A 55539-nucleotide genomic window follows, 5' to 3' on the forward strand; every position below is an offset into this window, starting at 1 on the left:
TTCGGCTGGATCAGCCAGAAGCAGCTGGTGCGCGGCCTTTCGTTCGGCGCCGTGAAATGAACCGCCCCCCACACGACACCTGCTCAATCACCCCTATTGCGGGCCGCCGCAGAGGACATTCGCCATGGCTGACCTGAAGATCCGCAACCTGCACAAAGGCTTCGATGGCCACGCCATCATCAAGGGCATCGACCTGGAGGTGCGCGACCGTGAGTTCGTGGTGTTCGTCGGCCCGTCCGGGTGTGGCAAGTCGACACTGCTGCGGCTGATCGCCGGCCTTGAGGAGGTCAGCGGCGGCCACATCACCCTGGACGGCGTCGACATCACTGACACCGCCCCGGCCAAACGCGACCTGGCCATGGTGTTCCAGACCTACGCGCTCTACCCGCACATGACCGTACGCAAGAACCTGTCGTTCGCCCTGGACCTGGCCGGCGTGGACAAGCGTGAGGTGCAGGCCAAAGTCGACAACGCCGCGCGCATCCTCGAACTGCAACCGCTGCTTGAACGCAAACCCCGCCAACTGTCTGGTGGCCAGCGCCAGCGGGTGGCGATCGGCCGGGCGATCGTGCGCAACCCAAAGATTTTCCTGTTCGACGAGCCGCTTTCGAACCTTGACGCCGCCCTGCGCGTGCAGATGCGCCTGGAGCTTGCGCGCCTGCACCAGGAGCTGGCTGCGACCATGATCTACGTGACCCACGACCAGGTCGAAGCGATGACCCTGGCCGACAAGGTGGTGGTGCTCAACGGCGGGCGCATCGAGCAGGTCGGCTCGCCGCTGGAGCTGTACCACCACCCGGCCAACCTGTTCGTCGCAGGCTTTCTCGGCACCCCGAAAATGGGCTTTTTGCGCGGCCACGTGAGCCACAGCCAGGGCACCTCGTGCGAGGTCACCCTTGAATGCGGCGCCCGTGTCAGCCTGGCACTGTGCACAGACGGCCTGCCCGCTGGCAGCCCCGTGACGCTGGGCATCCGCCCGGAGCACCTGAACATCGCCAGCGCCGGGCACGGCACACCCGGCTTGCTGCAGGTGACCGCCGACGTCAGTGAGCGCCTGGGCAGTGACAGCTACTGCCATGTACGTGCCGGCTCCGGGGAAATGCTCACCGTACGGGTGCGCGGCGACTTTGCGCCGGCCTTCGGCGAGCCCCTGGAACTGGCCTTCGACCCAGGCCACTGCCACCTGTTCGACAGCAACGGCCAAGCCCTGGACAAACGCCTGCAGCAAGCGGCCTGAGGACGTACACGATGAAACTCGACCCGCACCACCTCGACCTGCTGGCGCCCACGGTCGCCCGCCCTTCCTACGCGCCCTCGCAGCTGCGCCAGGGCATCGTGCACATTGGCGTAGGTGGGTTTCACCGTGCCCATCAGGCGGCCTACACCGACGCCCTGATGAACCGCGGCGAAGGCCTGGACTGGGCCATCTGCGGCGCCGGCCTGCGCAGCGAAGACCGCGCCATGCGCGACGCCCTGGCGGCGCAGGGCTACCTGTACACCCTGTTCGTGCTGGACGACCGACCCGACACCGAAGTGCGGGTGATCGGTGCCCTCAATGACATGCTCTTGGCCGAGGACGATGCCCAAGCGCTGCTGGCCAAACTGGCCGAGCCCGGCGTCCGCATCGTCTCGCTGACCATCACCGAAGGCGGCTACTGCATCGACGACAGCACCGGCGAGTTTCGCGCCGACCTGGCGCAGGTCCGGCACGATCTGGCCAACCCGCAGGCCCCGCAAGGCGTGTTCGGCTTTCTCTGCGAAGCCCTGCGGCGGCGCCGCGAGGCCGGCGTGGGGCCGTTCACGGTGATGTCCTGCGACAACCTTCCGCACAATGGCGCGGTCGCGCGCAAGGCCCTGCTGGCCTTTGCCCGGCTGCTCGACCCGGACCTGGCCCACTGGATAGGCGAGCACGTGAGCTTCCCCAACGCCATGGTCGACCGCATCACGCCAATGACCAGCAGCGACCACCGCCAACGACTGTTCGAGCGCCACGGCGTCGAGGATGCCTGGCCGGTGGTGTGCGAGCCGTTCCTGCAGTGGGTGGTGGAAGACAAATTCGTAGCCGGGCGCCCGGCGTGGGAAAAGGTCGGTGTGCAGTTCACCGACGACGTCACGCCCTATGAAGAAATGAAAATCAAGCTGCTCAACGGCAGCCACCTGGCACTGACCTACCTGGGCTTCCTGCAGGGCTACCGCCTGGTCCACGAAACCCTTGCCGACCCACTGCTGCGCCGCTACATGCGCACGTTCATGGACCTGGACGTGACCCCGCAACTTGCCCCGGCGCCGGGCATCGACCTGGAACGCTACAAGGACAGCCTCACCGAGCGCTTCGCCAACCGCGCCATCGCCGACCAGCTGGAGCGGGTGTGCTCGGACGGCTCATCGAAGTTTCCCAAGTACATCGTCCCCACCGCCAACCAGCTGATTGCCGAGGGCCAGCCGCTGGACCGCGTGGCCCTGGTGGTAGCGGCCTGGGCCCTGTACCTGGGCGGGGTAGACGAACAGGGCAGCGCCTATGCCATCCCCGACCCACGCGCGGCCCAATGCCAGGCACGGGTGGTGCAGCGTGACGGGCTGGCTGCCCGGGTGCTGGGCGACGAAACGATATTTGGCACGGTCATCCCCGCCTCCGGTGCCTTCGTCAGCGCTTTCGAGCGCCTGTATGACAGCCTGTGTGAGGTTGGCGTGAGCGAGACGCTGCGCCGAGTGCTTGGCGACTGACCTGGAGCACACGCAATGGACGGACTGTTTCTCGGCATTGATTGCGGTACCCAGGGTACCAAGGCGCTGGTGCTGGACGCCGGCAGCGGCCGGGTGCTGGGCCTTGGTAGTGCCGCGCACGCGCCTGCACGGGGCCGCGACGGGCGCCGCGAGCAGGACCCGGCCGACTGGCTAGCCGCCCTGCACACGGCAGTCGCTGGCGCGCTGCATGAGGCCGGCGTCGATGGCCAGGCCATCCGTGCGCTGGCGGTATCCGGCCAGCAGCATGGCCTGGTGATGCTGGACGCCCAAGGCCAGGTACTGCGCCCGGCCAAGCTCTGGTGCGACACCGAAACCACGGCAGAAAACCAGGCACTGCTGAACGCGCTCGGCGGCCCGCAAGGCTCGATCGAACGCCTGGGGCTGGTGATTGCGCCGGGCTATACCGTATCCAAGCTGCTGTGGAGCAAACGGCACTTCCCCGACCTGTTCGCCCGCCTGGCCCATGTGCTGCTGCCCCACGATTACCTCAATTACTGGCTGACAGGCCGCGCCTGCAGCGAGCCGGGCGATGCGTCTGGCACCGGTTACTACAACGTGCACCACAACAGCTGGGCAACCGATGTGCTGCAACACATCGAACCGGGCGAGCGCCTGCTGGCGGCACTGCCCGAGCTGCTCGCCCCTGGCGACTGCGTCGGCCCGCTGCGCGAGCAGGCCGCCGCAGGCCTGGGGCTGAACCCTCACGCCTGGGTGGCCACCGGCGGCGGCGACAACATGCTCAGCGCCATCGGTACCGGCAATATCAGCCCTGGCATGATCACCCTCAGCCTGGGCACCTCGGGTACCCTGGCAGCTTACGCCGACCATGCCCAGTTCAACCCCAAGGGTGAGGTGGCGAACTTCTGCGCCTCCAGCGGTGGCTGGCTGCCCTTGGTCTGCACGATGAACCTGACCAACGCCTGCGCGCTGGTACGTGACCTGCTGGAGCTGGACCTCACCCGCTTCACGGCCCTCGCCGCCCAAGCCCCGGTCGGTGCCGAAGGCCTGTTGATGCTGCCATTCTTCGATGGCGAACGGGTACCCGCGCTGCCCACTGCCAGCGCCAGCCTGCATGGCATGACCAGCGCCAACCTGACACGCGCCAACCTGTGCCGGGCCGTGCTCGAAGGCACTTGCTTCAGCCTGCGCTATGGCCTGGACCTGCTGCACGCCAGCGGCCTGCAGGGCAGCGAAATCCGCCTGGTGGGCGGAGCGGCAAAAAGCGAGCTGTGGCGCCAGGTACTGGCCAATCTGCTCGGCCTGCCGGTGGTGTGCCCGCGCCAGACCGAAGCCGCCGCGCTGGGGGCGGCAATTCAGGCTGCCTGGAGCCTTGGCCGCCAACTGGGCCACGGCGACAGCCTGCAGGCCCTGTGCGAACGCTGCGTCGAGCTGGACGAAAGCACCCGCACCCTGCCACGTCTGGCGCAGCAGGCCGCCTATGGTGTGGCCTACAGACGCTACCTGGATCACCTGCCTGCGCATTGATCGCGGTACTGTCCTTACGCTTTTCTGTTTGGGAGAACTTCATGTATTTGGTATGTGGCGAGGCATTGTTCGATGTGTTCAGCCTGGAAAACAGCACGCGCAGCGCAGAACTGGGCTTTACCGCGATTGCCGGCGGTTCGCCGTTCAACGTCGCCGTCGGCCTGCGCAGGCTGGGCGTTGCCGCAGGGTTGTTCGGCGGGTTGTCCAGCGACCACCTCGGCGCGCGCCTGCGCCGGGTACTGGAGGAAGAAGGCGTGAATTGCCAGCACCTGGTGACCAGCGATGCACCCACCACCCTGGCCATGGTCGGCCTGGATGCTAACGGCTCGGCGCAGTACCAGTTCCGCGGCGAAGGCTGCGCCGACCGGCAGGTGCGGCTTGAGCATCTGCCGGTACTGGATGAGTGCGTGCGCGGGCTGCACGTTGGGTCATACACACTGGTGGTGACACCCGTGGCCGACACGTTGCTGGCACTGGTGCAGCGCGAACGTGACCAGCGGCTGATCAGCCTGGACCCGAACGTACGCCTGAATCCGCAGCCTGATGTGGCGCTGTGGCGCAGGCGCGTTGAAGCGTTTGCCGCGCATGCACATCTGATCAAGGCCAGCGAGGAAGACCTGCAGGTGCTGTACCCGGGGCGCGACGCTGGCGAGGTAGCCCGTGGCTGGTTGAACGAGCGCTGCCGGCTGGTGTTCGTGACCCACGGGGCTGAGGGTGCCAGCGTGCATTGTGCGCACGGGTCGTGGCACCGGCCGGCGGACAGCTCACTGCCGGTTCGCGACACCGTGGGGGCCGGGGATACGTTCCAGGCGGCCGTGCTGGCCTGCCTGGTTCGGCTGGGTGCGGACAGCCCGATGGGTGTGGCGATGCTGGCGCGCGACACGGTCGATGCGATGCTGGCCTACGCCATTGGGGCGGCGGCGGTGACCTGTTCAAGGGCCGGGCCGGACCTGCCGTTTGAAAGCGAGCTTTCCTGCATGCCTCAGGCCATCGGTACATCGGGCTGATTGCGGATCAGGGTTTGTGCTGCTTCATCGTTTGCCGATGCAGGGCAATGAACGGCGCCTCCGCCGGGTCGATGCGGTCCATTTTCGCGGCGATGCGATGCCAGTACGGATACTGCGGCGCGATCCGCGTCACCCGCTCGATCTGTTCAAGGTCTTGGCCTGTCAGCACCAGCTCCACCGCCTGCAGGTTGTCGTGCAACTGCTCGGCCGTCCGCCCGGCCGTGATGACACTGGTGATGCCTGGTCGGTCCTTGAGCCAGGCCAGGCACACCCGCGCCGGTGAGCAGCCATGCCGGCGCCCCACCTCGATCAGCGCCTCGATGATGTCGTAGGCCCGCTCCTTGTCATGCACGTAGGGTTCCGGCCAATCGTTGCCTTGGCGGGTACCGGCCGGCGTCTGTTGCCCGCGCCGCACCTTGCCGGTCAGCAAGCCCTCCCCCAGCGGCCCCCACACCAGCGTGGCAAGGCCCTGGTCGAGTGCCATCGGCAGCAGTTCGTACTCCGCTTCACGGGCTTCGGGGGTGTAGTAGATCTGCTGGGAAACCGGCTGCTGCCAACCGTTGAGCCGAGCACTGCCGAGGGTTTTCATCATCTGCCAGGCGGTGTAGTTGGACGTGCCGAAGTAACGCACCTTGCCGCTTTGCACCAGGTGCTCAAGGGCGGCCAGGGTCTCTTCCACAGGCGTGATGCCGTCCCAGTTGTGGATCTGGTAGAGGTCGATATGGTCGGTGCCCAAGCGCTTGAGGCTGGCTTCGCAGGCGCGGATCAGGTGATAGCGCGAGGCGCCGCTGTCGTTGGGGTTGTCCCCCATCGGGCTGCGCGCCTTGGTGGCGAGGATGACCGACTGGCGCCGCTCACCCAGCGCCTGGCCGACGATCTCTTCGGCCAGGCCGTGGGAGTACAGGTCTGCCGTGTCGACCAGGTTGACCCCGGCGTCGAAGGCCATGTCGAACATGCGCCGGGCCAGTGCCACGTCCACGCTGCCGGTTTTTTCGAATGCGCCACGCCCGCCGAACGGGACCGTGCCGACCACCAGTTCAGAAACCAGCAGGCCAGTGTTGCCGAGTGCGCGGTACTTCATGGGTAGTGCCTCCAAATGCGAACGACTTGGAAGTACCGACGGGATGGATTGCTGAAACGTTCAATCTGATTGGTTACCCTTAAGCGTTTCAGGGCTGCTACGCAGCCCATCGCCGGCAAGCCGGCTCCTACACGGACCGCGCAGTTCAGGAGGCCTGCGCTGGACTGTGGGAGCTGGCTTGCCGGCGATGGGCCGCAAAGCGGGCCCAAATCGCTTAACGTCCAGGATTCACTCAGCGCCAGACGGGATACCGGGGCCGACGTACCGTCAGCTCTCATCTAGCAAAAAAGGCATAAAAAGCTGCATTGAAATTGCCAATCGTGCTGATGCGCAGGATCAATTTAGGAGGGCATCCCACGCTCATTATCCTCTGCGGGCGCATTCAAAAACGCCCGATTGAGCCTATGGAGCTTCTCGATGACCCCTGTGCTAAAGCATTTCCAACCCGGCCGCCTGCTGGTTGCAGCAAGCCTGGCCGCCAGCCTGCTGACGATGTCCGTCCAGGCCGCGACCCTGACCCGCGACAGCGGTGCACCGGTTGGTGACAACCAGAATTCGCAAACGGCCGGCGCCAACGGCGCGGTGCTGCTGCAAGACGCCAACCTGCTGCAGAAGCTGCAGCGCTTCGACCGCGAACGCATTCCAGAGCGGGTGGTGCACGCCCGTGGTACCGGGGTGCACGGTGAGTTCACCGCCAGCGCCGACATCAGCGACCTGAGCATCGCCAAAGTCTTCCGCCCAGGTGAGAAAACGCCGGTGTTCGTGCGCTTTTCTGCCGTGGTGCACGGCAACCACTCGCCCGAAACCCTGCGTGACCCACGCGGCTTCGCCACCAAGTTCTACACCGCAGACGGCAACTGGGACCTGGTAGGCAACAACTTCCCGACCTTCTTCATCCGCGACGCCATCAAGTTCCCGGACATGGTGCACGCGTTCAAGCCTGACCCACGCACCAACCTCGATGACGACTCCCGCCGCTTCGACTTCTTCTCCCACGTACCAGAAGCCACCCGCACCTTGACGCTGCTGTACTCCAACGAGGGTACCCCGGCCAGCTACCGCGAAATGGACGGCAACAGCGTGCACGCCTACAAGCTGGTCAACAGCGAAGGCCAAGTGCACTACGTGAAGTTCCACTGGAAGAGCCTGCAAGGCCAGAAAAACCTTGACCCCAAACAAGTCGAGCAGGTCCAGGGCCGTGATTACAGCCACATGACCAACGACCTGGTCAGCGCGATCAAGGACGGCAAGTTCCCCAAATGGGACCTGTACATCCAGGTGCTCAAGCCCGAAGACCTGGCCACGTTCGACTTCGACCCGCTCGATGCCACCAAGATCTGGCCGAACGTGCCAGAGCGCAAGATCGGCCAGATGGTGCTGAACCGCAACGTCGACAACTTCTTCCAGGAAACCGAGCAGGTCGCCATGGCGCCGTCCAACCTGGTGCCAGGTATCGAACCGTCTGAAGACCGCCTGCTGCAAGGACGCCTGTTCGCCTATGCCGACACCCAGATGTACCGCATTGGCGCCAACGGCCTGAGCTTGCCGGTCAACCAGCCGCGCATCCCGGTCAATAACGTCAACCAGGATGGCCAGGCCAACGCGGGCCACACCACCACGGGGGTCAACTACCAGCCAAGCCGCCTGCAGCCGCGTGAAGAACAGACCAGCGCCCGCTATGTGCCGACCGCGCTGGTGGGCAGCACCCAGCAGGCGAAGATCCAGCGCGAGCAGAACTTCAAGCAGACCGGCGAGCTGTTCCGCTCCTACAACAAGAAGGAACAGACCGACCTGATCAACAGCCTGGGCCAGGCCCTGGCAGTGACTGACGAGGAAAGCCGCTACATCATGCTGTCGTTCTTCTACAAGGCCGATAGCGACTACGGTGCAGGCCTGGCCAAAGTGGCCAAGGCAGACCTCAAGCGCGTTCAGCAGCTGGCAGCGAAGCTGCAGGACTGAGTGCCATGACTGAGCGGGCCGACGGCCCGCTCTTCGTTTATACGCAGGTAAACACCATGCACAAATGGATGATGGCAGCCGTGTGTGGCTTGCTGATTCTCACCGCCCAGGCACAAGAGCCGCTGCCGCCCCAAGGGCAAGACACCAACACCGAGCAGCGGTTGCGCGACTACTTCTTCGGGGCCGCACGCCGCGGGGATGAAGCAATGCTCAAGACATTCATCCAGGCGGGCTACAACCTGGATACCCCTGATGAAAAGGGCTACACCGGCCTTATTCTGGCGGCCTACCACGGCCAGCAAGCAGCCGTGGAACAACTGCTGGCGGCCGGCGCCGACCCATGCGCCCAGGACAAGCGGGGCAACACCGCACTGATGGGGGCGATATTCAAAGGCGAGGTGCGCATTGCCAGGCGGCTGATCGACGCCACGTGCAACCCTGACCAGCGCAATGGCGCGGGACAGACGGCCGCCATGTATGCGGCCATGTTTCAGCGCAAGGAATTGCTCGACGCGCTGACCACCCATGGCGCCGATATCGAAGCAACAGATGCACTGGGCAACAGCGTGCAAAGCCTGCAACAGGGTGAGCTCAACGGCGTATCGGCGCAACGCTGAGGGCTGCGCATTCTGCAATGCCACCTGCCAGCACACCGCCAGGGAGCTGCGATAAGAAAATTGGATATTGCGTAAGATAATTCCGCTACTCGGTCGCCGGGAAAGCGCCAAACTGACCGACGTCGCCCGTTGAGCGCGCTCCAGGCCCCCAGTCCGGCTCAGGCATGCTAGGTGATCACCTGGCGGATACAAGCCATCAGCGCGGCCGCCGCCGGTGACTGCAGGCAGCCACTGCGCTGCATGAGGCCGATGGCGCGGGCAGTACCGGGCAGTGCCAGCGGCAGGCGTTGCAGCTCGCCGCTGGCAATCTCGTACGCCAACTGGTGCGCAGACACCGCCGCCAGCATGTCTGAACGCACCAGCAGGCCACGGATAACCGCCAGATCAGCGCTTTCCACCACCGGCCACGGTGCTGCCAGGCCTGCAGCGGCGAAGCAGTTGTCGAGCAGCCCGCGCGCCGGCGACCCGGCCCGCGGCAACACCCAGCGCGCCTGGTGCACGCCCTTGAGCGTCAGGTGTGTGTGCAACAACGGGTGCCCCCGGCGGGCCAGCAGCACCATTTCCTCGTTGATGAGCGGCTCGCCCACCAGGTCGCTGGCATAGTCGTGAGGCCGCAAGGCGCCCAGCACGAAGTCCACATCCCCCACCCGCAATTCGGTTGCTAGCAGGTCGAACGGGCTTTCGTTGGTCACCACCCGGACCTGTGGATGCTGGGCGGTAAAACGCAAAATGGCCTCCGGCAGAATGCGCGAGCGGCCCAACGGCAACGCGCCGACATGCACCACACCGCGCAGGGTGCCTTGCATCGCACTCAGGTCACTGTCCATGTGGCGTAACTCGTTCAGCGCCCGGCGGATGGGGAAAAGAATGTCCCGGCTGGCCACAGTGGGCTGCAGGCCGCGCGACGTGCGCACGAACAAGGGCTGCCCGCACCCGCCTTCGAGCACTTTCAACGCAGCACTGACGGCCGGCTGGCTAAGGCCGAAGTGCCGCGCCACGGTTTGCATGTGCCGTGTTTCACAGAGTTTCACGAACACCTGCAGGCGCCGCGCCTGAAACAGATACAGGGGCTCGCCCTGCGCGGTGCCCAGCAACCCCGGCACACCGTCCAGTTCCGCCAGCACCCGCTGTGCACGCGGCAGCAGGCACTCGCCATAGTCGGTCAGGCGCATGCCATTGGCATGGCGCTCGAACAGCGGGACAGCGAACCGTGCCTCCAGCTCGGCGATGGCCCGGGTGACCACGGACTGAGCACGGAACAACACCTGCGTCGCCCGCGAAACGCTGCCCAACTCGGCGACCCGGATGAACGCACGTACTTGCATCAGGTTGGGCAGTTCGACGTCGATCATAAGGCTTCCCCGGCGCTCGGCTCGTGACTGGGGCGACTATGCCCCTACCCCGCTTGCCAGGCAATAAATAAAACGCATAGCCGTTGCAAGTGAACGCATTAGTGTAGTGCGCAGGCCGATGACATCCTGCGTCAACCCCCACTGCAGGAGCCTACGAACAATGAATACCCCACAAAAAGCCGCCCTGGTGGTCAGTGCACATTCGGCCGACTTTGTCTGGCGTGCCGGTGGCGCCATTGCGCTGCACGCTGAGCAAGGCTATGCCATGCACGTGGTTTGCCTGTCGTTCGGTGAGCGTGGCGAGTCTGCCAAGCTGTGGCGCAAGGGTGAAATGACCGAAGCCAAGGTCAAGGACGCACGCCGTGAGGAAGCCATGGCAGCAGCCGAAATCCTCGGCGCCAGCGTGGAATTCTTCGATATCGGCGACTACCCGATGCGCGCCGACAAGGACACCCTGTTCCGCCTGGCCGATGTGTATCGCCGGGTACAACCGGAGTTCGTGCTCAGCCATTCGTTGAAAGACCCCTACAACTACGACCACCCGCTGGCCATGAACCTGGCCCAGGAAGCCCGCATCATCGCCCAGGCCGAAGGCTACAAGCCGGGCGAGAAGATCGTTGGCGCACCGCCCGTGTACGCCTTTGAGCCGCACCAGCCCGAGCAGTGCGAATGGCGCCCGGACACCTTCCTGGACATCACCCCGGTGTGGGACAAAAAGTTTGCCGCCATCCAGTGCATGGCCGGCCAGGAACACCTCTGGGAGTACTACACCCGCGTGGCCCTGCAGCGCGGCGTGCAGGCCAAGCGTAACGTGGGCATCACCAGCGCACGCAACATCGTCTACGCCGAAGGCCTGCAGAGCGTGTTCCCACGGGTGACGGAGAACCTGGCATGAGCGGGCTGATCGGAAAGACCGGCATCGTGGTACGTAATATCCCGCGCGTCGAGCAGGAACTGATCGATGCCTTGGGCCGGCTGGGCGTGGCCACGGTTCATGAGGCCCAAGGTCGCAAAGGGCTGCTCAGTACCGCCGTGCGCCCCATCCAGCAAGGTGTGGCAGTGGCCGGCAGCGCGGTTACGGTGCTGGTGGCCCCTGGCGACAACTGGATGTTCCATGTGGCCGTGGAGCAGTGCCGGCCGGGCGATGTACTGGTGGTGGCGCCCAGCTCGCCGTGCAGCGATGGCTATTTCGGCGACCTGCTGGCGACCTCGCTGCAGGCCCGCGGCGTGCGCGGCCTGGTGATCGACGCGGGCGTGCGCGACAGCCAGACCCTGCGCGACATGGGCTTTGCCGTGTGGTCGCGCGCCATCAACGCCCAAGGCACGGTGAAGGAAGTGCTGGGTTCGGTGAACCTGCCGCTGCTGTGCGCCGGGCAGCTCGTCAATGCCGGCGACATCGTGGTTGCCGATGACGACGGCGTCGTGGTGGTGCGCCATGGCGAAGCCCAGGGGGTACTCGAAGCCGCCACCCAACGCGCCGACCTGGAAGAACGCAAACGCCTGCGCTTGGCCGCCGGCGAGCTTGGCCTGGACATTTACGAGATGCGCCCGCGCCTGGCAGCCAAGGGCCTGCGTTATGTCGAGCACCTCACTGACCTGGAAGGCTGAACATGGGCCAGACCCGCATACCTTGCCTGCTGATGCGTGGCGGCACCTCCAAGGGTGCCTATTTTCTGCATGACGACCTGCCCGCCCCTGGCCCGCTGCGTGACCGCGTGCTGTTGGCGGTGATGGGCTCGCCCGATGCCCGGCAGATCGACGGGATTGGCGGCGCCGACTCGCTCACCAGCAAAGTCGCCATCATCCGCGCCTCGCAGCGCGAGGACGTCGACGTCGACTACCTGTTCGCGCAGGTGGTAGTGGACGAAGCGCGGGTGGACTACGGGCAGAACTGCGGCAACATCCTGGCCGGCGTCGGGCCCTTCGCCATCGAGCGCGGCCTAGTGGCCGCCAGCGGCGCGAGCACACCGGTGCGTATATTCATGGAAAACACCGGGCAGCTCGCCGTGGCCCAGGTGCCGACCACCGATGGCCAGGTGGAGTATGCCGGCGATACCCGTATCGATGGCGTGCCGGGCCGGGCGGCGGCGCTGGTGGTGACGTTTGCCGACGTGGCCGGCGCCAGCTGTGGAGCCCTGCTGCCGACCAGCAGCAGCCGCGACCGGGTCGATGGCGTGGAAGTGACCTGCATCGACAACGGCATGCCGGTGGTGCTGCTGCGTGCCGAAGACCTTGGCGTGACCGGCTACGAGCCGTGCGAAACGCTGGATGCCGACAGTGCACTGAAAACGCGCCTTGAAGCCATCCGCCTGCAGCTGGGCCCACGCATGAACCTGGGTGATGTCAGCCAGCGCAATGTGCCAAAGATGTGCCTGCTGTCGGCACCGCGCAACGGCGGCACGGTCAACACCCGCTCGTTCATTCCGCACCGTTGCCATGCGTCCATCGGGGTGTTTGGCGCGGTGAGTGTCGCCACGGCCTGTTTGATCGAAGGGTCGGTTGCACAGGGGCTTGCCAGCACGTGCGGCGGTGATATCCAGCGTTTGGCGGTGGAGCATCCTAGCGGCGAATTTACAGTGGAGATCAGCTTGGAACGTGGCGTGATCACGGGGTGCGGGTTGGTGAGGACGGCGCGTTTGCTGTTTGATGGGGTTGTGTGTGTTGGTCGGGATGTATGGGGTGGGCCGCAGCAGTGATTGCCACAGTTTCTTCAGCACCCTTGAGGTCGAGCGCCGCCCGCGCGGCGCATCAAAAACTCAAGAAAAAAACTGCTTCGGTTGCAAAACTGAAGATTTTCGCATCCTCGGCAAGAAAATATCGCCACACTGGTCAGAACTGAAGAAAAACCCAAGCACAGATTTCGGACGTTGCGAGCCCACCTCACATGCCCTGTGGAAAGTGAAGAAAAAAACGGCATAATCGCGAAATCTGAAGATTTTGTGAGCTGACTTAAAAAAAACACAGCGCTCACGCCCAAACTGAAGGAAAGGTACATGCGGGCAGCGGGATATTCGCTACTACTCGATAGGCTGCAGATCTCTGCGGTCGCACTCAAGCGCCCTGCGATCGTACAACCGGTCACCCGGATTGAGAAAATCGGGAACACGCTCGCGGTGCCCCATCGAATGGCGCCCTCAGAGGACGACCTGCTTGGGAATGTGCTTTTTGCGCTCAAGCATGAAGGTATCAACCTTTCAATTCTCGCCCAGGCTCTGCCACAGATCCCAGCTGAACGTTTTTCGCAAGCGCTGGAAGCATCACCCAATGGCGTTTATATCCGTAAGGCCTGCTATCTCCGGGAAGCCTTCACCGGTGAAGACATTGAGCAGCCTTCACCTGTACGCGGCGGCTTCGCTCAGCTATTCGACCCAGAACAGTACATTACGCGACCAGGTGAGCGAAATTCGAAGTGGCGGGTGGAGTTCAACGGGCTCGGAGATCTGACTTACTGCGCGACCGTAGAGCGCACTGCGCAAGTTACAGAGCTTCTCGAGCATGACATTCTCGGCAAGGCGAAGAACTTCATCGGTTCACTCCCTCCGCTGATGATGGACAGGGCTATCAACTGGGCGTATCTGCACGAGACCCAGGACTCGTTTGCAATCGAGAAGGAAGCCCCAACCGAAGATAAATCCCGCCGCTTCATCAAGCTCTTGCGCCAGGCCCATGAACGCCACCCACTGACTGAGGATTATCTGGTTACTTTACAGAACGCCACTGTGGCAAACCCTCTGGACCTTGCGGCGGCATTTCGGCACGAGCAGAACCACCTTAGCAATGGCATGCATGGAGCAGCCGGGGTGACCTATGTCCCCCCTCCCCCGGGCCTGTGCCGCGAGTTGATGGAAAGCCTGATACGCTTCGCCAATGAAGGCCCTACCCAAATCGATCCGCTTGTGGCGGCAAGCATCATTTCATTTGGGTTCGTGTTCCTCCACCCGTTCATGGATGGGAACGGGCGCTTGTCGCGCTTTTTGATCCACCAGGCTCTTTGCCATTCCGGGGCGCTTGAAAACGGCCTGTTGCTTCCAGTTTCGGTTGCGATGAAACGCGAAGAGCGCCTGTATCTGGAGACACTTCAAGGATACTCCGGGCCCGTGCGTGAATACTGGCAAGTGCACTGGATCGATCACGAGCAGTTTACATTTGAGTTCATCGGCGCTGACGCGATCTATCGATTCTGGGATGCAACGCAGTGCGTTGTATTCACCTGCCTGATGGCAAAGCGGGCGCTAGAGGTCGAGCTACGCGATGAGACGGCCTTTCTGGAAAACTATGACGCCGTCTACAGGGCCGTAGATGAGCGATTCGATGTTCGCGGCAGCGACCTCGCAAACCTGGTGATGATGTGCCTGAGCAATGGCGGGAGCGTGTCGAACAATCGGCGTAAGCAGTACCTGTACAGGGTCCCCGAGGCAGTGTTCGACTATATCGAACAGACGGCGCAACAGGTACTTGCCGCCCAGCGCTCAGCCGCTCAGCCGCAACAGGGCGCAGAGCCACAGACGGATGCAGAGTGTTGAGTCGCAGAGCGTCTATTCATGGAACGAAAAGCAAGCCACGAAGCCACCCCCGACTGGGTCATCCGTAGCGCTCACCCTGGCAGTGTGGAACGGATCGAAGCGTGGTTCGGTAGCCATGGCTATGACCCTCACCGTCACGACACATACTCGATCGGCCGCACCCTCGCCGGGGTGCAGAGCTTTCACTACAAAGGGGCGCTGTGCCACGGCCTACCGGGTAATACGCTGGTCCTGCACCCTGACGAGGTGCACGACGGCATGGCCGGGACTGAAGCGGGTTTTCGCTACCGCATGGCCTACATCGACCCGGCACTGATCCAGAACGTGCTCGGCGGTGAGCCGTTGCCCTTCATTGCTGGCGGGCTGTCCAGCGACCCGCGCCTGTACCGCGCCAGTGAAGCCTTCGTGCAGGCACTGGACCACCCGCTGGAAACGCTGGAGGAACAGGACGCCGTGTACGACCTGGCGATGGCGTTGCGTGCGGTGGGCGGTAAGCCACGCGGCCGCAAACGCCTGGATTACCGCGCGGCCGAGCGCGCCAGGGCATTCATCATGGAGCATCTTCACCTGGGCATCACCCTGCAGATGCTGGAACAGGCCAGCGGCCGCGAACAATGGAGCCTGTCCCGCGACTTTCGCGCCCTCTACGGCACCAGCCCCTACCGCTTTGTGACCCTGCGACGCCTGGACACTGTGCGCAGGCTGATGCTCGATGGCTTCACCTTGGTTGATGCAGCCCTGGCGGCAGGCTTTCACGACCAGAGCCACATGACACGCCACTTCACACGTAGCTATGGCGTGCCACCGTTGCGCTGGCTGGAGCGCTTGCGACCTGCCCGCTGACGTGCAGGATCGTACAAGAACGCCTGGTGTAGGTTCGATAGGCTGGCCACTTCAACCCATGAGGATCCGCCATGTCCAACTCCAACCCGCAACTTGCAACATGCCCTGTAAACCTTGCCCAGAAAGCTTCGCTGATCGACCAGCAGTGGAGCCCGAGAGTGGTCGCCGAAATGAACGACTACCAGTTCAAGGTTGTGCGAATAGAAGGTGAATTCATCTGGCATTCACACCCGGAAACCGACGAAGCGTTTCTCGTGCTCGAAGGCACCTTGCGCATCGATCTACCGGAGGGCTGCGTTTACGTGAACCCGGGCGAGTTGTATGTGGTGCCACGTGGGGTGGAGCACAGAACAGCCGCCGAGGCCGAAGCAAAACTGATGATGATCGAGCCGCGAGGCGTTCTGAATACCGGCCATGAAGGTGGGGAGCGCACTGCTATGAACGACGTCTGGATCTGAGCGCTGGAAATCACTCATCAAGGAGTGCTTCTGGTTTCAAAAATCCATTGCTATCGCAAGTGCACTGATCAGCAAACAGAGGCTTGCGACAGCCGTCAAATGGACTCGCATCGGCATGAACCACCCAGGCACAGCTTGCGCCAGTTGGCGATCCTGCCAAAGATGCCCGATAAAACCAAAGGTCAACACCAAACAACCCAATGGCACAGGTAGCAGCGTGCCAACCCAACCGATCAGGGCCGGTATGACGCTCCACACGAGCCGCTCGCGACGCTGCTTCGCGGGCAAACCCTCTAACGTCATGGCGAAACCCCAGTGCAGAGCGCCAACGAAGCTCAATATCACAGCGCCATAGCTGACCAGCATGATCGAGGCAAAACCTCGGTATTCAGCAAAAAAAACGATGAGCAGCGTCAAACCAACAAACGGCAGCAAGCCACCGTAACCCAGCACTGCAAAGCGGCTTGAAGGTAAAGCAGCAGTAACTGAACTCATTTGGACACCCCTTGGCGACGGCTCAGCATCGCGTGTCAATTGTGTCGGCCAATGAGGTTGAGGAATTCGTGGCGAGTCGAAGCGGAGTCGCGAAACTCACCTAACATCACCGATGAAATCATCACCGAGTTCTGCTTCTCTACACCGCGCATCATCATGCACATGTGCTTGGCTTCAATCACGACCGCAACCCCTGCGGCATCCGTGACTTCCTGAATGGCATACGCAATTTGCCGCGTCAGGTTTTCCTGTATCTGTAAACGACGGGCAAACATGTCAACAACGCGCGCGACCTTGGAAAGCCCCAATACGCGCCCTGTTGGCAGGTACGCGACATGAGCCTTGCCAATGAAGGGCAACATGTGATGTTCGCATAACGAGTAGAGTTCTATGTCACGAACGACAATCATTTCATCGTTTTGACTCTCGAACAAAGCGCCGTTCACGACCTCTTGAAGATTCTGGCCATACCCGTTGCACAAGTACTGCATCGCTTTGGCCGCACGCTTGGGCGTTTCCAGGAGCCCTTCGCGCTGCGGGTTTTCACCAACGCCGACAAGGATTTCATGATAGTGCTCGGCTAACGAATGTGACATTTGGACTCCTCACCGCTACAGCGGTGCCCGCCATCGGGATGTGGTAGCCAGGCCAAGTGTGGCCTCAAACGACAGAACAGCCTGTAGAAAACTGAAAACAGGGGGCGTAACGGGCGCCAGGACAGTGGCGCGACCCACCCTCCCACATCGGCAGCCCGCCAACTCCACAAGGTGGCGTCCAAGCCTGTGACCCAGTGCCCGTTCACGAACCTTGCATGCAGGCATGACCTCAATTGCTCAACCGTCAAGCTCAATGCCTCTGCATCGAAATCACCAGCACTGATGTCAACCAGAATGAGCTTTGCCTCGGTCGATTTCCTGCGCAGGAACGCGATCTCTCTGGCGCACAAGGGACAGGCGCCATCGAAGTACAGCGTCAGGGGCCACTGACAATACATGTACAACCTCTCATCTTTGTACAGGTTTTTGTATAAGTTAGCCGAAACCAGGAAAATCGCAATACAGCCGTACACCTGGCTGTCGCGCGCCGCTGTCACTGACCTTTACTCAGGTGATCACTTCACCTTCACCACGACCTTACCTTTGGCTCTACCTTCGGCCACGTATGCCAGTGCATCAGCTGTCGAGCCCAATGCGAAGGCGCGATCCACCACGGGCTTTATGACCCCGGTTTCAACCAGCCTGGCCAGCTCAGCCAGTTGCGCACCACTCGCCCTCATGAACAGAAACTTGTAGTTGACGCCCTTGTGCTCCGATTTTTTCCTGATCCCTCGGCTGATCAAGCGAACGACCTGCCTGAACAGCCAGGAAAGGCGAAGCTGTTCTGCGAACTCGGGGGTGGGTGGGCCTGAGATGGAAATCAACTGACCACCCGGCTTCAATACATGGAGAGATTTTTCGAGAACGTCACCGCCCAGTCCGCTGAGCACGACATCGTAATCACTCAGCTGCGACTCGAAGCGCTGCGTCTTGTAATCGATCACCACGTCCGCACCCAGCGCCTTGACCCACGACACGTTGCCGGTACTCGTGGTTGTGGCAACGAATGCTCCCAGGTGCTTGGCGACCTGAATGGCGATGCTACCGACGCCACCGGAGCCGGCCTGGATCAGAACCTTCTGGCCCGGTTGAACCTTGGCCATTTCCGCCAACGCCTGCCAGGCCGTGAGAGCCACCAATGGCAGCGAGGCCGCTTCTTCCATGTTCAGGTTGGCAGGCTTGAGTGAAACAGCAGATTCGCTAACCGCCACAAACTCGGCGAAGCCACCCATACGCGCCTGGTCTACCCGTGCGTAGACTTCGTCCCCTACCCGGAAACGACTGACTTTCCCTCCGACACGTTTCACAGTGCCAGCAACATCGTTACCCAGGATCAGAGGCATCTTGAACGGCAGGATCAGCTTGAACTCGCCCTTCCTGATTTTGATATCGAGGACGTTCACGCTTGCGGCATGAACCTCAACCAGAACGTCGAAATCATCCACCTGGGGCTCTGGAACTTCAGTGATATCACCAACGACGTCTTTGCCGTAGCGATCGATCAGAAACGCTTTCATGTTCTTAAAATTCCAAAAATATAGACGTGCCCGATGGGCTGGGTCATCGGGCAAGGCGCTGCCTTACTCTTCCAGGAACTGAAGGGCGTGTTTCAGGAAGCGCTCAGGGAACTGGAAGTGCGCGGCGTGACCGGAGTCGGGGTAGATCAGCAACTGGGCATCTGGAATGTTCTGTACCAGGTGCCACGAATTGATCGAAGGGATCATGACGTCGTCGACGCCATTGACCACCAAGGTAGGCTGCTTGATTTCGCTGAGGTAAGAAAAGCGGTTCTCACCCTGTGCCGACTGGACATAGGCTGCAAATGCAGCGCCCTGAGCCATTGCGACCTCAACCGAGCTTGGGGTGTCCTGATCGGCACGCTGGTTGCGCCGTTCCCAGAACGCCAGGCCCGCTTTCCTGGCAGCTTCCGAGCGACCGAAGAAGAGGAACAGGAAGTTTTCGATGGTGGGGACGGGGTTCGAAGCGGCCTCTCTCACACCCTCTGCCATGCTCGGATCACCACCGCGCAGACCGGTGCCGAGCAGCACAAGCTTACGCACCAACCCAGGGTGACGCAGTGCCACTTCCTGAACCTGCAAGCCACCGATGGAGAAACCGAGCAGGTCGACCTGGGTCAGCCCCAAGGCCTTGATGGCTGCTGCAATGTCATCCGCCATTTGCTCAATGGTGGTGGCCGGAGTGCCCGACGATGAAGCCACACCTCTACCGTTCAGCAGGATCACTTCGCGCCCCGCCGCCAGACCATCAGTGATGATCGGATCCCAGTGGTCGAGCCCGCCACGGAAATGGGCGATGAAGACCAGCGGCACACCAGAAGGGTTGCCCCAGCGGCGGTAGGTGAACGTGTCGCCGCCTACTTCAACTGTGCGGGTCGGAACGGTGAGATGGGTATGGCTCATGGCGGTTTGCTCTTTCAGTGGAAGATACGACCTAATGATGATGATCGTAATCGAAACCGTCAACGCCTTTGATGATGAACATCATCAATGTATGCTATTGGTTGGCTTGATAGCAGAGAGAGCAACGAAATGAAGGTCACAAAGGCCCAGGCACAAGCTAACCGAGCGCATATCGTGGAAACGTCTTCCAGGCTGTTTCGCGAGCGCGGCTATGACGGCGTCGGTGTTGCAGACCTCATGGCTGCCGCCGGCTTCACCCATGGCGGGTTTTACAAGCACTTCAAGTCCAAGGCAGATTTGATGGGCGAAGCAGCCACTTGCGGGATCAACAAGACGGTCGAGCAGATGCAGGGCATCCAGCTGGCCGACTTCGTCAATTTCTACCTGTCCCGCGAGCACCGCGATGAGAAAGGCAATGGCTGCACGCTAGCGGCGCTGGGCGCAGACGCTGCACGCCAGCCCAATGAGATCAAAGCTGCTTACGGCGCTGGGATCGAAGAATTGCTGGAGGTTTTACAAGGCAATAATGAGGAGCCTGGCGCAAGCCGTGCTGAAATCATCGATACCTTCGCACACGCCCTCGGCGCCTTGGTTCTGTCTCGCGCCTGCCCGGACGACTCTCCACTGGCTGATGAGGTGCTCAGCGTTTGTCGTGAGAAGATTCTGGGCAAGCTGGGGTCCTGAGGCTGTTGCGGACTCCATGCCATTTCGATCCGATTGTTCACCACCCTCTGGCTGGCGACGGGCGTCGAGCGATTGCCGTAGCGGTCTCCAAGGCCGCCCCTGAGGTTGCAAGGCACCTCAGGTACTAGGTGAACCTGGGGCGGCTCACGCCTCCTCAGGCGAGACAATCAGCTTCAGGCACTTCAGGAACAGCGGCCGGTATTCATCAGGCAACCGTTCCAGCAATTTCCTTTCCACTTCAGCATCACGCGGCAGTACGCGCTCCAGCAGTTCAGCGCCTTCATTGCCCAAATACAACTGGTACGCACGCTGGTCGCTCTTGGCGCTGGTGCGCACCAGCATGCCGCTGGCGCACAGCCTCTTGACCATTTCGGCAACAGTGTTGCGATCCATGAACAAATGGCCGGCCAGTGCGTTCTGGGTCAGGCCGGGGTGCTGCGACACCACAATCAATGCGGCTTTCTGTCTGGGGGTGATCGACTCTCCGGCGAACGCTGTGTTGAACCGTTCCTCCGCCATGAAGTGAGCCCGCCGCAGCAGGTGGGAAACGATGTCTTCAAGGTGAAATTGATCGACAAGCGCCTGGCTTTGCGGGGAGAGTTTTGCGGGAGAAGGCGTGCGTATGGGCGGCATTGGTTGTCCGGTCATTCCTTGCGGGTTGCGATCCTTGGGATCGATGACTGTGTACGTGCACGTACTATTTATCTGGCAAATCAGCCAGTTAAGTATTGGCGCTTCGCCAGGAGGATTCAAGCCTGAGCAAAATGCCAGTGCACGTACGATTTTAGCCGAGGAATTGTCCTACAAATCGATTGACAGCATCTCTTTCCAGCCATAGGATTTATCTCGTTTAGGACGTATACGTACTTAAAGAGAACAAAAAATGTCTTCCTCGACCTCTGCGGCAACACATAGCGCGTGGACCCCCCTGATCAGCCGGACGCTACCCGCACCGCATTTTGCTTACAGCCCCGTGGTATCGGCAGGTGGCTTCATCCAAGTTTCTGGCATGGTTGGGCTCGACCCAGCCCATGGCGGCCTGGTGGTTGGCGGCATGGCCGCAGAAGTTAGGCAGATCCTGGCCAACCTCAAAGGCCTGTGCAATGAATTGGGAATAGCCCTGGAGCAATTGATGCTGGCGCGGATCTACTGCGCCGACTTTGGCCAATTCGGCCTGATCAATCAGCACTGGGAGGCGTTTTTCCAGGGTGCGACCCCTCCTGCACGTACCAGTGTAGGGGTAACGGCGCTTCCGCTGGGTGCGCTGGTCGAGATGGAATTCCAATTCGCGGTCGATCCTTCACTGCCCTGATACAAACAATAAAACCAGGAGAAGCCACATGGCAAACGGTGAAATTATCAGCGGGTTTCTGGCCCCCCACCCACCCCATATCCTCTATGCAGAAAACCCTGTGCAGAACGAGCCGCGTGCCAAGGGGGGCTGGGAACAATTGCGCTGGGCCTACGAACGGGCGCGCGCGAGTGTCGAGGCGCTCAAGCCGGATGTGCTGTTGGTGCATTCGCCACACTGGATTACCTCTGTGGGACACCACTTCATTGGGGTCGAGCACCTGGCCGGCCGCTCGGTCGACCCCATATTCCCCAACCTGTTCCGCTTCGACTACTCGATAAAGTTCGATGTGGAACTGGCCGAGGCTTGCTGCGAAGAAGGTCGCAAGGTGGGCCTGCAGACCAAGATGATGCGCAACCCGCGATTTCGCGTCGACTACGGCACTATCACCACGCTGCACATGATCCGCCCGCAGTGGGACATCCCGGTGGTATCGGTTTCGGCCAACAACACGCCGTATTACCTGAGCATGGAAGAAGGCCAGGTGGAGATGGATCTACTGGGCAAGGCCACTCGCGAAGCAATCATCAAGTCTGGCAAACGTGCGGTGCTGCTGGCCTCCAATACCCTGTCGCATTGGCACTTCCACCAAGAGCCAGAGCCACCGGAAGACATGACCAAGGAGCATCCGCAGAGCCAGCTGGGTTACCAGTGGGACATGCGCATGATTGACCTCATGCGCCGCGGGGAGATGAAAGAAGTGTTCCGCCTGCTGCCGCAGTTCATTGACGAGGCCTTCGCCGAACTGAAGTCCGGCGCGTTCACCTGGATGCACGCAGCCATGCAGTACCCGGAATTGGCGGCGCAACTGCACGGCTACGGGACGGTGATCGGCACCGGCAACGCGGTGATGGAGTGGAACCTCGTCAAGGCCGGCCTCGCTGGTGCCGCGACTCAAGCCATCTGAACGCTTCAATCCCGTCTTATTTCTCAGGTGAAACGACCATGACTGTTGTATCGGCCTTCCTGGTTCCTGGCAGCCCACTGCCCCAGCTGTGCCCCGACGTGCCCAACTGGCAGCGTTTTCAGCGTGCAATGCAACAGGCAGGCGTCGCGTTGAAGGCCTCTGAGCCGGACGTGGTGCTTGTCTACTCCACCCAGTGGTTCGCAGTGCTGGATGAAATCTGGCTGACCCGTCGACGCAGCCAAGACATTCACGTCGACGAAAACTGGCACGAATTCGGTGAGCTGCCCTATGACCTTTACAGCGATGTGACGCTGGCCAACGCCTGCATCGAAGCATGCCGTGCCCAAGGCGTGAATGCCCGTGGCGCTGACTACCAAGGCTTCCCGATTGACACTGGCACGATCGTCGCTAGCACCGCACTGGGTGTGGGCACTGAAGGGCTGCCACTGGTGGTGGCGTCCAACAATCTCTATGACAACGCCCAAGCCACCGAAAAACTGGCGGCGATCGCCGTGGCCTGCGCTGCCGGGCAGGGCAAGCGTGTGGCAGTGGTGGGGGTTGGCGGCTTGTCCGGCAGCCTGTTCACCAAGCCAATCGACCCCTGCGACGACCGCATCGTACACACCGAGGAAGATGCCTGGAATCGTCAGGTGCTGGCGCTGATTGAGACCGGTGACGTCGATGGGCTGCGGGAGGCGCTGCCCACCTACGCTGCACAGGCCCGAGTCGATATGGGCTTCAAGCATTTCCATTGGCTGCTCGGTGCGCTAGGCGGGCGCTTCCAGGGAGCCAAGGTTCATCACTACGGCGCGTTGTATGGCAGTGGTGCCGCCGTGGTGCAGTTTTACCCCTGTTGACTTGTATGCAGTAGCGCAGCCGCTAGCGCTGCCCTGCCAAGTGCGCCGACCCGGCGGTAGCCACGGCCGTCAAGCGTACTGATCGAACCATTCACCCAGGACCGTTTGCGTTGCCCGAGCAACGCAAGCAGCGCTCGCCTGCGCCCGCGATTCGCCGGGCCAGGCCTGCAGCAATCACGCGAGCCCGCCACAGCTCGCTGTCAGCCGAGTCATCGAGGTCAGTCATGAAACACTATCGCAATTACGTAAATGGTCGTTGGGTCGAGAGCCCAAATACCTTCGAAGATATCAGCCCGGTAGACGGCTCCCTGGTAGCCCTGGTCCATGAGGCTGACGGGGACCTTGTGGACGAAGCGGTCAAAGCCGGGCATCGTGCCGTTGCCGGCGCCTGGGGCCGTACCACTGCGGCCGACCGTGTGGCCGTGCTGCGCAAAATTGCGGACGAAATGGAGCGCCGCCAGGCGGACTTCCTTGCCGCCGAGATGGCCGACACTGGTAAGCCGTTGTCCATGGCCTCCGTGATCGACGTGCCGCGTGGCATCGCCAACTTCCGCACCTTCGCAGACATACTCGCTACCGCACCGCTGGACAGCCATCGCCTGGACCTGCCAGATGGCGCCTACGCGCTCAACTACGCAGCCCGCAAGCCCTTGGGTGTGGTCGGGGTGATCTCGCCCTGGAACCTGCCGCTGCTGTTGCTGACGTGGAAGGTTGCGCCCGCACTGGCCTGTGGCAACGCCGTGGTGGTCAAACCTTCGGAAGACACCCCTGGCACCGCAACACTACTGGCCGAGGTGATGCAAGCCGCCGGCGTACCGGATGGTGTGTTCAACCTGGTACATGGCTTCGGCCCGAATTCGGCGGGCGAATTCATTTCGCGCCATCCGGACATCAGCGCCATCACCTTCACCGGCGAATCGCGTACCGGCACCACCATCATGCGCGCCGCCGCCGAAGGGGTTAAGCCGGTGTCGTTCGAGCTCGGTGGCAAGAACGCGGCGATCATCTTCGCCGACTGCGACTTCGACAAGATGATCGACGGCATGATGCGCGCGCTGTTCCTCAACAGCGGGCAGGTCTGCCTGTGCTCGGAGCGGGTGTATGTCGAACGCCCGCTGTTCGAGCGCTTCTGCACTGCCCTTGCAGAGCGCATCAAGACAATGAAGGTTGACTGGCCTCACGAAGCCGCGACCCAGATGGGGCCGCTGATCTCGTCCAAACACCGCGACAAGGTGCTGAGCTACTTCGAACTGGCCCGCCAGGAAGGCGCAACCTTCATTGCCGGTGGCGGCGTGCCACGCTTTGGTGACGCGCGCGACAACGGCGCATGGGTCGAGCCGACGGTAATTACGGGCCTGCCGGATGATGCGCGCTGCGTGCGCGAGGAGATCTTCGGACCCATCTGCCACATTTCCCCGTTCGACAGCGAGCGCGAAGTCATCGCCCGCGCCAACGACACCCGCTACGGCCTGGCCGCGACGGTATGGACCAGCAACCTGAGCCGCGCGCACCGCGTCAGCGAAGCCATGCGGGTGGGCATCAGCTGGGTGAACACCTGGTTCCTGCGCGACCTGCGCACGCCGTTCGGTGGCGCCGGCTTGTCCGGTATCGGCCGCGAGGGCGGCATGCATTCGCTGAATTTCTATTCGGAACTGACCAACGTCTGCGTGCGCATTGACCAGGAGAGCGAACAATGACCGAACGACATCAACAGGTGGCCGACCTGCTCGACCAAGCGGCAAAAAGTGGTGAACCGGTGTCGCCGGTGCGCGATCAGCTTGATGCCATCGCCGACGCCTACAAGGTGCAGCAGCTCAATACCCAGCGCCAGGTGAGTGCCGGGCGACGTATCACCGGGCGCAAGATCGGTCTGACCTCGCACTCGGTGCAGCAGCAGCTGGGTGTGAATCAGCCTGACTTCGGCACACTGCTCGATAGCATGGAAGTCAGCGACGGCGAGACGATCGCCTGGCCCCGCCTCATGCAGGCCAAATGTGAGGCTGAGGTGGCGCTGGTACTGGAACACGACCTGGACCGCGAGCAGATCGTGCTCAGCGACCTGCTGGCGGCTACCGCCTATGTGTTGCCGGCCATAGAAGTGGTCGGCAGCCGCATCGCCGACTGGAACATCAGCATCCTCGACACCATCGCCGATAACGCCTCGGCAGGGCTGTACGTGCTCGGCCAGCGGCCAGTGAAGCTCGGTGATCTGGACCTGCGCCTGGCCGGCATGGTCATGGAGCGCCGAGGCGAGCCGGTTTCATTCGGCGTAGGGGCCGCGTGCCTTGGCCACCCGCTCAATGCTGCACTCTGGCTGGCCCGTACCCTGGTCGAGGCGGGCACCCCGCTGCGGGCCGGCGACGTGGTGCTCAGCGGTGCATTGGGGCCAATGGTAAGCGTTGCGCCCGGTGATGTTTTCGAGGCACGTATCCAAGGTTTGGGCAGTGTCCGGGCCTGTTTCGATTCCGCTAGCTGAGGTGATCTGCATGAAAATTGAACGTATTGCCAAACGCCTCGACGATGCCGCCCTGTACGCCCAGGCCACGTTGCAATTAGGCGGCGAAGATACCGTGACCCTGGAAGAGGCTTATGCGGTTCAACGCCTGCTGATCGAGAAGCGCCTGGCCCGTGGGGCGCGCCAGGTGGGTGTCAAAATGGGCTTTACCAGCCGCGCCAAGATGGCGCAGATGGGCGTGTCCGACCTGATCTGGGGGCGGCTGACCTCAGATATGTGGATCGAGGAAGGGGGCAGCATCGACCTGTCTCGCTACGTGCACCCGCGCGTCGAACCAGAGGTGTGTTTCTTGCTGGGCAAGCGCCTTGAAGGGCACGTTACGCCGCTGCAGGCCCTGGCCGCTGTGGAAGCGGTAGCGCCGGCACTGGAGGTGATCGACTCGCGCTATTGCAACTTCAAGTTCTCGCTGCCCGCCGTGGTGGCCGACAACGCCTCATCGTCCGGCTTCGTGGTCGGCGGCTGGCAGCGCCCGGACACTGACCTGGGCAACCTGGGGCTTGTGATGAGTTTCGATGGCCGCGCGGTGGAGATGGGCAGCACGGCGGCGATCCTCGGCGCGCCGGTACGCGCACTGGTAGCAGCAGCGCGCCTGGCGGCGCAACAAGGCGAGGCGCTCGAGCCCGGCAGCCTGGTACTGGCCGGTGCGGCGACGGCGGCCGTGGCGCTTCGCCCAGGCGTAGCGGTGCGCTGCGAATTTCAGGACTTGGGAAGCGTAGCGTTTGAAACGCTGCGCGAGGAATAAGCCATGAGCGACAAATCGCAGACCCACGCCCGGGTAGTAGACGGCAAAGCCACACCGCTTGGGGCCTTCCCCCACGTCAAGCGTGCCGGTGACTTCCTGTTCGTCTCTGGCACCAGCTCGCGGCGCCCGGACAACAGCATCGCCGGTGCAGAGCCGGACGCCTCTGGGCGCATACGCCCATGCATCGAAGCACAGACCCGCGAGGTGCTGAACAACATCCGCGACATCCTGCGCAGTGTCGGTGCCGACCTGGAGGACGTAGTGGAAGTGTGCAGTTATCTGGTCAACATGAACGACTTCTCCCAATACAACCAAGTGTACGGGCAGTTTTTCGATGCCGACGGTCCGACCCGCACCACCGTCGCCGTGCACCAGCTGCCGCACCCGCATCTGGTCATCGAAATCAAGGCTGTGGCCTACAAGCCGCTGCGCTGAACCAACTCGTAGATGTGCAGATATCACCCGATACGGTTGTCTGCACTGCAAAGGAGAAGAACAGATGTCATCTGCTCGCATACCGGTAGCGATCATCGGCTCTGGCAACATTGGCACCGACCTGATGATCAAGATCCTTCGCTGCTCCGATACGCTTGAGGTGGGAGCCATGGTGGGTATCGACCCGGCATCAGACGGTTTGGCCCGCGCTGAGCGCCTCGGTGTACCCACCACCGCAGGCGGGATCGACGGGCTGCTCGCGCTGCCCAATTTCAAGGAAATCCGCATCGCCTTCGATGCCACCTCCGCTGGGGCGCACAAGGTGCATGACAGCAAGCTGCGTGCCCATGGGGTACGCATCATCGACCTCACCCCTGCAGCCGTCGGCCCGTATGTCGTCCCGGTGGTGAACTTCGCCGAGCATGCCCACGAGCCGAACCTGAACATGGTCACCTGCGGCGGCCAGGCGACCATCCCGATCGTGCATGCGGTGGCGGGCGTGGCGCCGGTGCATTATGCCGAGATCGTCGCGGCAATCTCCAGTAAGTCGGCCGGCCCCGGCACCCGTGCCAACATCGACGAATTCACCGAGACCACCTCACGCGCCATCGTCGAGGTCGGCGGCGCGGCGCGCGGCAAGGCGATCATCGTGCTCAACCCGGCCGAGCCGCCATTGATCATGCGCGACACGGTGTATTGCTTCGTGCCGTTGGACGCCGACACCCAAGCCATCGTAGACGCGGTCGAGCAGCGCGTGGCCGAGGTTAACCGCTACGTGCCGGGTTACCGCCTCAAACAACACGTTCAGTTCGAGCACTTCACCGAGAACAACCGGCAGAACATCCCTGGCCTTGGCTGGAGCACCGGCATCAAAGTCGCGGTGTATCTCGAAGTGGAAGGTGCCGGGCACTACCTGCCGGCCTACGCCGGCAATCTGGACATCATGACCAGCGCGGCGCTGACCGTCGCTGAACGTATCGCCCAGGCGCAGTTCACTGATCAGGGGTTGTGAAGATGATCGACACGAACAAAAAGATCCATATCTCAGACGTGACCCTGCGCGACGGTATGCATGCCGTGCGTCACCGCTACAGCCTGGAACAGGTCGCGTGCATCGCTCAGGCCCTGGACCAAGCCGGCGTCGACAGCATTGAGGTCGCCCATGGCGATGGCCTGCAGGGTTCGAGCTTCAATTACGGCTTCGGTGCCCATACCGACCTTGAGTGGATCGCCGCGGTAGCCGCAGTGGTGCAGCGCGCCCGCATCGCCACGTTGCTGCTACCGGGCATTGGCACTGTGCACGACCTCAAGGCCGCCTACGATGCTGGCGCGCGGATCGTGCGCGTGGCCACCCACTGCACCGAGGCCGATGTCTCGCGCCAACACATCGAATACGCCCGGTCCCTGGGCATGGACACCGTGGGCTTCTTGATGATGAGCCACATGCAGACCCCGGCTGGCCTCGCCAGGCAGGGCAAACTGATGGAAAGCTACGGTGCACAATGCATCTACGTTGTGGATTCCGGTGGCGCGATGAACATGTGGGACATCGCCGAGCGCTTCAAGGCCTTGAAGGACGTGCTTGACCCAGCGACGCAGACCGGCATGCACGCCCACCACAACCTCAGCCTGGGCGTGGCTAACAGCCTGGTCGCCCTGGAGCACGGCTGCGATCGCGTCGATGCCAGCCTGACCGGCATGGGCGCCGGGGCCGGCAACGCACCGCTCGAGGTATTCGCCGCCGCCGCCGAGCGCATGGGCCTGAACCACGGCTGCGACGTGAAAAAGCTGATCGATGCCGCTGAAGACATTGTCCGTCCCCTGCAGGAACGGGTGGTGCGGGTAGACCGGGAAACGCTGGCCTTGGGTTATGCAGGGGTCTATTCAAGTTTCCTGCGCCATGCCGAGGCGGCCGCGGCCAAATACGGCCTGTCGACTTTCGACATTCTGGTTGAACTGGGCAAGCGCCGCATGATCGGTGGCCAGGAAGACATGATCGTCGATGTCGCCCTGGATTTGCTCAATCAAGGATGAACACTGCCACTTGGCAAAAATTCAATGAACTTGTGAACATCAATGCGCATGACAGGAAAGGCTTATAATGATTAACAAGACCGCTATTTCTTTGTTGCTGGCTTCTGTCGCCATGAATATCAGCGCGGCAGAACATAATATTGTTTGTAAAAGCCCACTGCCTGTACCTGCCCCGCAGGAGGAATGGTCGCTGTTCCAAGATACGGTAAAGCGTGCACCTGCGGTGATGGGTGACGTCCACCGTGAGTTTTATGGAAAAGGCTTGGACAACTTTGGGGACCTTCGTTTGCCGCAGGGCGAAGGGCCCTTCCCCGTGGTGATTGTTGTCCATGGCGGGCGTTGGAGCGCTGATGTAGGCCTGGATTACATGGCGCCAGTCGCTGATATGCTGACCAAGGCGGGTTTTGCAACGTGGAACATCGAATACAGCCGGGTAGGCAGCTATGGCGAATGGCCCAACTCCTTCAAATCCGTTGCGGGGGCTGCTGATCATTTACGCGAACTGGCCAAAAAATACCCCTTGAATCTCAGAAGAACCGTGACACTCGGCCATTCTTCGGGGGGGCATTACGCTTTATGGTTGGCTGGGCGAAATCTGTTAAAGGCGCAGTCTGAGCTCTATGTGAAAAACCCTTTGTCGATCAGCGGCGTGCTGGTGCTGGACGGGGTTGTTGACCTGGCATGGCATGCTCAACTCCCTCGCGGCAAAGACATACAGCCGAAAGTGCTAGGCCACGTTCAGGGAAAGGAGTTGCAGGCGCGACTTCAGGAAGTATCGCCCACCCAGATGCCAATCATAAAGGTACCGCAGGTTTTCATTACAAACCAAAGCGACCGCTTCCCGTCCGTTCTTGATTACGTGAAGCGTGCCACCGCCGCTGGAGCCAACTCGAAGTATGATGCCCTGTGTTCTTCCAATCATTTTGTGCCCGTAGACACATCCAATGGCGAAGTGACAAAAAAGATCATCGAATACACGACCGAACTCGCCCAATAAAAAAAGCATTAGCCCGGCGCAATCGCACGCCGGGATAACCACCTCCCCTGCCTTTCCAAACAATAACAATCGAGGGCTACCTCTATGTCTGTCCGCATAAAAAACGTGGTCGCCATGTCATGCTTTTTACCTGGAGTGGTTTGTTGCTTTGAAGCACTGGCCGAGGCGAAAAGCGGTTTCTTCGAGGGAAGCTCTCTTACACTTGATACCCGCCAGTGGTATTCCAAGGAAATCGGGAGACGCAACACCGTATATCGGTATAAAACGGACGAAGGCCCGCAGGTTTCGCATGACCGAGTGGCCTGGCAGCAAGGTTTCAAATTGGGATTCGAGTCCGGCTACACCTCGTGGCCCGTGGGGGTAGGACTGGACCTTGCTGCCTATTCTGTCGTCGCGTTAGAACGCGACACGGGTGACGCTGCGGGGGGTAGTAACAGAATGCTGGTGAACAGCGATGGCGATGTACAACCTACATGGAGTCGCTTGGGCGTTGCCGCAGTCAAGTTGCGAGCCGCCGAGACCGACGTAAAAATCGGCCGTCATCAGGTGGCCACGCCTGTCATGAATTTTTCGGATACTCGTACTGTTCCTGCCTCTTTCGACGGGCTGTCGGTTGAAAGCTCATCCTTTGATGGCCTGGTGTTAAAGTCTGGTTACTTCTCAAAAATGGCGCCACGTTATGCTGCAGGCACCGAAGACATCGGACTGCAATACGCCATGCGCCCGGTCACCAGTGATTGGACCGCTTATTTTGGCGGGGACCACACTAGCGCGAACGGCTTGAAAACCAGTGTTTATATTTCGCGCATTCAGGATATTTGGGACAGGCAATATTTTGGCCTGGCACAGACATTCCAATCGAAAGGGCTCACCACATCGGTGAAGCTATCGATGTACAATACGAAATCAAGCGGAAAGGAAGAAGCTGGCCCTATCGATCAGCAGGCATTTGGTCTGGCCATCACCCCGCGCTTCAAGAACCACTCAGTGGAATTCGGCCTTCAGAAAATTGTGGGTGATGAATTCTTTGACTTCGTGAAAGAGTCAAATGCCATTGAGCTACCGAACACCATGGTTTCTTACTTTAACGGCCCGAACGAAACCTCCTTTCAGGTCAAATATATAAATGACTGGGCTGCTTACGGCGTTCCTGGATTTAAAAGCATACTCTGGCACACCCGGGGCTGGGGTATTGATGGAACGGGCTATGACGGGGGCCCAAAGGGGGTTTACACGGCTTCGCTGCTTCAGGACAACGAACGCCATAACGAAACCGGCCTTTTAGGGAGTTACACATTTCAATCTGGCGAATTAAAGGGTGGAAGTATTCTTGCAGGTTACGCTTGGCACCGCGCAAGCAGCCACCAGGCCGAGGGTAACTTTGATGAGCTGAGGGTTATTCTCAGAATGCCCTTTTCTATTTTCTAAGTGATAACGCTGCCCTATTGCTCGCTGGCGTTATCTTGCGCAGGGCCTGTACGCGCCTAAAGCGGCGCGTACAGGCTCAAGCGGGTATTTCCGTGACCCTGGCGGGCCCCTTACCAAGGGGCTGGCCTCCGAGAGTTCGTGCCTGGAGCATGCCTGCATGACAACCTTTCTTTACAACGACTTCACCACCACCGCCCAACTCGACGAGCAATACGACATCGAGGCCTCGGTGACGGATTTCGACGGCTATGTGCGGGAGTTCATCGCGCAAAGCCAGGCCGTGCGCGCCGAACTGCCCAACCAGTTGGACGTGCCCTACGGCCCGACCCTGGACGAGACTTTCGATGTGTTCTTCCCGCCACAGGGCGTCACCGAGGCCCTGCGCCCGGCGGTCTTCTTTGTCCATGGCGGCTACTGGCGAGCGACCACCAGCAAGGAGTGGAGCTACGTCGCCAAGGGCCTGGCCGCGCAAGGCGTGGTCACGGTTGTGGAGAATTACACCTTGGCGCCGAAGGTCGCCATCGCCGAGATCGTACGCCAGCACCGCGCGGCGTTCAGCTTCCTGTGGCGCAACGCCGAACGGTTCGGCATCGACCGTGAGCGCATCGTCGTGGTCGGCCATTCGGCAGGCGCCCATGGCGTGGTCGAGCTGCTGGCTACCGACTGGGTCGGCGACTATGGCTTGCCCGCACAGCCCTACTTGGGCGCCATTGCGGTCAGCGGGGTGTATGACCTGCGCCCGCTGCCGCACACCTTTCTGGCCAGGACGCTGGATTTTACCTGGCAGTCGGCCGAGGCTCTGAGCCCGATCCTGCACATTCCCCGGAAACTGGCACCTCTGATGCTGCCCTACGGGCTTCGTGAGACAGCCGAGTTCCGTCGCCAGACCATCGACTATGCCCAAGCCTGCATCGAGCGGGGCATGCCGGTGGAGCTGCTGGCCCTGGATCTGGACCATTTCAATATCCTCGACGATCTGGCCGCAGGAAGCGGACCAATGTTTCAGCGGATCATTCGATGGCTGGGTTTGTAGGCAGTACTCAGCTTGGTGACCCCTGCGGGATTCGGCTTTCCGGCGATAGGGCCAACATTGGCGCCCGTACTTTCAGGAAGCCAATCCACGTCAAAAGACACCACAACAGGAAGCCCGCCGCGGTGGTCATTTTTCACGCCACACAGCCGTGAATTTTGACTGCCAGCGCGATACAAGCTGTTACATCGAACGGCCGAAAAATCAGATTCAACCCCTTTCCTGTAGCGCATTTCCCAAAGATACTGCCGCCGCCCATTTTTCGTTGCACATGGCCAATGTGGATTCTAGTCTCGGCCGGTCGCTGCCAATTCAGCGACCGGTTTTGACAGACCGTCTTCGTTGTCCACATGTGCACACTAGTTATGGTGGCTGTACGTGCGGGCACCCTCTGGTGCGCCGAGTGCCAACGTCTCGGTCCGTCAACCCGCGTACAGCTGCCACCCCAATTGCTTGACGGCATTGCCGTGGTAGCTCCAGCGTTCGACGTTGGAGTTTGATCATGCTCAAGATCGTTCCCGATCCGCCTCACAATCCGCACTCCCTCGAAGACGCGTTGATGATGGCTGCCGACTACGCGCTCTGCGCCGAAGTCGTTGCCCTACAGGCTCAGCACTGGCCCAAATACAGAAACCGGCCGACCCGCAGACGCTGCATTAATCCTCGTCATGATCTGCCTGGCCTGGCTCTTTCACGGGCTAGCTCTCTCGCACAGCACCGCCCCTGAGGTTGTAGACGACCTCAGGCGCCCGATAAAATCTGTGGGAGCCCGGCTTGCCGGCGATAGGGCCAGCCCAGGCAACTACAACTTCCCGGGACCCGATCGAAGAAACCGCATTCACCGTGGGCAAAACCACGCTCTACCAAGACGAAAGTTAGCGAATGGAAGGCTGTCAATGGCTGATTGCCATCCATTACCCTTGGTGTTGCTCAACCACCACCATACAATCGTTCTTCGCCTACGACAGGAAGTCACCATGCAACGAATCGTCATTCTGGGCAACGGCGGCAGCGGCAAGTCCACCCTTGCCCGCGCCTTGGGAGAACACCTGGAGCTTTCCGTCGTTCACTTGGACAAACTCTTCTGGGAGCCCGGCTGGGCGGAACCTGACGCCGAACAGTTCCGTGACCGTGTACGCGATGCCGTAGCTGGTGACGGCTGGGTGTGTGAAGGCAACTATGCGCGCCGCACCTTCGACCTGCGTTTGCCGCGAGCGGACCTGATCATCTGGCTCGACACGCCCAGGCTCACCTGTTTCATTCGGGTGCTGTTACGCCTGCTTCGCAACCAGCCACGGCCTGATCGTGCGGAAGGTTGTGAGGAAAGGTTCGACCTGGAATTTCTCAAGTTCGTGTGGACGTTCGACCGGAATTACCGACCTGGTATCGAAGCAGTTCGCCTTAAGCTCGGGGCACAGGTGCCTACGCTTCACTTGCGAGGGAAGCGAGAAATCAGGGCGTTTCTCGAAAGGCTGCCAGCAGCCCGGCGCGAACCTGGCTCGATGATCAGTGGAGTTTGAGCCGCGAGAACCCATACTCGATGGGTATCACTTACGCAGAGCCGTAGCGCTTGGTGATCGTGCGTGCGGGCTGTCAAAGCACACACTTTGCTTTTGTAGCCCATGCCCTATCCTCCCCGCTCGATGTGGCTGCCCAGACGCAGCTGCAGCTATCACACAAGGACTGGCATGACCTGACCGCAGTGGTCATGCTTGACTGTCTGCTCGTTACAAGCAGTTACAGCGAACGGCCGAAAAAATCAGATTAAACCCCTTTCCTGTAGGGCATTTCCCAAAGATACTGCCGCCGACCATTTTTCGTTGCACATGGCCAATGTGGATTCTAGTCTCGGCCGGTCGCTGCCAATTCAGCGACCGGTTTTGACAGACCGTCTTCGTTGTCCACATGTGCACACTGTTATGGTGGCTGTACGTGCGGGCACCCTCTGGTGCGCCGAGTGCCAACGTCTCGGTCTGTCAACCCGCGTACAGCTGCCACCTCATTGTTTGACAGCAAGGCCGTGGTAGCTCCACCGTTCGACGTTGGAGTTTCATCATGCTCAAGATCGTCCCCGATCCGCCTCACAATCCCCACTCCCTCGAAGACACGCTGATGATGGCTGCCGACTACGCGCTCTGCGCCGAAGTCGTCGCCCAACAGGCGATGTTGATGCAGCCGAAATCACCCGTGTCCTTGATGATCATGACCTCGATGCACGAGCTCGATGCCCTGCGCAAATTGCTCGAGTCAGCACTGGCCCAAATACAGAAACCGGCCGACCCGCAGACGCTGCATTAATCCTCATCATGATCTGCCTGGCCTGGCTCTTTCACGGGCTAGCTCTCTCGCACAACATCGCCCCTGAGGTTGTAGACGACCCTCAGACGCCCGGTGAAACTTGTGGGAGTCCGGCTTGCCGGCGATAGGGCCAGCCCAGGCAGCTACACCTTCAGGGAGATCAAACGATGGCTACCGAACAAACCGCATTCACCGTCGGCAAAACCACCTTCTACCAAGGCGAAAACCAGACCCATCCCCTGTTCCGCATCGAGCCCGGCATCCCTTGCCAAAGCGCCCGCGAACAGGCCTCGGAACTGATGGGCTATGCCCGCGACCTGACCATCGACGGCCTGATGGAAGACAAACCCCAGCTGCTGTGGGCCTCGCACTACCTCTGCGCCCTGGCCAAGGCCCTGCTCGACGATGCCGAGCTGGGCATGATGAAAACCCCGTGAACACACCCCTACCTGCAGGCCCACTCCGCCCCCCGGAGCGGCCTTGTGTCGCGAAAGGGCCGCCTAGCGGCCCCAGCAACCTCAGCCCTCCGCTGACCGCCAGGAGAACAGCTCAGTGCCAAAAGACCCAATCACACCCCAAACCCTGTTCACTGCCGCGCCGGACGTACCCACTCTGCAAGCCAAGGAACAAGCGTCGAAACTGATGGAGTGCGCTCGTTATCTCAACCACACGGGCGTCATGCTGGGTGATCACCGAATGGTCGTAGCGTCCCACCACCTCAATACGATGGTGCGTGTGCTGCTGGATCAGCTTGAGGACGAGTAATCCCCTTCTCCGTGGCCGTGTTGAGCGGTAATCGGTTCGAGAAAAGCTCGCCTGACTCTCTCCAAGCCTCGTTGCGGGCCGTGGTCAGTGCTGTATGCAGGGTTACGCGTCACGGTTTGCTCGAGCCGTTGGGCAACGCTCAGTTTCTGCGAGCTAAATGTTGACTGCCAACAGGTTACAAGCAGTTACATCGAGCAGCTGAAAAATCAGATTTAACCGCTTTCTTGTAGGGCATTTCCCAAAGATACTGCCGCCGCCTGTTTTCCGTTGCGCACGCAAAAGTGGACTTTAGTCTCGGCACGTCGTTGTCACTCAACGACTGGGTTAGCCGCCCAAAAATCGTCGGACACTACAGCCGTGCAATACCGAGCAATCGGCATTAGCGCCGTTATGGCGGCTGTGCGTGGGGCACCTTCGGGTGCGCCGGGTGCCTGACGTCCCGGTCGGCTAACCCGCGTACAGCTGCCACCCATTCGTTTAGCCGCGGTTAGTGGTTGCTCCACTACGACAGGAGCCACACCATGTTGAAGATCGTCCCGATCCACCCCACGTTCTCCACTCCCTCGAAGACACGCTGATGATGGCTGCCGACTACGCGCTCTGCCCCGAAGTCGTTGCCCAACACGCGATGTTGATGCAGCCGAAATCACCCGTGTCCGTGATGATCATGACCTCGATGCACGAGCTCGATGCCCTGCGCAAATTGCTCGAGTCAGCACTGGCCCAAATACAAAAGCCAGCCGACCCGCAGACGCTGCATTAATCCTCATCATGATCTGCCTGGCCTGGCTCTTTCACGGGCTAGCTCTCTCGCACAGCACCGCCCCTGAGGTTGTAGACGCCCCTCAGACGCCCGGTGAAACCTGTGGGAGTCCGGCTTGCCGGCGATGGGGCCCGCCCAGGCAGCTACACCTTCAGGGAGATCAAAAAATGGCCACCGAAGAAACCGCATTCACCGTCGGCAAAACCACCTTCTACCAAGGTGAAAACCAGACCCACCCCCTGTTCCGCATCGAGCCCGGCATCCCTTGCCAAAGCGCCCGCGAACAGGCCTCGGAACTGATGGGCTATGCCCGCGACCTGACCATCGACGGCCTGATGGAAGACAAACCCCAGCTGCTGTGGGCCTCGCACTACCTCCGCGCCCTGGCCAAGGCCCTGCTCGATGATGCCGAGCTGGGCATGATGAAAACCCCGTGAACACACCCCTACCTGCAGGCCCACTCCGCCCTCCCGAAACCGTGCTGAACGGTAGTAAGGCACGTGCAGTTCGCCCACAATCAGGCACTGAGTTAAACCTGGGACGCACCGCATGCTCACCACCCTCGCCATCGGCAACTACCGCTCCATCAACCACCTTGTGTTGCCTTTAAGCCAACTCAACCTGGTGACCGGCGCCAACGGCAGCGGCAAATCCAATCTGTACAAAGCCCTGCGCCTGCTCGCCGAGACCGCCCAGGGCGGTGTGATCGAAGCGCTTGCCCGCGAAGGCGGGCTGGATTCGACCTGGTGGGCCGGGCCAGAGATGAGTGCGCGCATGAAGCGCGGTGAAGTGCCCATACAAGGCCAGCATCCGAGCGAGGCCAAACGCCTGCGGCTGGGCTTCGCCACCGAGGATTTCGGCTTTGCCATCTCGCTGGGCTTGCCGATACCCCTGCCCTATCCCACCGCATTCATGCTCGACCCCGAGATCAAGTGCGAAGCCATCTGGGGCGCTGGGGCTTATCGCCCATCGTCCTTATTGGTTGAGCGCAAGAACGCCATGGTTCGTGCGCGGGAAGGCAATGGTTGGACGGTGCTCGATCAACATGCCGACAGCTGCGAGAGCTTTTTCAACATCGTGGGCCGGCCACGACAGGCGCCGGAGATTGGTGAGCTGCGGGCGTTCATCAACAGCTGGCGCTTCTACGATCACTTCCGCATCGACCGCGACGCACCCTGCCGCCAACCGCAGCTGGGGACGCGCTCGCCGGTGCTGCATCATGACGGGCGTAACCTTGCCTCGGCGTTGCAGACCATCATCGAGATTGGCGAGGTTGAAGACCTGATAGCGGCACTGGATGACGCGTTTCCCGGTAGCCGCTTGGAGATTGATGCGCCGCCGGGTGGGCTGTTCAGCGTGCGGCTGCATCAGCATGGGCTGTTGCGCCCGCTGGGTGGGGGTGAATTGTCGGATGGTACGTTGCGTTATCTGTTGTTGATGGCTGCGCTGCTGACGCCACGTCCGCCGTCACTGATGGTGCTTAACGAGCCGGAAACCAGCTTGCATGCCGACCTGCTGCCTGCGCTGGCGCGGTTGATCATTCGCGCTTCGAGGCGGAGCCAGGTTTGGGTGGTGTCGCACAGTGCGCCGCTGATTGAGGCGCTGTCGGCGTGTGACGGGTGCAATGTGCTGGAGCTGGAGAAGGTTCAGGGGCAGACACAGCTACGCGGGGTTGGGTTGCTGGATGAACCGCTGTGGCGGTGGGTTGACTGACCACGACGGCACCCAGCCTCAAGCCCCGAATGCCAAGGCGTGCAACGCAGGAGCTGGCCGCTCCTGCGCGCTCCCTATCGCACTGGATGCCTTGGTGCCCTACCTTCGAGCACCGCCGCCAGTTCGGCCGCTGCGGTACGCGCCATCAACGCACGTGCCTCGACGGTGGCGGAACCAATGTGCGGCAAGGCAACCACCTGGGGCAAGGCCAGCAATGGCGAACTCGCGGGCAACGGCTCTAGCTCGAACACATCCAGCCCAGCCGCGCGGATCTGCCCTTCGGCCAGCGCCTTTAGCAGCGCGCGCTCGTCGACCACCGCGCCACGGGCAATGTTGACGAACACGGCATCGGCGCGCATAGCGGCGAACTGCGCGCGGCCGAACAGGTGATGGGTGGCCGCACTCAGCGGCACGCAGACGCAGACGAAGTCCGCCTCGCCCAGCAACTGCATCAGCGGCACACGCCTTGCCGCAAACTCCGCTTCATACTCGGGCTTGGCGCTGTTGCCGCTGTACAGCACCGGCATGCCAAAACCAAAGTGCGCGCGCCTGGCCACGGCCGCACCAATCCGGCCAAGGCCGACGATGCCCAAGGTCTTGCCGTGTACATCCATGCCGAAGCGCGAGGCATCGATGCCCTGAGTCCAGCCGCCGTCACGCACCAGTTGCGCCAGCTCGCATGCGCGTCGCGCGGCCATCATCAGCAGCATGAACCCGGTATCGGCGGTGGTTTCGGTCACCGCATCGGGGGTATTGGTCAAACAGATGCCGCGGTCGCGCAGATAGCCCAAGGGGTAGTTGTCGAAGCCAGCAGACACGCTGGCAATCACCTTGAGCGAAGGCGCGTGGTCGAGCAGCTCAGCATCCAGCGGTAATGTACTGCCGATCAGTCCGTCGGCAGTGGCCAAGGCCGCAAGGAAGCCGTCGCGGTCAGCCAACGGCTGGTCGAAACGCCGGAAGTGGTAACGCTGTTCGAGGTCGGCCAGCACCTCGGCGCTGGAAATAGGCCCGAAAGAAACGACACGTTGCATGCAACCTCCTCAGTGGGTGCGCGATTCAGGTTGAACCGCATACAAGCGGCGTGGCACGGCCCAGACAATCAGCACCACCGCCAGCAGGCTGACCGCCGTCAGCAGCCACAATGCGGGCGTCGCCGAGCCGCTGACATCGCGGACCTTGCCCACCATGTAAGGCGCAATGATGCCGCCGAGCTGGCCGATCGAGTTGATCAACGCGATACCCGCCGCTGCGGCCAACCCGGCCAGGTATTTCGGCGGTAAGGTCCAGAAGATCGGCATCCAGGCGATGATCCCGGTCATGACAAGGCTCATGCCCAGCATCAGTACCAACAGCTGGGCGTTGAAACCGGCACACAAGGCATAGCCAACGGTAGTCATGGCTGCGCAACCCGCCATGTGCCAGCGGCGCTCGCCGCGCAGGTCGGAGCTGCGGCCGATCAGCAGGTTGCCCACCACTGCCAACAGGTACGGGATCATGGTCAGCAGGCCGATATCCAGTGCATCGTCCACCCCAGCGTTGCGAATCAACTGGGGCATCCAGAACAGTAACCCGGTCAGCGCCATGACCAGGCACAGATAGATCGCCGACAGCGCCAGCGAAGCGGGCTCACGCAGAATCGCCCTGATCGAGCTGCCACCGCTGGGCTTGGGCTCGGCGTCCAGACGCTCTCGCAGGTAGCGTTTCTCTTCGCCGTCAAGCCACCGGGCATCTTCGATGCGATCAGTGACCAGCCACAGTACCAGTAGGCCGAGCAGCACCGATGGCAGGCCTTCGAGTAGGAACAGCCACTGCCACCCGGCCAGGCCGTTTACCCCGTCGAAGTGGCCGAGGATAAACCCGGCCAACGGACCGCCAACGATGCCGCATAGGCAGATCGAGCTCTTGAAATAGGCGTTGATGCGCGCACGGCGGTCGCTGGGGTACCACTGGGTGAAGAAGTACAGCACGCCGGGCACGAAGCCGGCTTCCATGACACCGATCAGAAAACGCAGTACGTAGAACCAGGTTTCGCTGGTGACGAACATCATTGCCGCCGAGGTCAAACCCCAACTGATCATGATGCGGGCAATCCAGATACGTGCGCCGATGCGGTGCAGCAGCACGTTGCTCGGTACCTCGAACAGGAAGTAGCCGACGAAGAACAGGCTCGCACCCAACCCGTACACAGCGTCACTGAAACCCAGCGCGCTTTGCATCTGCAGCTTGGCGAAGCTGATATTGACCCGGTCTAGGTAGGCGAACAGGAAACACACGATGAACAACGGCACAATGCGCCAGCTGATCTTGCGAAACAGACGACTATCCAGTGACTCCCACGCGACCTGGTCGGCGGGCAGGGAACGACTCGGCATGGCTGCAACCTCTTTTTGTTGTTTTACGGTGTCGATCGAAAGCCCGCCGGGGCATAGCCCGGCGGGTATACAGCGCTAGCACCCTGCCTCAGCTCAGCGCATCACGGCTGTGCTGGCCGTCGACCAGGCGTTGCAGGCCCAGTGGATTGGCGTTTTTCAGGGCGTCGGGCAGCAGCGCATCCGGGTAGTCCTGGTAGCACACCGGGCGCAGGAAGCGGTCGATGGCCAGGGTGCCGACCGAGGTACCACGGGCATCGGAGGTGGCCGGGTAAGGCCCGCCATGCACCATTGCATCGCACACCTCGACGCCTGTCGGGTAGCCGTTGACCAGCAGGCGGCCGGCCTTGCGCTGCAGCAGCGGCACCAGTGCGGCAAAGCGCTGGAAGTCCTCCGGCTCGGCGATCAGGGTGGCGGTCAATTGCCCGTGCAGGGCTTGCAGGGCGCGGCGCAGTTCGGCTTCGTCGGCCACTTCGACCACCACCGTGGCAGGCCCGAAAACCTCCTCCTGCAGCAGCTCGTCGCCGTTGAGCAGCAAGCTCACATCGGCCTGGAACAGCTGTGCCCGGGCCTGCCCGCCGACCTGCTCGGCACCGGCCAGATGGCGCACGCCCGGGTGTTGCTGCAGGCGCTGTACGGCGCTGGCATAGCTGCGCAAGGTACCGGCATTGAGCATGGTCTGCGCGGGCTGGTCGGCCATATGCGCAGCCAGTGCCGCGACGAAGGTGCCGAACGCTTCACCGGCAATGCCGATGACCAACCCAGGGTTGGTGCAGAATTGCCCGCAGCCCAGCACCACCGAAGCGGCGAGTTCCTTGGCCACCTGCTCGCCGCGGGCCTGCAGCGCCGCAGGCAACACCAGCACCGGATTGATGCTGCTCATTTCGGCGAACACCGGGATCGGCTGCGGGCGCGCTGCGGCCAGGTCGCACAGGGCACGGCCGCCCTTGAGCGAACCGGTGAAACCGACCGCCTGGATCGCCGGGTGGCGCACCAGCGCTTCACCGACACCGGCGCCATAGATCATGTTGAACACGCCAGCGGGCATGCCGGTAGCCACCGCCGCACGCTCGATGGCTTCAGCCACCAGCTCGGCAGTGGCCATATGGCCGCTGTGGGCCTTGACCACTACCGGGCAGCCGGCAGCCAGTGCTGCGGCGGTGTCGCCGCCGGCCGTGGAGAACGCCAACGGGAAGTTGCTGGCGCCGAACACGGCCACCGGGCCAAGGCCGGTGCGGTACTGGCGCAGGTCAGGGCGTGGCAGTGGCTGGCGCTGTGGCTGCGCGCGGTCGATGCGCGCCCCCAGGTAGTCGCCACGGCGCAGTACCTTGGCGAACAGGCGCATCTGGTTGCTGGTACGGCCACGCTCGCCCTGGATGCGCGCAGCCGGCAGCGCAGTTTCGCGGCACACCGTGGCGACGAAGCTATCGTCCAGCGCGTCCAGCTGGTCGGCAATGGCCTCCAGAAACTGCGCGCGGCGCTCTGGCGCCAGGGCGTTGTATTCGGCAAATGCTGCTTCGGCGGCCTGGGCGGCGGCGGCCACCTCCTCAGGGGTGGCCTGGGTGAAGACCACCGGCAATGCTTCGCCGGTGCGTGCATCGAGGCTTTGCAGGCGTACGCTGCCGGCAGCGCTGCGCTGGCCGCCAATGAAGTTGCTTCCAGACATGATTGACTCCTGTAACAAAGAAAGAGGGCTCAGTGGCGCATGGCGGTCAGTCAGGGCAGAGGGGGCAGCGCAAAATCTTGAGGTTTGCGCGGTACTTGTGGGAGCTGGCTTGCCGGCGATGGACCGCACAGCCGTCCCGACTTCATCGACTGACCGGCAGCACGCTCAAAGGCTTTTCACTGCACCTGGGCGACGCTGCCCGGACGCTGCGCCAATACCATTGCGCAGCGGCTGGCCAAAGGCATCGAGGCTGACCTCGAAGGTATCGCCCGGGCGAGCCTGAACGCCGTCGGCAAACGACAGCGTGGCGGTGCCGAAATAGTGCACATGGATATCGCCAGCACGCAGGAACTGGTCGTACTTGAAGTGGTGGAACTCAAGGTTCTCGAAGCTGTGGCACATGTTCTGCTCACCCGACAGGAACGGCTTGCTCCACAGCACCTGGCCATCGCGCAGGATGCGGCTGGTACCTTCCAAATGAGCCGGCAATGCCCCAAGGCGCAGCTCCGGGCCGAAGCTGCAGGCACGCAGCTTGGAATGCGCCAGGTACAGGTAGTTGCGCCGTTCCATCACATGGTCGGAAAACTCGTTGCCCAAGGCGTAGCCGAGGCGGTATGGCGTGCCGTCGGTACCGATCAGGTACAGCCCGACCAGCTCCGGCTCTTCGCCGGCATCTTCGGCAAAGGCCGGCAGCGGCAGGTCGGCGCCGGGGCGCACGACGATGCCGCCGTCGCCCTTGTAGAACCACTCCGGCTGCGCGCCCTCCTCGCCCGCTGGCGGCCGACCGCCCTCCAGGCCCCACTGGAACATGCGCATGCTGTCAGTGACGGCGCCTTCGGCTTGCTGCTGGTGCATCTTGTCGCGGGTGGCGGCGCTGCCCAGGTGGGTCAGGCCGGTACCGGTCACCAGGCAGTGGGCCGGGTCCGGGTGGTCCAGCGGTGGCAGTACGCGGCCTTCGGCCAGCAGGGCCAGGTAGTCATGGCGCTCGCCCAGCCCGGCGGCCTGCACTTCGCAGGCCAGGTCACGGCCAGCGGCTATGGCCTGCAGGGCCAGCTCACGGGTGCTGGCGGCGCCCAGTACTTCAAGGGCGTACTCGCCTTCCACCACGCCCACGCGGCGCGCGCCGGCGGCGGTTTCGAATTGGATCAGTCGCATGCTTGTGCTCGCTTGTCGGTTGCAAAGGTTAGCGGGAGGCTTCGGCCGCCCGCGTGGAAGCCAGGCGCTGGCGGCGCTCCAGGCGGTTGTAGACCACGCCCGTGAGCAGCACCCCGCACAGCATCACCAGCGCCAGGAAATACAGGCCCGACGACAGCTGCCCGGTGTACTCCTTCAGCGCGCCGATGCCGAACGGGCCCAGGTAACCGCCGAGGTTGCCGATCGAGTTGATCAAGGCGATGCCCGCAGCAGCGCTGGCACCGGAGAAGAACCGCCCCGGCAGCGTCCAGAAGATGGCCGTGCAGGAGAACAGCGCGAACGCCACCAGGCACAGCGCGGCCAACTGCAGCACCGGTACCGTCAGCCAGGCGCTGAAGAACAGGCCGACGGCACCCAGTGCGTACAGCAGGCCCAGATGGCCATAGCGGTCGTTCAGGCGGTCGGAGCTTCGCGGCACGATCAGCAGGCCGATGATGCCGAACAGGTAGGGCACCGCCGAGACAAAACCGGTGACCAGGTCACTGCCGCCAAACTGGTGGATCAGCGTTGGCAGCCACAGGCCCAAGCCATAGATGCTCAGGGTCATCGGCAAGTAGAACAGCGCCAGCAACAGCACCCGGCCATCTTTAAGGGCATGCAGCGGGTTGCCATGGCGGGTCTGGCCGAACTCGCGCAGGTCGTTGGCCAACTGCTCCTGCAGCCAGTTGCGTTGCTCGTCGCTGAGCCAGCGCACCTTGGCAGGGCCGTCCGGCAGCAGGCGCAAGGTGGGCCAGGCCAACAGCACTGCCGGGGTACCGATACAGATGAACAACCACTGCCAGCCATGCAGGCCGTAGATGCCCTCAAGCCCCAGCAGCGCACCCGAAAGTGGCCCGGTGATCAGCATGGCCAGCGGCTGCGAGAGAATGAAGAAGCCTAGAATTTTGCCGCGATGGCGCACCGGGTACCACTGGGTGATGTAGTACAGCACCCCCGGGAAGAAGCCCGCCTCGGCGGCCCCCAGCAAGAAGCGCATCACATAGAAGCCGTTGGGCCCGGTGACAAACGCCATGCCGACAGTGATCGCGCCCCAGGTCAGCAAAATGCGGGCGAACCAGCGACGTGCACCGAAGCGGTCGAGCAACAGGTTGCTCGGCACTTCGAAAAGAAAATAACCGATGAAGAACAGCCCGGCGCCAAGGCCATATGCCGCGTCACCCAGGCCTATGTCGGCGCCCATGTGCAGCTTGGCAAAGCCCACCGCCGAACGATCGACATAGGCCACCAGGTAAAGCAGAACCAGAAAAGGGATGAGTTTCAGTGTGATCAGGCGGACGAGCCGCTGCTCCTGAATCATGGCGATGTCTCCAATTGTTCTTGTAATGGGCACAGCACCTGGCCGGGGCTTTTTGGCAGACCGCTAACCTGGCGAATCGATCATATAGTATTACTATTTAAAACAACAACCCTTCACAGATGCCTTTTTAGCCGCTAGAGTCAGCCTCATAACGACAAATAGTAATACTAATTAGGTGCCCCGCTTATGTCTGATAACAAACGCCCCCTGCGCTCCGCCCAATGGTTTGGTACCGCCGACAAGAACGGCTTCATGTACCGCAGCTGGATGAAGAACCAAGGCATCCCCGACCACGAATTCCAGGGCAAGCCGATCATCGGCATCTGCAACACCTGGTCGGAGCTGACCCCGTGCAACGCCCACTTCCGCAAGATTGCCGAGCACGTCAAAAAAGGCGTGCTGGAGGCTGGTGGCTTCCCGGTGGAGTTCCCGGTGTTTTCCAGTGGCGAGTCCAACCTGCGCCCTACCGCCATGCTCACCCGCAACCTGGCGAGCATGGATGTGGAAGAAGCGATCCGTGGCAACCCGGTGGACGCCGTGGTGCTGCTGACCGGCTGCGACAAGACCACCCCGGCGCTGCTGATGGGTGCCGCCAGCTGCGACGTGCCGGCGATCGTGGTCACTGGTGGGCCGATGCTCAACGGCAAGCACAAAGGCAAGGACATTGGCGCCGGCACCATCGTCTGGCAGATGCACGAGGCCTATAAGGCCGGCCAGATCGACCTCAACGAATTCCTCTCGGCCGAGGCCGGCATGTCGCGCTCGGCAGGCACCTGCAACACCATGGGCACCGCCTCGACCATGGCCTGCATGGCCGAAGCGCTGGGTACCTCGCTGCCGCACAACGCCGCCATCCCGGCGGTGGATGCCCGCCGCTACGTACTCGCCCACCTGTCGGGCATGCGCATTGTCGACATGGTGCGCGAAGACCTGCGCCTGTCGAAGATCCTCACCCGCGAAGCCTTCGAGAACGCCATCCGCGTCAACGCCGCCATCGGTGGTTCGACCAACGCAGTGATCCACCTCAAGGCGATTGCCGGGCGCATTGGCGTAGACCTGCAACTGGAAGACTGGACCCGCGTCGGCCGCGGCACACCGACCTTGGTCGACTTGCAGCCATCGGGCCGCTTCCTGATGGAAGAGTTCTACTACGCCGGCGGCCTGCCCGCAGTCATCCGCCGCCTGGGCGAGCATGGCCTGCTGCCCAACCCCACCGCACTGACCGCCAACGGCAAGAGCCTGTGGGACAACTGCCAGGCCGCGCCGCTGTATGACGAAGAAGTCATCCGCCCGCTCGACAAACCGCTGGTGGCCGATGGCGGCATCTGCATCCTGCGCGGCAACCTGGCGCCCAAAGGCGCGGTGCTCAAGCCGTCGGCGGCCACCCCAGCGCTGATGCAGCACCGCGGCCGCGCCGTAGTGTTCGAAAACTTCGAGGACTACAAAGCGCGCATCAACGACCCTGAGCTGGACGTGGACGCCAATTCGGTGCTGGTGATGAAATACTGCGGGCCCAAGGGCTACCCGGGCATGGCCGAGGTCGGCAACATGGGCCTGCCCGCCAAGCTGCTGGCCCAGGGCGTGACCGACATGGTGCGCATCTCCGACGCCCGCATGAGCGGTACTGCCTACGGCACCGTAGTGCTGCACGTGGCACCCGAGGCTGCTGCGGGCGGCCCATTGGCAGCCGTGCGCGAAGGTGACTGGATCGAGCTGGACTGCAAGGAAGGCCGGCTGCACCTGGACATTTCTGCCGAGGAACTGGCTGGCCGCCTGGCCGACCTGCAAGCACCGCCACAGTTGATCAGTGGCGGTTATGCGAAGCTGTATCTGGACCATGTGATGCAGGCTGACGAAGGTTGCGATTTCGACTTCCTGGTTGGCTGCCGTGGCGCGGCGGTGCCCAAGCATTCGCACTAACCAACTCTCAACACCTCCCCCCGGTAGGAGCGGCCTTGTGTCGCGAAAGGGGTGCGCAGCGCCCCCACAATTCATGCATCAGGCTGATATTGCCGGGGGCGCTGCGCGCCCCTTTCGCGACACAAGGCCGCTCCTACACATCCCACGCATACCTTGAGGCAGTGCAAACCGATGGCTGCAACTGCCTGCATGACACCTGCCCCACAGGCCCTCCGCCACCCACTAATGCTATGATGCCCACCTCGCTCGAAGGACCTCCCGCGCCCCCCATGAACTACCGCCAGCCCACCACGCGCAAAAGCATGCACGCCACCCTGGTCCAGGACCTCGGCCTGCAAATCGTATCCGGCCAACTCGCACCCGGGCAAAAGCTGCCCTCCGAGGCCAGCCTGTGCGAAAGCTACGCGATCAGCCGGCCGGTGTTCCGCGAAGCGATGCGCGCCCTGACCGCCAAGGGCCTGGTCGAAGCCCGCCCACGGGTCGGCACGCTGGTGAGGCCGCGCCATGACTGGCACATGCTCGACCCCGACGTGCTGCACTGGCTGATGCAGGCCACCCCGCAAAAAGACTTCTTCAACACCCTGTCCAGCGTGCGCTGGGTTATCGAACCCGCCGCCGCCGCGCTGGCCGCCACCAACGCCACCCCCGAGGATGTCGAGTCGATCGCCGAGGCCTACCAGCGCATGGAAGCCGCGCGCACCCATGAAGAGCGCCTGCAACCCGACCTGGACTTCCACGCCCGCATCGCCGACGCCACCCACAACGACCTGTTGGCCTACCTGTGCAACATGCTGTCGATGGCCCTGCGCGAATCGGTGCGCTATTCCAACCAGCGGCCGAACTTCAACCAACTCGCCCTGCCCCGGCACAAGGCGATTCTCACTGCTATCCAGAATGGCGACGCGCTGGGTGCACGGCATGCTTCGCTGGTGCAGCTTGAAGATGCGCGTGTGGCGTTGAGCAAGGTGTTGGGGCAAGACCCGACTAGCTGAAGCAAAGCTGCTGATTGCTGGCGCTGGTTACCCAGTACAAGGGGCGGTGGAGTCAGTTGCAGGCAAGGAACTCCCATCGTGCGCATTTCTCACTAGGCACAACCCTGAATTTCGGCTGCCTGCACTTACAAGCTGTTACAGCGAGCACCTGAAAAGATCAGATTTAACCCCTTTCCTGTAGGGTATTTCCCAAAGATACTGCCGCCGCCTGTTTTTCGTTGCGGTCGTTATTTCTGAGTTTTAGGCTCGGTGGGTCGTTGCACATCAACGACCGGCTTTGACAGGCCGCGACGATATACAGCGCATAACCGTTCATGGCGGTTGTGTATGGGGCACGCTTGCGTGCGCCGGTTTCTGTGTTCGCCGGTCTGTCAACCCATGCACAGCTGCCACCTCTCCGTTTGACAGCGGATTGGCGGTGGCCCCACCGAGAACACAGTCCGATGCTAAAAATTGTTCCTGATCCACCCCACCACCTTCACTCCCTCGAAGATACGCTGATGCTGGCTGCTGATTACGCACTGTGCGCCGAAGCCGTTGCGCAACAGGCGATGATGATGCACCCCAAGTCGCCCTCTTCCTTGTTGATCATGACCTCGATGCACGAACTGGAAACCTTGCGCAAATTGCTTGAGGTTGCGTTAGCGCAAGTGCAAATGCCGACAGAGCAAGGAACGCTGCACTAAGCCGCATCACGTTAAGTCTGGCCTGGTTCTTTCGAAGGCTAGCGCCCCCACACGGCACCGCCCCTGAGGTTGTAGACGACCCTCAGGGGCCCGGTGAACTTGTGGGAGCCCGGCTTGCCGGCGATAGGGCCAGCCCAGGCACCCGTATTTTCAGGGAACCAACTCATGCCGAAAGACAGCACAACCGAAAAAACCACACCCGGCAAAACCATGTTCTATCAGGCAGAAGGCCAAACTCAGCCGCTGTTCTGCATCGCACCTGGTATCCCCTGCCAGAATGCCAGGGAGCAAGCCTCAGAGTTGATGGGCTGTGTGCGTGACCTGACCATAACCGGCTTGATGGAAGACAGCCCGCAATTGATCTGGGCATCCTACTACCTAAGTGCTCTGGCAAAGGCGCTGCTCGATGATGCCGAGCTGGGGATGCAGCAGTAGATATTCGAGTGCCGCTACTGGCCTCTTGGAAGGGGCCAGTTCAAGTCGAAACGATTGCGGAAAATCACTCATGACGGCAGCTAAACACAAAGGCGACCAGATCGGCACGCCGCGTCGCAACATGTTCACCATCGCACCGGGAATACCGCCCAGCTACGCCATCGAGCAAGCAACCAAGTTGATGGACTGTGCACGGCATTTGAATATCACCGGCGTGATGATTGGCAACCGACAGATGATCTGGGCTTCGTATCACCTGAGTGCGATGGTCAGGGCGCTGTTGGAAAAGATTGAGCTGAACCTGAAGAGGTGAATGGGAACGATCGCTTGAAGCTGAAACTAAACTATCTCGAAAGTTGAGCCAAAATTCACGCATAAAAAAATCCAGTTACTAGATAGTAACTGGATTTTTGGGGATTTTTGGTCGGGACGGAGTGATTCGAACACTCGACCCCTTGCACCCCATGCAAGTGCGCTACCGGGCTGCGCTACGCCCCGACTACATTCTCATAACATCTGAGAACGATGAGAAATCTACCCTAACCTTTTGATAAATGGAAGCTTTTTTTCAAAAAATTCCATTCATCGGCTCTAGCTCACTTCTTCAACACCACCAGCACATCCTCCAACTCAACAATCATCTGCCGAATCAGCTGCTTGTACTGGCTTGACTCATCCTTCACCTCATCACTGGAGAGCCGCAACCGCGCCCCGCCAATGGTGAACCCCTGGTCATAAAGCAGCGCGCGAATCTGGCGGATCATCAGCACGTCTTGGCGCTGATAATACCGCCGATTGCCCCGCCGCTTCACGGGGTTGAGCTGAGGGAACTCCTGCTCCCAATACCGCAGCACGTGTGGCTTTACGGCACACAACTCGCTCACTTCACCAATGGTGAAGTAGCGTTTGCCCGGTATGGGGGGCAGTTCGTCGTTATGGCTTGGTTCCAGCATAGGCCTCAACCCGGGCCTTCAACTTCTGCCCTGGACGAAAGGTGACGACGCGCCGTGCAGTGATCGGGATCTCTTCCCCTGTTTTGGGGTTGCGGCCCGGCCGCTGGCGTTTGTCGCGAAGGTCGAAGTTGCCGAAACCGGACAACTTGACCTGCTCGTTCTCTTCAAGTGCGTGCCGAATTTCTTCAAAAAACAGCTCGACCAACTCCTTGGCCTCACGCTTGTTAAGCCCCAGCTCCTCGTACAGCCTTTCGGCCATCTCAGCTTTCGTCAGAGCACCCATGCCGTTATTTCCTTAACGTGGTGTTCAACCTTTGTTCAAGCGAGGTGAGGATGTTTTGCAGGGTAGTGTTCACCTCATCGTCGTTAAGAGTGCGCGATGGATGCTGCCAGGTCAAGCCGACGGCCAGGCTTTTTCTATCAGGATCAATACCTTTACCCTGGTAGACGTCAAACAGCCTGAGGTCTGTAAGCCATTCGCCTGCATTGTCACGAATTACTTCAAGCACGGCGCTGGCGGCCACGTCACGGCCAGCGATCAGGGCCAGGTCACGACGGGTTTCCGGGAACTTGGAGAGTTCGCTGAATTTCGGCAGGCGGCCTTCGACCACATCACCCAACACCAGCTCGAAGACGTACACCGGGCGGTCCAGGCCCAGGGCCTTGGCAACTTCCGGGTGCAGGGCGCCGAGGTAGCCGACTTCCTTGCCGTCGCGCTGGATGACAGCGGTCTGGCCTGGGTGCAGGGCGGGGTGTTTGCCGGCGGCGAAGGTGAAGTCGCTCAGGGCGCCCGAGTAGCCCAGCAGGGCTTCGACGTCTGCTTTCACATCGAAGAAGTCGATGCTGTCACGGCCGTTGGCCCAGCCTTCTGGCAGGCGGCTGCCGGTGACAACGCCGGCGATCATGGGCTGCTGCTCCAGGTCACCCAGCTGGCCGACGAAGCGCAGGCCGCTTTCGAACAGGCGCACGCGGTCTTGCTGGCGGTTGAGGTTGTGCTGCATGGCTTTGACCAAGCCCGGCCACAGCGAGGCGCGCATGGCGGCCATGTCGCTGGAGATGGGGTTGGCCAGCAGCAGCGGCTCTACGCCTGGGGTGAACAGCTCGAACAGCTTCGGGTCGATGAAGCTGTAGGTGATGGCTTCCTGGTAGCCGCGGGCGACCAGCAGGCGGCGCAGGTTGGGCAGCTCACCGCGGGTTTCCGGGTTGGCCTTGGGCGCCAGGCGCGCTTGCGGGTAACGCACAGGCAGGCTGTTGTAGCCGTACAGGCGGGCCAGCTCTTCGATCAGGTCGACTTCCAGGCTGATGTCGAAGCGGTGGCTTGGCACCTTGACGGTCCACTCCCCTGCCCCGTTGGCCGTGGTGGTCAGCTCCAGGGCGTTGAGCATCTGCTCGACCTGAGCGGCCTGCAGCTCCATGCCGAGCATCTGGGTGATGCGTTCGGCGCGCAGGGTCACCGGGGCGACTTGCGGCAGGTGCTGTTCGCTGACGGCTTCGATGATTGGGCCGGCTTCGCCGCCGACAATCTCCAGCACCAGTGCGGTAGCGCGCTCCATGGCTTCGCGGGCCAGTTGCGAGTCGACGCCGCGCTCGTAGCGGTGCGAGGCGTCGGTGTGCAGGCCGTAGGAACGGGCCTTGCCGGCAACGGCGATCGGCTCGAAGAAGGCGCTTTCAAGGAACAGGTCGCGGGTTTTTTCGGTGTTGACGCCGCTGTGCTCGCCACCCATCACGCCGGCAATGGCCAGGGCGCGGGTGTGGTCGGCGATGACCAGGGTGTCGGCGCGCAGGGCGACTTCCTGGCCGTCGAGCAGCACCAGCTTCTCGCCCTCTTCGGCCATGCGTACGCGGATGCCGCCGTTGATTTCGGCGAGGTCGAAGGCGTGCATCGGCTGGCCGAGTTCGAGCATCACGTAGTTGGTGATGTCGACGGCGGCGTCGATGCTGCGCACGTCGCTGCGGCGAAGGCGTTCAACCATCCACAGCGGGGTGGGCTTGCTGAGGTCGACGTTGCGGATGACGCGGCCCAGGTAGCGTGGGCACACGGCCGGGGCGCTGACTTCGACCGGGCGCACTTCGTCGTGGGCAGCCGGTACGGCCGGCACCACCGGGCGGGTGACCGGGACGTTGTACAGGGCGCTGACGTCGCGGGCCAGGCCCGCCAGCGACAGGCAGTCACCGCGGTTGGGGGTCAGGCCGATTTCGATGCTGGCGTCGTCCAGGTTCAGGTACTGGCGAATGTCTTCGCCTACCGGGGCGTCGGCAGCCAGTTCGAGCAGGCCGTCGTTTTCTTCGCTGATCTGCAGCTCTGCTGCCGAGCACAGCATGCCGAACGACTCGACGCCGCGCAGCTTGGCCTTCTTGATCTTGAAGTCGCCCGGCAGTTCGGCGCCGATCATGGCGAACGGGATTTTGATGCCCTGGCGCGCATTGGGGGCGCCGCAGACGACCTGGAAGGTTTCCTGGCCGTTGCTGACCTGGCAGACGCGCAGTTTGTCGGCGTCAGGGTGTTGTTCGGTGGCGAGGATTTCGCCCACGACGATGCCGCTGAACTGGCCGGCAGCGGGGGTTACGCTGTCGACTTCAAGGCCGGCCATGGAAAGGCGGGCGACCAGTTCGTCACGGGAGACTTGCGGGTTTACCCAACCGCGCAGCCACTGTTCACTGAATTTCATGCTGTTCTCCTGAAAGTTGCGTCGATTGGGCCTAGCGGAATTGGGCTAAGAACCGCAGGTCGTTGTCGAAGAACAGACGCAAATCGTTGACGCCGTAGCGCAGCATGGCCAGGCGCTCGGCGCCCATGCCGAAGGCGAAGCCCTGGAATTCTTCAGGGTCGATGCCGGACATGCGCAGCACGTCCGGGTGCACCATGCCGCAGCCCAGCACTTCCAGCCAGCCGGTTTGCTTGCACACGCGGCAGCCTTGGCCGGAACACATCACGCACTGGATATCGACTTCGGCGGACGGCTCGGTGAAGGGGAAGAACGACGGGCGGAAGCGCACGGCCAGTTCTTTTTCGAAGAACACGCGCAGGAACTCTTCGATGGTGCCCTTGAGGTCGGCAAAGTTGATGTCGCGATCGATCAGCAGGCCTTCGACCTGGTGGAACATCGGCGAGTGGGTGATATCCGAGTCGCAGCGGTAAACGCGGCCCGGGCACACAATGCGGATTGGCGGCTGGGTGGACTCCATGGTCCGCACCTGCACCGGCGAGGTGTGGGTGCGCAGCAGCATGTTGGCATTGAAGTAGAAGGTGTCGTGCATCGCCCGGGCCGGGTGGTGGCCGGGGATGTTGAGCGCTTCGAAGTTGTGGTAGTCGTCTTCGACCTCAGGGCCTTCGGCGATGCCGTAGCCGATATGGGTGAAGAACTGCTCGATGCGTTCGAGGGTACGGGTGATCGGGTGCAGGCCACCGGTGGCCTGGCCACGGCCTGGCAGGGTCACATCAATGCATTCGGCAGCCAGGCGAGCGCTGAGCTCGGCCTCTTCAAAGGCTGCCTTGCGTGCGTTGAGCACTTCGGTGACGCGCTCTTTGGCGTCATTGATCAGCGCGCCGACTTTCGGGCGCTCTTCGGCTGGCAGGTTGCCCAGGGTCTTCATCACCTGGGTCAGTTCGCCTTTTTTGCCAAGATACTGAACCCGGATCTGTTCCAGGGCATTGATGTCTTCAGCGCGCTCCACGGCCTCAAGGGCTTGGGAGACCAGCGCGTCCAGGTTTTCCATGTACAGACTCCAGATACGAAAATAGGGGAAGAGCTTTGAAGGCTCTTCCCCTATCGATGACGTTTTACACCCGACAGCGCAGAACGCTGCCGGATGATTGTCGTGGGTACTTAAGCCAGAACGGCTTTAGCTTTCTCGACAATTGCAGCAAACGCCGCTTTTTCGTTCACTGCCAGGTCAGCCAGAACCTTACGGTCGATTTCGATCGACGCCTTTTTCAGGCCAGCAATCAGACGGCTGTAAGACAGACCGTTGGTGCGGGCACCGGCGTTGATACGAGCGATCCACAGTGCGCGGAACTGACGCTTCTTCTGGCGACGGTCGCGGTAGGCGTATTGGCCTGCCTTGATGACTGCCTGCTTGGCTACGCGGAATACGCGCGAGCGTGCACCGTAGTAACCTTTAGCCAGCTTCAGAATTTTTTTGTGACGCTTACGAGCGATAACGCCGCGCTTTACACGAGCCATGAGTAACTTCCTCTATCTTTGACCAGAATTAACGAACGCGCAGCATGCGCGCGACTTTCGCGACGTCAGACGGGTGCAGCAAGCTGCTACCACGCAGTTGACGCTTACGCTTGGTCGACATTTTGGTCAGGATGTGGCTCTTGAAAGCGTGCTTGTGCTTGAAGCCGGTAGCGGTCTTCAGGAAGCGCTTTGCAGCACCGCTCTTGGTTTTCATTTTTGGCATGTTGGAACTCCGCATTCGATAAAATTACACATAATCATCAGGCCTGCCGTGCCCGGGAGATTACTTCTTTTTCTTGGGGGCGATGACCATCATAAGCTGGCGTCCTTCCATCTTCGGATGCTGCTCAACGGTGCCGTATTCGGCGAGGTCAGCTTCAACCCGCTTCAACAGCTCCATGCCCAGCTCCTGGTGGGCCATCTCACGACCACGGAATCTCAGAGAGATCTTGGCCTTGTCCCCATCGGTAAGGAAACGTACCAGGTTGCGTAGTTTTACCTGGTAATCCCCATCCTCCGTCCCTGGACGAAACTTGATTTCTTTGATCTGGATCTGCTTCTGGTTTTTCTTGGCTTCGTTAGCCTGCTTCTTCTTTTCGAAGAGGTGCTTGCCGTAGTCCATGACCTTGCAGACAGGCGGTAACGCGTCTGCAGAGATTTCAACCAGGTCCAGCTTCGCTTCATCAGCGATACGCAGCGCTTCATCAATCGAGACGATGCCAACCTGCTCGCCGTCTGCGCCAATTAACCGAACCTCGCGGGCCGAGATATTCTCGTTGATCGGGGCCTTCGGTGCAGCACGTTTATCGTTTCTCATTTCACGCTTAATAGTCATTACTCCGATTCTTGGCGACCACGCCGGGAAACCGCATGTGTCAGAAGCTCAACGAACTGGGCGACGGGCATGGAGCCCAGGTCTGCACCTTCGCGAGTACGCACAGCGACGGTTTGCGTTTCGACTTCGCGGTCCCCTATAACCAAAAGGTACGGGACCTTGAGCAAAGTATGCTCGCGGATTTTAAAGCCGATCTTCTCATTTCTCAAGTCCGACTTGGCACGGAAACCGCTACCGTTCAGAGATTTCTCAACCTGAAGGGCGAAATCGGCCTGTTTGTCGGTGATGTTCATGATCACGGCCTGGGTCGGTGCCAGCCACGCCGGGAACACGCCGGCATAGTGCTCGATGAGCATGCCGATGAAGCGCTCGAACGAGCCGAGGATGGCGCGGTGCAGCATCACCGGGCGCTTGCGCGCGTTGTCTTCGGCGATGTAGCTGGCGTCCAGGCGCTCTGGCAGGTTCGGATCGTACTGCAGGGTACCACACTGCCAGTTACGGCCCAGGCAGTCGCGCAGGGTGAATTCGATTTTAGGGCCGTAGAAGGCACCTTCACCTGGCTGGTATTCCCATTCCAGGCCGGATTCGTTCAGGGCGTCGGCCAGTGCACCTTCGGCGCGGTCCCACAGCTCTTCGGAACCCACGCGCTTGGCGGGGCGGGTGGAGAGCTTCATGGCGACGTCGGTGAAACCGAAGTCCTTGTACACGTCCAGGGTCAGCTTGATGAAGTCGGCGGCTTCTTTCTTCACCTGGTCTTCGGTACAGAAGATGTGCGCGTCGTCCTGCACGAAGCCACGTACGCGCATGATGCCGTGCAGGGCGCCGGAAGGCTCGTTACGGTGGCAGGCACCGAATTCGGCCAGGCGCAGCGGCAGGTCGCGGTACGACTTCAGGCCCTGGTTGAACAC

61 protein-coding genes and 1 tRNA gene (2 of these 62 running past the window's edge) are annotated in these 55539 nt (G+C 61.6%); 40 read left to right on the forward strand and 22 right to left on the reverse strand.

The window, feature by feature from the left end:
- From IWW33_RS01430 to IWW33_RS01450, 5 genes are all read left to right on the forward strand, one after another.
- Positions 1-60: the final stretch of a carbohydrate ABC transporter permease gene (locus IWW33_RS01430; RefSeq protein ID WP_012313928.1), read on the forward strand. Its footprint begins 774 nt before the window's first position; 60 of the gene's 834 nt are visible here — the last part of the coding sequence; its start codon lies beyond the left edge, outside the window; its stop codon occupies positions 58-60.
- Between the two features lie 64 nt (positions 61-124).
- Entirely contained in the window at positions 125-1237 is a 1113-nt protein-coding gene (gene ugpC / locus IWW33_RS01435) for a sn-glycerol-3-phosphate ABC transporter ATP-binding protein UgpC (RefSeq protein ID WP_046785651.1), read from the forward strand.
- 11 nt (positions 1238-1248) lie between these two features.
- Positions 1249-2724, forward strand: coding sequence for a mannitol dehydrogenase family protein (locus tag IWW33_RS01440; protein WP_119688722.1), 1476 nt, complete (start codon positions 1249-1251; stop codon positions 2722-2724).
- Positions 2725-2739: 15 nt separating this feature from the next.
- Positions 2740-4230, forward strand: a complete 1491-nt coding sequence (gene xylB / locus IWW33_RS01445) for a xylulokinase (protein WP_174141719.1) — start codon at positions 2740-2742, stop codon at positions 4228-4230.
- Between the two features lie 41 nt (positions 4231-4271).
- Positions 4272-5237: a carbohydrate kinase gene (locus IWW33_RS01450; RefSeq protein WP_174141718.1), complete on the forward strand. Its 966-nt coding sequence runs from the start codon at positions 4272-4274 to the stop codon at positions 5235-5237.
- A 7-nt stretch (positions 5238-5244) separates the two neighbouring features.
- Here IWW33_RS01450 and IWW33_RS01455 read toward each other — a convergent pair whose 3' ends face one another.
- Positions 5245-6318, reverse strand: coding sequence for an aldo/keto reductase (locus IWW33_RS01455; protein ID WP_115275212.1), 1074 nt, complete (start codon positions 6316-6318; stop codon positions 5245-5247).
- A gap of 417 nt (positions 6319-6735) precedes the next feature.
- Here IWW33_RS01455 and katB point away from each other — a divergent pair, with 417 nt between their 5' ends.
- Positions 6736-8277 (forward strand): catalase KatB, encoded by a 1542-nt coding sequence (gene katB, locus IWW33_RS01460; protein ID WP_174141715.1) that lies wholly within the window; start codon positions 6736-6738, stop codon positions 8275-8277.
- A gap of 56 nt (positions 8278-8333) precedes the next feature.
- A complete protein-coding gene (locus IWW33_RS01465; RefSeq protein WP_174141713.1) occupies positions 8334-8894 on the forward strand; it encodes an ankyrin repeat domain-containing protein in 561 nt (186 codons plus the stop codon).
- A 167-nt stretch (positions 8895-9061) separates the two neighbouring features.
- Here IWW33_RS01465 and IWW33_RS01470 read toward each other — a convergent pair whose 3' ends face one another.
- Positions 9062-10246 (reverse strand): LysR family transcriptional regulator, encoded by a 1185-nt coding sequence (locus tag IWW33_RS01470; RefSeq protein ID WP_174141711.1) that lies wholly within the window; start codon positions 10244-10246, stop codon positions 9062-9064.
- A gap of 118 nt (positions 10247-10364) precedes the next feature.
- Here IWW33_RS01470 and galB point away from each other — a divergent pair, with 118 nt between their 5' ends.
- The 7 genes from galB to IWW33_RS01505 all read left to right on the forward strand — a co-directional run bounded on the left by galB (position 10365) and on the right by IWW33_RS01505 (position 16070).
- Positions 10365-11141, forward strand: coding sequence for a 4-oxalmesaconate hydratase (galB, locus tag IWW33_RS01475; protein WP_115275216.1), 777 nt, complete (start codon positions 10365-10367; stop codon positions 11139-11141).
- Positions 11138-11854, forward strand: coding sequence for a 4-carboxy-4-hydroxy-2-oxoadipate aldolase/oxaloacetate decarboxylase (locus IWW33_RS01480; protein ID WP_115275217.1), 717 nt, complete (start codon positions 11138-11140; stop codon positions 11852-11854). Before galB ends, IWW33_RS01480 begins: the two co-directional genes overlap by 4 nt.
- Positions 11855-11856: 2 nt before the next feature.
- Positions 11857-12942 carry a 4-oxalomesaconate tautomerase gene (locus IWW33_RS01485; RefSeq protein ID WP_115275218.1) on the forward strand — a complete coding sequence of 362 codons (1086 nt, stop codon included), beginning with the start codon at positions 11857-11859 and terminating at the stop codon, positions 12940-12942.
- Positions 12926-13165, forward strand: a complete 240-nt coding sequence (locus tag IWW33_RS01490; protein WP_174141709.1) for a hypothetical protein — start codon at positions 12926-12928, stop codon at positions 13163-13165. Before IWW33_RS01485 ends, IWW33_RS01490 begins: the two co-directional genes overlap by 17 nt.
- 74 nt (positions 13166-13239) lie before the next feature.
- Positions 13240-14769 (forward strand): Fic family protein, encoded by a 1530-nt coding sequence (locus IWW33_RS01495; protein ID WP_174141707.1) that lies wholly within the window; start codon positions 13240-13242, stop codon positions 14767-14769.
- Between the two features lie 18 nt (positions 14770-14787).
- The gene (locus IWW33_RS01500; RefSeq protein WP_115275220.1) at positions 14788-15612 is read left to right on the forward strand and encodes an AraC family transcriptional regulator; all 825 of its coding nucleotides are present in this window, start codon (positions 14788-14790) and stop codon (positions 15610-15612) included.
- A gap of 71 nt (positions 15613-15683) precedes the next feature.
- A complete protein-coding gene (locus tag IWW33_RS01505) occupies positions 15684-16070 on the forward strand; it encodes a cupin domain-containing protein (protein ID WP_174141705.1) in 387 nt (128 codons plus the stop codon).
- Positions 16071-16106: 36 nt separating this feature from the next.
- Here IWW33_RS01505 and IWW33_RS01510 read toward each other — a convergent pair whose 3' ends face one another.
- From IWW33_RS01510 to IWW33_RS01530, 5 genes are all read right to left on the reverse strand, one after another.
- Positions 16107-16565: a DUF3429 domain-containing protein gene (locus tag IWW33_RS01510; RefSeq protein WP_174141703.1), complete on the reverse strand. Its 459-nt coding sequence runs from the start codon at positions 16563-16565 to the stop codon at positions 16107-16109.
- Between the two features lie 35 nt (positions 16566-16600).
- Positions 16601-17161: a GTP cyclohydrolase I FolE gene (gene folE, locus IWW33_RS01515; RefSeq protein ID WP_012313911.1), complete on the reverse strand. Its 561-nt coding sequence runs from the start codon at positions 17159-17161 to the stop codon at positions 16601-16603.
- Positions 17146-17559, reverse strand: coding sequence for a DUF393 domain-containing protein (locus IWW33_RS01520; RefSeq protein WP_174141755.1), 414 nt, complete (start codon positions 17557-17559; stop codon positions 17146-17148). Before IWW33_RS01520 ends, folE begins: the two co-directional genes overlap by 16 nt.
- A 117-nt stretch (positions 17560-17676) precedes the next feature.
- Positions 17677-18678, reverse strand: a complete 1002-nt coding sequence (locus tag IWW33_RS01525) for an NADP-dependent oxidoreductase (RefSeq protein ID WP_174141701.1) — start codon at positions 18676-18678, stop codon at positions 17677-17679.
- Between the two features lie 63 nt (positions 18679-18741).
- Positions 18742-19581 (reverse strand): alpha/beta hydrolase, encoded by an 840-nt coding sequence (locus tag IWW33_RS01530; protein ID WP_039601373.1) that lies wholly within the window; start codon positions 19579-19581, stop codon positions 18742-18744.
- Between the two features lie 129 nt (positions 19582-19710).
- Here IWW33_RS01530 and IWW33_RS01535 point away from each other — a divergent pair, with 129 nt between their 5' ends.
- Positions 19711-20265 (forward strand): TetR family transcriptional regulator, encoded by a 555-nt coding sequence (locus IWW33_RS01535; protein WP_174141699.1) that lies wholly within the window; start codon positions 19711-19713, stop codon positions 20263-20265.
- 144 nt (positions 20266-20409) lie between these two features.
- Here IWW33_RS01535 and IWW33_RS01540 read toward each other — a convergent pair whose 3' ends face one another.
- Positions 20410-20898, reverse strand: coding sequence for a MarR family winged helix-turn-helix transcriptional regulator (locus IWW33_RS01540; RefSeq protein ID WP_039601371.1), 489 nt, complete (start codon positions 20896-20898; stop codon positions 20410-20412).
- A gap of 250 nt (positions 20899-21148) precedes the next feature.
- On the opposite strand from IWW33_RS01540, the gene IWW33_RS01545 reads away from it, so the two are divergent.
- The 20 genes from IWW33_RS01545 (at position 21149) to IWW33_RS01640 (ending at position 38100) form a co-directional block, all read left to right on the forward strand.
- Complete coding sequence (locus IWW33_RS01545; protein ID WP_174141697.1) at positions 21149-21577, forward strand: RidA family protein; 429 nt, start codon at positions 21149-21151, stop codon at positions 21575-21577.
- Between the two features lie 28 nt (positions 21578-21605).
- Positions 21606-22523: a tRNA U-34 5-methylaminomethyl-2-thiouridine biosynthesis protein gene (locus tag IWW33_RS01550; protein WP_174141695.1), complete on the forward strand. Its 918-nt coding sequence runs from the start codon at positions 21606-21608 to the stop codon at positions 22521-22523.
- Positions 22524-22561: 38 nt separating this feature from the next.
- Positions 22562-23380 (forward strand): tRNA U-34 5-methylaminomethyl-2-thiouridine biosynthesis protein, encoded by an 819-nt coding sequence (locus IWW33_RS01555; protein ID WP_046787099.1) that lies wholly within the window; start codon positions 22562-22564, stop codon positions 23378-23380.
- 224 nt (positions 23381-23604) lie between these two features.
- On the forward strand, positions 23605-25077 hold the full coding sequence (locus IWW33_RS01560; protein ID WP_046787100.1) for a 2-hydroxymuconic semialdehyde dehydrogenase: 1473 nt from the start codon (positions 23605-23607) through the stop codon (positions 25075-25077).
- Complete coding sequence (locus tag IWW33_RS01565; protein WP_196914178.1) at positions 25074-25856, forward strand: fumarylacetoacetate hydrolase family protein; 783 nt, start codon at positions 25074-25076, stop codon at positions 25854-25856. Before IWW33_RS01560 ends, IWW33_RS01565 begins: the two co-directional genes overlap by 4 nt.
- A gap of 10 nt (positions 25857-25866) precedes the next feature.
- Entirely contained in the window at positions 25867-26637 is a 771-nt protein-coding gene (locus IWW33_RS01570; protein WP_039601368.1) for a fumarylacetoacetate hydrolase family protein, read from the forward strand.
- 3 nt (positions 26638-26640) lie between these two features.
- Positions 26641-27072, forward strand: a complete 432-nt coding sequence (locus IWW33_RS01575; RefSeq protein WP_012313899.1) for a RidA family protein — start codon at positions 26641-26643, stop codon at positions 27070-27072.
- Positions 27073-27136: 64 nt separating this feature from the next.
- Entirely contained in the window at positions 27137-28084 is a 948-nt protein-coding gene (locus IWW33_RS01580; RefSeq protein ID WP_115275228.1) for an acetaldehyde dehydrogenase (acetylating), read from the forward strand.
- 2 nt (positions 28085-28086) lie between these two features.
- Positions 28087-29106 (forward strand): 4-hydroxy-2-oxovalerate aldolase, encoded by a 1020-nt coding sequence (dmpG, locus tag IWW33_RS01585; protein ID WP_115275229.1) that lies wholly within the window; start codon positions 28087-28089, stop codon positions 29104-29106.
- 67 nt (positions 29107-29173) lie between these two features.
- On the forward strand, positions 29174-30103 hold the full coding sequence (locus tag IWW33_RS01590) for an alpha/beta hydrolase (protein ID WP_115275230.1): 930 nt from the start codon (positions 29174-29176) through the stop codon (positions 30101-30103).
- A gap of 84 nt (positions 30104-30187) precedes the next feature.
- On the forward strand, positions 30188-31531 hold the full coding sequence (locus tag IWW33_RS01595) for an OprD family outer membrane porin (protein ID WP_174141690.1): 1344 nt from the start codon (positions 30188-30190) through the stop codon (positions 31529-31531).
- Positions 31532-31688: 157 nt separating this feature from the next.
- Positions 31689-32564: an alpha/beta hydrolase gene (locus IWW33_RS01600; RefSeq protein WP_115275232.1), complete on the forward strand. Its 876-nt coding sequence runs from the start codon at positions 31689-31691 to the stop codon at positions 32562-32564.
- A 499-nt stretch (positions 32565-33063) separates the two neighbouring features.
- Positions 33064-33288, forward strand: coding sequence for a hypothetical protein (locus IWW33_RS01605; RefSeq protein WP_174141607.1), 225 nt, complete (start codon positions 33064-33066; stop codon positions 33286-33288).
- 250 nt (positions 33289-33538) lie between these two features.
- Positions 33539-34081 carry an AAA family ATPase gene (locus tag IWW33_RS01610; protein WP_115275233.1) on the forward strand — a complete coding sequence of 181 codons (543 nt, stop codon included), beginning with the start codon at positions 33539-33541 and terminating at the stop codon, positions 34079-34081.
- A gap of 535 nt (positions 34082-34616) precedes the next feature.
- Positions 34617-34859 carry a hypothetical protein gene (locus IWW33_RS01615; RefSeq protein WP_115275234.1) on the forward strand — a complete coding sequence of 81 codons (243 nt, stop codon included), beginning with the start codon at positions 34617-34619 and terminating at the stop codon, positions 34857-34859.
- A gap of 167 nt (positions 34860-35026) precedes the next feature.
- On the forward strand, positions 35027-35296 hold the full coding sequence (locus IWW33_RS01620) for a DUF3077 domain-containing protein (RefSeq protein ID WP_115275235.1): 270 nt from the start codon (positions 35027-35029) through the stop codon (positions 35294-35296).
- A 115-nt stretch (positions 35297-35411) separates the two neighbouring features.
- Positions 35412-35624: a DUF3077 domain-containing protein gene (locus IWW33_RS01625; protein ID WP_115275236.1), complete on the forward strand. Its 213-nt coding sequence runs from the start codon at positions 35412-35414 to the stop codon at positions 35622-35624.
- Positions 35625-36201: 577 nt separating this feature from the next.
- On the forward strand, positions 36202-36387 hold the full coding sequence (locus IWW33_RS01630) for a hypothetical protein (protein WP_174141687.1): 186 nt from the start codon (positions 36202-36204) through the stop codon (positions 36385-36387).
- A 167-nt stretch (positions 36388-36554) separates the two neighbouring features.
- Positions 36555-36824, forward strand: a complete 270-nt coding sequence (locus IWW33_RS01635; protein ID WP_115275237.1) for a DUF3077 domain-containing protein — start codon at positions 36555-36557, stop codon at positions 36822-36824.
- Positions 36825-36936: 112 nt separating this feature from the next.
- On the forward strand, positions 36937-38100 hold the full coding sequence (locus IWW33_RS01640) for an AAA family ATPase (RefSeq protein WP_115275238.1): 1164 nt from the start codon (positions 36937-36939) through the stop codon (positions 38098-38100).
- Between the two features lie 74 nt (positions 38101-38174).
- On the opposite strand, the gene IWW33_RS01645 is transcribed toward IWW33_RS01640, so the two are convergent.
- From IWW33_RS01645 to IWW33_RS01665, 5 genes are all read right to left on the reverse strand, one after another.
- Positions 38175-39131, reverse strand: a complete 957-nt coding sequence (locus IWW33_RS01645; RefSeq protein ID WP_012313890.1) for a D-glycerate dehydrogenase — start codon at positions 39129-39131, stop codon at positions 38175-38177.
- A gap of 9 nt (positions 39132-39140) precedes the next feature.
- Entirely contained in the window at positions 39141-40472 is a 1332-nt protein-coding gene (locus IWW33_RS01650; protein ID WP_174141685.1) for an MFS transporter, read from the reverse strand.
- Positions 40473-40560: 88 nt separating this feature from the next.
- Positions 40561-42135, reverse strand: coding sequence for an aldehyde dehydrogenase (NADP(+)) (locus tag IWW33_RS01655; protein ID WP_174141684.1), 1575 nt, complete (start codon positions 42133-42135; stop codon positions 40561-40563).
- Positions 42136-42300: 165 nt separating this feature from the next.
- Positions 42301-43290 carry an AraD1 family protein gene (araD1, locus tag IWW33_RS01660; protein WP_119688706.1) on the reverse strand — a complete coding sequence of 330 codons (990 nt, stop codon included), beginning with the start codon at positions 43288-43290 and terminating at the stop codon, positions 42301-42303.
- 28 nt (positions 43291-43318) lie between these two features.
- Complete coding sequence (locus IWW33_RS01665; RefSeq protein ID WP_115275242.1) at positions 43319-44626, reverse strand: MFS transporter; 1308 nt, start codon at positions 44624-44626, stop codon at positions 43319-43321.
- 186 nt (positions 44627-44812) lie between these two features.
- On the opposite strand from IWW33_RS01665, the gene IWW33_RS01670 reads away from it, so the two are divergent.
- The 5 genes from IWW33_RS01670 (at position 44813) to IWW33_RS01690 (ending at position 48972) form a co-directional block, all read left to right on the forward strand.
- On the forward strand, positions 44813-46546 hold the full coding sequence (locus tag IWW33_RS01670; RefSeq protein ID WP_012313885.1) for an IlvD/Edd family dehydratase: 1734 nt from the start codon (positions 44813-44815) through the stop codon (positions 46544-46546).
- 269 nt (positions 46547-46815) lie between these two features.
- Positions 46816-47538 (forward strand): FadR/GntR family transcriptional regulator, encoded by a 723-nt coding sequence (locus tag IWW33_RS01675; RefSeq protein WP_046787111.1) that lies wholly within the window; start codon positions 46816-46818, stop codon positions 47536-47538.
- 443 nt (positions 47539-47981) lie between these two features.
- Positions 47982-48224, forward strand: a complete 243-nt coding sequence (locus IWW33_RS01680; protein ID WP_174141681.1) for a hypothetical protein — start codon at positions 47982-47984, stop codon at positions 48222-48224.
- Between the two features lie 165 nt (positions 48225-48389).
- Positions 48390-48659: a DUF3077 domain-containing protein gene (locus IWW33_RS01685; protein ID WP_046787113.1), complete on the forward strand. Its 270-nt coding sequence runs from the start codon at positions 48390-48392 to the stop codon at positions 48657-48659.
- A 70-nt stretch (positions 48660-48729) separates the two neighbouring features.
- Positions 48730-48972 carry a DUF3077 domain-containing protein gene (locus tag IWW33_RS01690; RefSeq protein WP_174141679.1) on the forward strand — a complete coding sequence of 81 codons (243 nt, stop codon included), beginning with the start codon at positions 48730-48732 and terminating at the stop codon, positions 48970-48972.
- 108 nt (positions 48973-49080) lie between these two features.
- On the opposite strand, the gene IWW33_RS01695 is transcribed toward IWW33_RS01690, so the two are convergent.
- From IWW33_RS01695 to thrS, 9 genes are all read right to left on the reverse strand, one after another.
- Positions 49081-49157: transfer RNA gene (locus IWW33_RS01695), tRNA-Pro, on the reverse strand.
- 98 nt (positions 49158-49255) lie between these two features.
- Positions 49256-49612, reverse strand: a complete 357-nt coding sequence (locus tag IWW33_RS01700; RefSeq protein ID WP_008100384.1) for a MerR family transcriptional regulator — start codon at positions 49610-49612, stop codon at positions 49256-49258.
- Entirely contained in the window at positions 49593-49895 is a 303-nt protein-coding gene (ihfA, locus tag IWW33_RS01705; RefSeq protein ID WP_003250679.1) for an integration host factor subunit alpha, read from the reverse strand. Before ihfA ends, IWW33_RS01700 begins: the two co-directional genes overlap by 20 nt.
- A gap of 4 nt (positions 49896-49899) precedes the next feature.
- The gene (gene pheT / locus IWW33_RS01710; RefSeq protein ID WP_174141676.1) at positions 49900-52281 is read right to left on the reverse strand and encodes a phenylalanine--tRNA ligase subunit beta; all 2382 of its coding nucleotides are present in this window, start codon (positions 52279-52281) and stop codon (positions 49900-49902) included.
- 31 nt (positions 52282-52312) lie between these two features.
- Positions 52313-53329, reverse strand: coding sequence for a phenylalanine--tRNA ligase subunit alpha (gene pheS / locus IWW33_RS01715; RefSeq protein WP_046787172.1), 1017 nt, complete (start codon positions 53327-53329; stop codon positions 52313-52315).
- A gap of 110 nt (positions 53330-53439) precedes the next feature.
- Positions 53440-53796: a 50S ribosomal protein L20 gene (gene rplT, locus IWW33_RS01720; protein ID WP_003250671.1), complete on the reverse strand. Its 357-nt coding sequence runs from the start codon at positions 53794-53796 to the stop codon at positions 53440-53442.
- Positions 53797-53824: 28 nt separating this feature from the next.
- Positions 53825-54019, reverse strand: coding sequence for a 50S ribosomal protein L35 (rpmI, locus tag IWW33_RS01725; RefSeq protein ID WP_012313865.1), 195 nt, complete (start codon positions 54017-54019; stop codon positions 53825-53827).
- A gap of 60 nt (positions 54020-54079) precedes the next feature.
- Positions 54080-54631, reverse strand: a complete 552-nt coding sequence (gene infC / locus IWW33_RS01730) for a translation initiation factor IF-3 (RefSeq protein WP_174141673.1) — start codon at positions 54629-54631, stop codon at positions 54080-54082.
- Positions 54631-55539, reverse strand: the 3' end of a protein-coding gene (gene thrS, locus IWW33_RS01735) for a threonine--tRNA ligase (protein ID WP_046787173.1). It continues 1014 nt past the right edge of the window; 909 of the gene's 1923 nt are visible here — the last part of the coding sequence; its start codon lies off the right edge, out of view — the gene reads right to left on this strand; the stop codon is at positions 54631-54633. The genes infC and thrS overlap by 1 nt, the downstream gene beginning before the upstream one ends.

The sequence above is a fragment of the Pseudomonas sp. M2 genome, assembly GCF_015751845.1.
Lineage (GTDB): Bacteria > Pseudomonadota > Gammaproteobacteria > Pseudomonadales > Pseudomonadaceae > Aquipseudomonas > Aquipseudomonas putida_E.

Bases quoted from the DNA above. Each gene is read 5' to 3' on its own strand.
- IWW33_RS01680 (WP_174141681.1), top strand. From the start codon at position 47,982: ATGCTAAAAATTGTTCCTGATCCACCCCACCACCTTCACTCCCTCGAA.
- IWW33_RS01470 (WP_174141711.1), bottom strand. From the start codon at position 10,246: ATGATCGACGTCGAACTGCCCAACCTGATGCAAGTACGTGCGTTCATC.
- IWW33_RS01615 (WP_115275234.1), top strand. From the start codon at position 34,617: ATGCTCAAGATCGTCCCCGATCCGCCTCACAATCCCCACTCCCTCGAA.
- IWW33_RS01620 (WP_115275235.1), top strand. From the start codon at position 35,027: ATGGCTACCGAACAAACCGCATTCACCGTCGGCAAAACCACCTTCTAC.
- IWW33_RS01545 (WP_174141697.1), top strand. From the start codon at position 21,149: ATGTCTTCCTCGACCTCTGCGGCAACACATAGCGCGTGGACCCCCCTG.
- pheS (WP_046787172.1), bottom strand. From the start codon at position 53,329: ATGGAAAACCTGGACGCGCTGGTCTCCCAAGCCCTTGAGGCCGTGGAG.
- IWW33_RS01655 (WP_174141684.1), bottom strand. From the start codon at position 42,135: ATGTCTGGAAGCAACTTCATTGGCGGCCAGCGCAGCGCTGCCGGCAGC.
- ihfA (WP_003250679.1), bottom strand. From the start codon at position 49,895: ATGGGTGCTCTGACGAAAGCTGAGATGGCCGAAAGGCTGTACGAGGAG.
- IWW33_RS01495 (WP_174141707.1), top strand. From the start codon at position 13,240: ATGCGGGCAGCGGGATATTCGCTACTACTCGATAGGCTGCAGATCTCT.
- IWW33_RS01605 (WP_174141607.1), top strand. From the start codon at position 33,064: ATGCTCAAGATCGTTCCCGATCCGCCTCACAATCCGCACTCCCTCGAA.
- IWW33_RS01485 (WP_115275218.1), top strand. From the start codon at position 11,857: ATGGGCCAGACCCGCATACCTTGCCTGCTGATGCGTGGCGGCACCTCC.
- galB (WP_115275216.1), top strand. From the start codon at position 10,365: ATGACATCCTGCGTCAACCCCCACTGCAGGAGCCTACGAACAATGAAT.
- IWW33_RS01455 (WP_115275212.1), bottom strand. From the start codon at position 6,318: ATGAAGTACCGCGCACTCGGCAACACTGGCCTGCTGGTTTCTGAACTG.
- IWW33_RS01565 (WP_196914178.1), top strand. From the start codon at position 25,074: ATGACCGAACGACATCAACAGGTGGCCGACCTGCTCGACCAAGCGGCA.
- IWW33_RS01440 (WP_119688722.1), top strand. From the start codon at position 1,249: ATGAAACTCGACCCGCACCACCTCGACCTGCTGGCGCCCACGGTCGCC.
- IWW33_RS01520 (WP_174141755.1), bottom strand. From the start codon at position 17,559: ATGTATTGTCAGTGGCCCCTGACGCTGTACTTCGATGGCGCCTGTCCC.
- IWW33_RS01540 (WP_039601371.1), bottom strand. From the start codon at position 20,898: ATGCCGCCCATACGCACGCCTTCTCCCGCAAAACTCTCCCCGCAAAGC.
- xylB (WP_174141719.1), top strand. From the start codon at position 2,740: ATGGACGGACTGTTTCTCGGCATTGATTGCGGTACCCAGGGTACCAAG.
- IWW33_RS01550 (WP_174141695.1), top strand. From the start codon at position 21,606: ATGGCAAACGGTGAAATTATCAGCGGGTTTCTGGCCCCCCACCCACCC.
- IWW33_RS01595 (WP_174141690.1), top strand. From the start codon at position 30,188: ATGTCTGTCCGCATAAAAAACGTGGTCGCCATGTCATGCTTTTTACCT.
- dmpG (WP_115275229.1), top strand. From the start codon at position 28,087: ATGATCGACACGAACAAAAAGATCCATATCTCAGACGTGACCCTGCGC.
- IWW33_RS01670 (WP_012313885.1), top strand. From the start codon at position 44,813: ATGTCTGATAACAAACGCCCCCTGCGCTCCGCCCAATGGTTTGGTACC.
- IWW33_RS01665 (WP_115275242.1), bottom strand. From the start codon at position 44,626: ATGATTCAGGAGCAGCGGCTCGTCCGCCTGATCACACTGAAACTCATC.
- pheT (WP_174141676.1), bottom strand. From the start codon at position 52,281: ATGAAATTCAGTGAACAGTGGCTGCGCGGTTGGGTAAACCCGCAAGTC.
- IWW33_RS01525 (WP_174141701.1), bottom strand. From the start codon at position 18,678: ATGAAAGCGTTTCTGATCGATCGCTACGGCAAAGACGTCGTTGGTGAT.
- IWW33_RS01530 (WP_039601373.1), bottom strand. From the start codon at position 19,581: ATGAGCCATACCCATCTCACCGTTCCGACCCGCACAGTTGAAGTAGGC.
- IWW33_RS01700 (WP_008100384.1), bottom strand. From the start codon at position 49,612: ATGCTGGAACCAAGCCATAACGACGAACTGCCCCCCATACCGGGCAAA.
- IWW33_RS01450 (WP_174141718.1), top strand. From the start codon at position 4,272: ATGTATTTGGTATGTGGCGAGGCATTGTTCGATGTGTTCAGCCTGGAA.
- araD1 (WP_119688706.1), bottom strand. From the start codon at position 43,290: ATGCGACTGATCCAATTCGAAACCGCCGCCGGCGCGCGCCGCGTGGGC.
- IWW33_RS01465 (WP_174141713.1), top strand. From the start codon at position 8,334: ATGCACAAATGGATGATGGCAGCCGTGTGTGGCTTGCTGATTCTCACC.
- IWW33_RS01535 (WP_174141699.1), top strand. From the start codon at position 19,711: ATGAAGGTCACAAAGGCCCAGGCACAAGCTAACCGAGCGCATATCGTG.
- katB (WP_174141715.1), top strand. From the start codon at position 6,736: ATGACCCCTGTGCTAAAGCATTTCCAACCCGGCCGCCTGCTGGTTGCA.
- infC (WP_174141673.1), bottom strand. From the start codon at position 54,631: ATGACTATTAAGCGTGAAATGAGAAACGATAAACGTGCTGCACCGAAG.
- IWW33_RS01580 (WP_115275228.1), top strand. From the start codon at position 27,137: ATGTCATCTGCTCGCATACCGGTAGCGATCATCGGCTCTGGCAACATT.
- IWW33_RS01500 (WP_115275220.1), top strand. From the start codon at position 14,788: ATGGAACGAAAAGCAAGCCACGAAGCCACCCCCGACTGGGTCATCCGT.
- IWW33_RS01690 (WP_174141679.1), top strand. From the start codon at position 48,730: ATGACGGCAGCTAAACACAAAGGCGACCAGATCGGCACGCCGCGTCGC.
- IWW33_RS01635 (WP_115275237.1), top strand. From the start codon at position 36,555: ATGGCCACCGAAGAAACCGCATTCACCGTCGGCAAAACCACCTTCTAC.
- IWW33_RS01555 (WP_046787099.1), top strand. From the start codon at position 22,562: ATGACTGTTGTATCGGCCTTCCTGGTTCCTGGCAGCCCACTGCCCCAG.
- IWW33_RS01480 (WP_115275217.1), top strand. From the start codon at position 11,138: ATGAGCGGGCTGATCGGAAAGACCGGCATCGTGGTACGTAATATCCCG.
- rplT (WP_003250671.1), bottom strand. From the start codon at position 53,796: ATGGCTCGTGTAAAGCGCGGCGTTATCGCTCGTAAGCGTCACAAAAAA.
- folE (WP_012313911.1), bottom strand. From the start codon at position 17,161: ATGTCACATTCGTTAGCCGAGCACTATCATGAAATCCTTGTCGGCGTT.
- IWW33_RS01610 (WP_115275233.1), top strand. From the start codon at position 33,539: ATGCAACGAATCGTCATTCTGGGCAACGGCGGCAGCGGCAAGTCCACC.
- IWW33_RS01505 (WP_174141705.1), top strand. From the start codon at position 15,684: ATGTCCAACTCCAACCCGCAACTTGCAACATGCCCTGTAAACCTTGCC.
- ugpC (WP_046785651.1), top strand. From the start codon at position 125: ATGGCTGACCTGAAGATCCGCAACCTGCACAAAGGCTTCGATGGCCAC.
- IWW33_RS01645 (WP_012313890.1), bottom strand. From the start codon at position 39,131: ATGCAACGTGTCGTTTCTTTCGGGCCTATTTCCAGCGCCGAGGTGCTG.
- IWW33_RS01675 (WP_046787111.1), top strand. From the start codon at position 46,816: ATGAACTACCGCCAGCCCACCACGCGCAAAAGCATGCACGCCACCCTG.
- IWW33_RS01630 (WP_174141687.1), top strand. From the start codon at position 36,202: ATGATGGCTGCCGACTACGCGCTCTGCCCCGAAGTCGTTGCCCAACAC.
- IWW33_RS01600 (WP_115275232.1), top strand. From the start codon at position 31,689: ATGACAACCTTTCTTTACAACGACTTCACCACCACCGCCCAACTCGAC.
- IWW33_RS01575 (WP_012313899.1), top strand. From the start codon at position 26,641: ATGAGCGACAAATCGCAGACCCACGCCCGGGTAGTAGACGGCAAAGCC.
- IWW33_RS01560 (WP_046787100.1), top strand. From the start codon at position 23,605: ATGAAACACTATCGCAATTACGTAAATGGTCGTTGGGTCGAGAGCCCA.
- IWW33_RS01640 (WP_115275238.1), top strand. From the start codon at position 36,937: ATGCTCACCACCCTCGCCATCGGCAACTACCGCTCCATCAACCACCTT.
- IWW33_RS01570 (WP_039601368.1), top strand. From the start codon at position 25,867: ATGAAAATTGAACGTATTGCCAAACGCCTCGACGATGCCGCCCTGTAC.
- IWW33_RS01590 (WP_115275230.1), top strand. From the start codon at position 29,174: ATGATTAACAAGACCGCTATTTCTTTGTTGCTGGCTTCTGTCGCCATG.
- IWW33_RS01510 (WP_174141703.1), bottom strand. From the start codon at position 16,565: ATGAGTTCAGTTACTGCTGCTTTACCTTCAAGCCGCTTTGCAGTGCTG.
- IWW33_RS01650 (WP_174141685.1), bottom strand. From the start codon at position 40,472: ATGCCGAGTCGTTCCCTGCCCGCCGACCAGGTCGCGTGGGAGTCACTG.
- IWW33_RS01685 (WP_046787113.1), top strand. From the start codon at position 48,390: ATGCCGAAAGACAGCACAACCGAAAAAACCACACCCGGCAAAACCATG.
- rpmI (WP_012313865.1), bottom strand. From the start codon at position 54,019: ATGCCAAAAATGAAAACCAAGAGCGGTGCTGCAAAGCGCTTCCTGAAG.